The organism is Bradyrhizobium sp. IC3195, assembly GCF_020193585.1.
GTDB lineage: Bacteria > Pseudomonadota > Alphaproteobacteria > Rhizobiales > Xanthobacteraceae > Bradyrhizobium > Bradyrhizobium yuanmingense.
On record NZ_JADYVG010000006.1, the window covers coordinates 1 to 55,341 of the forward strand.

The 55,341-nt window shown below is 65.4% G+C and carries 53 protein-coding genes, 1 other RNA gene, 1 pseudogene and 1 riboswitch (1 of these 56 only partly in view); of the genes and pseudogenes, 28 read left to right on the forward strand and 27 right to left on the reverse strand.

The window, feature by feature from the left end; all coding sequences use genetic code 11:
• The first annotated feature begins 117 nt into the window (after positions 1-117).
• Together I6F09_RS14330 and I6F09_RS14335 are read left to right on the forward strand one after the other, a co-directional pair.
• Positions 118-702 carry a DUF4145 domain-containing protein gene (locus I6F09_RS14330; protein WP_225188339.1) on the forward strand — a complete coding sequence of 195 codons (585 nt, stop codon included), beginning with the start codon at positions 118-120 and terminating at the stop codon, positions 700-702.
• Positions 703-814: 112 nt separating this feature from the next.
• The gene (locus tag I6F09_RS14335; protein WP_225188340.1) at positions 815-1,906 is read left to right on the forward strand and encodes a hypothetical protein; all 1,092 of its coding nucleotides are present in this window, start codon (positions 815-817) and stop codon (positions 1,904-1,906) included.
• A 44-nt stretch (positions 1,907-1,950) separates the two neighbouring features.
• Here the strand turns inward: I6F09_RS14335 and thiC are convergent, their stop codons facing one another.
• The 6 genes from thiC to I6F09_RS14365 form a co-directional block, all read right to left on the reverse strand.
• On the reverse strand, positions 1,951-3,849 hold the full coding sequence (gene thiC / locus I6F09_RS14340; RefSeq protein WP_225188341.1) for a phosphomethylpyrimidine synthase ThiC: 1,899 nt from the start codon (positions 3,847-3,849) through the stop codon (positions 1,951-1,953).
• 161 nt (positions 3,850-4,010) lie between these two features.
• Positions 4,011-4,619: a thiamine phosphate synthase gene (locus I6F09_RS14345; protein WP_225188342.1), complete on the reverse strand. Its 609-nt coding sequence runs from the start codon at positions 4,617-4,619 to the stop codon at positions 4,011-4,013.
• A complete protein-coding gene (locus I6F09_RS14350; protein ID WP_036028480.1) occupies positions 4,606-5,388 on the reverse strand; it encodes a thiazole synthase in 783 nt (260 codons plus the stop codon). The genes I6F09_RS14345 and I6F09_RS14350 overlap by 14 nt, the downstream gene beginning before the upstream one ends.
• Positions 5,389-5,584: 196 nt before the next feature.
• Positions 5,585-5,782: a sulfur carrier protein ThiS gene (thiS, locus tag I6F09_RS14355; protein ID WP_109144703.1), complete on the reverse strand. Its 198-nt coding sequence runs from the start codon at positions 5,780-5,782 to the stop codon at positions 5,585-5,587.
• Positions 5,773-6,783 (reverse strand): FAD-dependent oxidoreductase, encoded by a 1,011-nt coding sequence (locus tag I6F09_RS14360; protein ID WP_225188343.1) that lies wholly within the window; start codon positions 6,781-6,783, stop codon positions 5,773-5,775. Before I6F09_RS14360 ends, thiS begins: the two co-directional genes overlap by 10 nt.
• Positions 6,771-6,899, reverse strand: a riboswitch (TPP riboswitch). (Overlaps the previous gene by 13 nt.)
• Positions 6,900-7,068: 169 nt before the next feature.
• Positions 7,069-7,632 carry a lytic transglycosylase domain-containing protein gene (locus tag I6F09_RS14365; protein WP_036013256.1) on the reverse strand — a complete coding sequence of 188 codons (564 nt, stop codon included), beginning with the start codon at positions 7,630-7,632 and terminating at the stop codon, positions 7,069-7,071.
• Positions 7,633-7,862: 230 nt separating this feature from the next.
• Between I6F09_RS14365 and I6F09_RS14370 the strand changes: the two genes are divergently transcribed.
• Complete coding sequence (locus I6F09_RS14370) at positions 7,863-8,063, forward strand: hypothetical protein (RefSeq protein ID WP_036013259.1); 201 nt, start codon at positions 7,863-7,865, stop codon at positions 8,061-8,063.
• Here the strand turns inward: I6F09_RS14370 and I6F09_RS14375 are convergent, their stop codons facing one another.
• The gene (locus tag I6F09_RS14375) at positions 8,064-9,386 is read right to left on the reverse strand and encodes an ATP-binding protein (protein WP_225188344.1); all 1,323 of its coding nucleotides are present in this window, start codon (positions 9,384-9,386) and stop codon (positions 8,064-8,066) included.
• Positions 9,387-9,397: 11 nt separating this feature from the next.
• A complete protein-coding gene (locus I6F09_RS14380) occupies positions 9,398-10,168 on the reverse strand; it encodes a response regulator (protein WP_036013265.1) in 771 nt (256 codons plus the stop codon).
• Positions 10,169-10,347: 179 nt separating this feature from the next.
• Here I6F09_RS14380 and I6F09_RS14385 point away from each other — a divergent pair.
• Both I6F09_RS14385 and I6F09_RS14390 read left to right on the forward strand, forming a co-directional pair.
• A pseudogene (locus I6F09_RS14385) lies at positions 10,348-10,877 on the forward strand (hypothetical protein).
• 211 nt (positions 10,878-11,088) lie between these two features.
• Positions 11,089-11,616, forward strand: a complete 528-nt coding sequence (locus tag I6F09_RS14390; RefSeq protein ID WP_036013268.1) for a PRC-barrel domain-containing protein — start codon at positions 11,089-11,091, stop codon at positions 11,614-11,616.
• Positions 11,617-11,695: 79 nt separating this feature from the next.
• Here the strand turns inward: I6F09_RS14390 and I6F09_RS14395 are convergent, their stop codons facing one another.
• From I6F09_RS14395 to I6F09_RS14425, 7 genes are all read right to left on the reverse strand, one after another.
• Positions 11,696-12,526 carry an ABC transporter permease gene (locus I6F09_RS14395; RefSeq protein WP_225188345.1) on the reverse strand — a complete coding sequence of 277 codons (831 nt, stop codon included), beginning with the start codon at positions 12,524-12,526 and terminating at the stop codon, positions 11,696-11,698.
• Positions 12,523-13,785 carry an ABC transporter permease gene (locus I6F09_RS14400; protein ID WP_036013273.1) on the reverse strand — a complete coding sequence of 421 codons (1,263 nt, stop codon included), beginning with the start codon at positions 13,783-13,785 and terminating at the stop codon, positions 12,523-12,525. The genes I6F09_RS14395 and I6F09_RS14400 overlap by 4 nt, the downstream gene beginning before the upstream one ends.
• Positions 13,786-13,993: 208 nt before the next feature.
• Positions 13,994-15,043: an ABC transporter substrate-binding protein gene (locus I6F09_RS14405; protein WP_225188346.1), complete on the reverse strand. Its 1,050-nt coding sequence runs from the start codon at positions 15,041-15,043 to the stop codon at positions 13,994-13,996.
• 65 nt (positions 15,044-15,108) lie between these two features.
• Positions 15,109-16,218 (reverse strand): ABC transporter ATP-binding protein, encoded by a 1,110-nt coding sequence (locus I6F09_RS14410; protein ID WP_225188347.1) that lies wholly within the window; start codon positions 16,216-16,218, stop codon positions 15,109-15,111.
• A gap of 330 nt (positions 16,219-16,548) precedes the next feature.
• Positions 16,549-18,111: a DUF4403 family protein gene (locus I6F09_RS14415; protein WP_225188348.1), complete on the reverse strand. Its 1,563-nt coding sequence runs from the start codon at positions 18,109-18,111 to the stop codon at positions 16,549-16,551.
• 138 nt (positions 18,112-18,249) lie between these two features.
• Complete coding sequence (locus tag I6F09_RS14420; protein ID WP_057026952.1) at positions 18,250-18,888, reverse strand: glutaminyl-peptide cyclotransferase; 639 nt, start codon at positions 18,886-18,888, stop codon at positions 18,250-18,252.
• A 29-nt stretch (positions 18,889-18,917) separates the two neighbouring features.
• On the reverse strand, positions 18,918-20,138 hold the full coding sequence (locus I6F09_RS14425; protein ID WP_225188349.1) for a helix-turn-helix domain-containing protein: 1,221 nt from the start codon (positions 20,136-20,138) through the stop codon (positions 18,918-18,920).
• A 90-nt stretch (positions 20,139-20,228) separates the two neighbouring features.
• Here I6F09_RS14425 and I6F09_RS14430 point away from each other — a divergent pair, with 90 nt between their 5' ends.
• Positions 20,229-21,023 carry a thioredoxin family protein gene (locus I6F09_RS14430; protein WP_225188350.1) on the forward strand — a complete coding sequence of 265 codons (795 nt, stop codon included), beginning with the start codon at positions 20,229-20,231 and terminating at the stop codon, positions 21,021-21,023.
• The gene (locus tag I6F09_RS14435; RefSeq protein WP_225188351.1) at positions 21,020-21,298 is read left to right on the forward strand and encodes a hypothetical protein; all 279 of its coding nucleotides are present in this window, start codon (positions 21,020-21,022) and stop codon (positions 21,296-21,298) included. Before I6F09_RS14430 ends, I6F09_RS14435 begins: the two co-directional genes overlap by 4 nt.
• A gap of 39 nt (positions 21,299-21,337) precedes the next feature.
• Here the strand turns inward: I6F09_RS14435 and I6F09_RS14440 are convergent, their stop codons facing one another.
• On the reverse strand, positions 21,338-21,769 hold the full coding sequence (locus tag I6F09_RS14440) for a c-type cytochrome (protein ID WP_036003413.1): 432 nt from the start codon (positions 21,767-21,769) through the stop codon (positions 21,338-21,340).
• Between the two features lie 97 nt (positions 21,770-21,866).
• The gene (locus I6F09_RS14445; protein WP_036003416.1) at positions 21,867-22,592 is read right to left on the reverse strand and encodes a L,D-transpeptidase; all 726 of its coding nucleotides are present in this window, start codon (positions 22,590-22,592) and stop codon (positions 21,867-21,869) included.
• Between the two features lie 273 nt (positions 22,593-22,865).
• On the opposite strand from I6F09_RS14445, the gene I6F09_RS14450 reads away from it, so the two are divergent.
• The 3 genes from I6F09_RS14450 to I6F09_RS14460 all read left to right on the forward strand — a co-directional run bounded on the left by I6F09_RS14450 (position 22,866) and on the right by I6F09_RS14460 (position 25,421).
• Entirely contained in the window at positions 22,866-23,918 is a 1,053-nt protein-coding gene (locus I6F09_RS14450) for a glycosyltransferase family 1 protein (RefSeq protein WP_057026948.1), read from the forward strand.
• 33 nt (positions 23,919-23,951) lie between these two features.
• Positions 23,952-24,641, forward strand: a complete 690-nt coding sequence (locus tag I6F09_RS14455; RefSeq protein WP_036003432.1) for a methyltransferase domain-containing protein — start codon at positions 23,952-23,954, stop codon at positions 24,639-24,641.
• A 120-nt stretch (positions 24,642-24,761) separates the two neighbouring features.
• Positions 24,762-25,421: a hypothetical protein gene (locus I6F09_RS14460; RefSeq protein WP_225188491.1), complete on the forward strand. Its 660-nt coding sequence runs from the start codon at positions 24,762-24,764 to the stop codon at positions 25,419-25,421.
• A 240-nt stretch (positions 25,422-25,661) separates the two neighbouring features.
• Here the strand turns inward: I6F09_RS14460 and I6F09_RS14465 are convergent, their stop codons facing one another.
• Positions 25,662-27,326: an aminotransferase class III-fold pyridoxal phosphate-dependent enzyme gene (locus tag I6F09_RS14465; RefSeq protein ID WP_225188352.1), complete on the reverse strand. Its 1,665-nt coding sequence runs from the start codon at positions 27,324-27,326 to the stop codon at positions 25,662-25,664.
• 35 nt (positions 27,327-27,361) lie between these two features.
• Between I6F09_RS14465 and asd the strand changes: the two genes are divergently transcribed.
• On the forward strand, positions 27,362-28,225 hold the full coding sequence (gene asd / locus I6F09_RS14470; RefSeq protein WP_036028430.1) for an archaetidylserine decarboxylase: 864 nt from the start codon (positions 27,362-27,364) through the stop codon (positions 28,223-28,225).
• 68 nt (positions 28,226-28,293) lie between these two features.
• Entirely contained in the window at positions 28,294-28,875 is a 582-nt protein-coding gene (locus tag I6F09_RS14475; protein WP_225188353.1) for an NUDIX hydrolase, read from the forward strand.
• A 186-nt stretch (positions 28,876-29,061) separates the two neighbouring features.
• Here I6F09_RS14475 and I6F09_RS14480 read toward each other — a convergent pair whose 3' ends face one another.
• Both I6F09_RS14480 and I6F09_RS14485 read right to left on the reverse strand, forming a co-directional pair.
• Complete coding sequence (locus I6F09_RS14480) at positions 29,062-30,480, reverse strand: FecR domain-containing protein (RefSeq protein WP_225188492.1); 1,419 nt, start codon at positions 30,478-30,480, stop codon at positions 29,062-29,064.
• A 276-nt stretch (positions 30,481-30,756) separates the two neighbouring features.
• Positions 30,757-31,533 carry a DUF2147 domain-containing protein gene (locus I6F09_RS14485; RefSeq protein ID WP_225188354.1) on the reverse strand — a complete coding sequence of 259 codons (777 nt, stop codon included), beginning with the start codon at positions 31,531-31,533 and terminating at the stop codon, positions 30,757-30,759.
• A 195-nt stretch (positions 31,534-31,728) separates the two neighbouring features.
• Between I6F09_RS14485 and I6F09_RS14490 the strand changes: the two genes are divergently transcribed.
• Complete coding sequence (locus I6F09_RS14490) at positions 31,729-32,628, forward strand: DUF2147 domain-containing protein (protein WP_225188355.1); 900 nt, start codon at positions 31,729-31,731, stop codon at positions 32,626-32,628.
• Positions 32,629-32,826: 198 nt separating this feature from the next.
• Here the strand turns inward: I6F09_RS14490 and I6F09_RS14495 are convergent, their stop codons facing one another.
• Positions 32,827-33,006, reverse strand: coding sequence for a hypothetical protein (locus I6F09_RS14495; protein WP_158284424.1), 180 nt, complete (start codon positions 33,004-33,006; stop codon positions 32,827-32,829).
• 95 nt (positions 33,007-33,101) lie between these two features.
• Here I6F09_RS14495 and I6F09_RS14500 point away from each other — a divergent pair, with 95 nt between their 5' ends.
• Positions 33,102-34,319: an extensin family protein gene (locus tag I6F09_RS14500; protein ID WP_225188356.1), complete on the forward strand. Its 1,218-nt coding sequence runs from the start codon at positions 33,102-33,104 to the stop codon at positions 34,317-34,319.
• A gap of 100 nt (positions 34,320-34,419) precedes the next feature.
• The gene (locus tag I6F09_RS14505) at positions 34,420-35,001 is read left to right on the forward strand and encodes a histidine phosphatase family protein (RefSeq protein WP_225112566.1); all 582 of its coding nucleotides are present in this window, start codon (positions 34,420-34,422) and stop codon (positions 34,999-35,001) included.
• Between the two features lie 18 nt (positions 35,002-35,019).
• Here I6F09_RS14505 and I6F09_RS14510 read toward each other — a convergent pair whose 3' ends face one another.
• Both I6F09_RS14510 and I6F09_RS14515 read right to left on the reverse strand, forming a co-directional pair.
• Positions 35,020-35,361: a DUF6665 family protein gene (locus I6F09_RS14510; RefSeq protein ID WP_036003457.1), complete on the reverse strand. Its 342-nt coding sequence runs from the start codon at positions 35,359-35,361 to the stop codon at positions 35,020-35,022.
• 41 nt (positions 35,362-35,402) lie between these two features.
• Entirely contained in the window at positions 35,403-36,038 is a 636-nt protein-coding gene (locus I6F09_RS14515) for a TetR/AcrR family transcriptional regulator (protein WP_225188357.1), read from the reverse strand.
• 191 nt (positions 36,039-36,229) lie between these two features.
• Here I6F09_RS14515 and I6F09_RS14520 point away from each other — a divergent pair, with 191 nt between their 5' ends.
• From I6F09_RS14520 to I6F09_RS14535, 4 genes are all read left to right on the forward strand, one after another.
• Positions 36,230-37,543, forward strand: a complete 1,314-nt coding sequence (locus I6F09_RS14520; RefSeq protein WP_225188358.1) for an HlyD family secretion protein — start codon at positions 36,230-36,232, stop codon at positions 37,541-37,543.
• 202 nt (positions 37,544-37,745) lie between these two features.
• Positions 37,746-39,332 carry a DHA2 family efflux MFS transporter permease subunit gene (locus I6F09_RS14525; protein WP_225188359.1) on the forward strand — a complete coding sequence of 529 codons (1,587 nt, stop codon included), beginning with the start codon at positions 37,746-37,748 and terminating at the stop codon, positions 39,330-39,332.
• Positions 39,333-39,681: 349 nt separating this feature from the next.
• Positions 39,682-41,481 carry an ABC transporter ATP-binding protein gene (locus I6F09_RS14530; protein ID WP_225188360.1) on the forward strand — a complete coding sequence of 600 codons (1,800 nt, stop codon included), beginning with the start codon at positions 39,682-39,684 and terminating at the stop codon, positions 41,479-41,481.
• A 55-nt stretch (positions 41,482-41,536) separates the two neighbouring features.
• Positions 41,537-42,937, forward strand: coding sequence for an MATE family efflux transporter (locus I6F09_RS14535; RefSeq protein ID WP_225146926.1), 1,401 nt, complete (start codon positions 41,537-41,539; stop codon positions 42,935-42,937).
• Between the two features lie 31 nt (positions 42,938-42,968).
• Here I6F09_RS14535 and I6F09_RS14540 read toward each other — a convergent pair whose 3' ends face one another.
• Together I6F09_RS14540 and I6F09_RS14545 are read right to left on the reverse strand one after the other, a co-directional pair.
• Positions 42,969-43,712 carry a sulfite exporter TauE/SafE family protein gene (locus I6F09_RS14540; protein ID WP_036038352.1) on the reverse strand — a complete coding sequence of 248 codons (744 nt, stop codon included), beginning with the start codon at positions 43,710-43,712 and terminating at the stop codon, positions 42,969-42,971.
• Positions 43,713-44,020: 308 nt separating this feature from the next.
• Entirely contained in the window at positions 44,021-45,391 is a 1,371-nt protein-coding gene (locus tag I6F09_RS14545) for a PLP-dependent aminotransferase family protein (RefSeq protein ID WP_225188361.1), read from the reverse strand.
• Between the two features lie 49 nt (positions 45,392-45,440).
• Between I6F09_RS14545 and I6F09_RS14550 the strand changes: the two genes are divergently transcribed.
• Entirely contained in the window at positions 45,441-45,911 is a 471-nt protein-coding gene (locus tag I6F09_RS14550; RefSeq protein ID WP_225128389.1) for a DUF983 domain-containing protein, read from the forward strand.
• Positions 45,912-45,978: 67 nt separating this feature from the next.
• A complete protein-coding gene (locus I6F09_RS14555; RefSeq protein WP_036028380.1) occupies positions 45,979-46,692 on the forward strand; it encodes an alpha/beta hydrolase in 714 nt (237 codons plus the stop codon).
• Between the two features lie 202 nt (positions 46,693-46,894).
• On the opposite strand, the gene rnpB is transcribed toward I6F09_RS14555, so the two are convergent.
• Positions 46,895-47,325, reverse strand: an RNA gene (rnpB, locus tag I6F09_RS14560) — RNase P RNA component class A.
• Positions 47,326-47,474: 149 nt separating this feature from the next.
• On the opposite strand from rnpB, the gene I6F09_RS14565 reads away from it, so the two are divergent.
• Both I6F09_RS14565 and I6F09_RS14570 read left to right on the forward strand, forming a co-directional pair.
• Positions 47,475-47,828 (forward strand): YciI family protein, encoded by a 354-nt coding sequence (locus tag I6F09_RS14565; protein WP_225188362.1) that lies wholly within the window; start codon positions 47,475-47,477, stop codon positions 47,826-47,828.
• Between the two features lie 139 nt (positions 47,829-47,967).
• Positions 47,968-49,197 (forward strand): RNA polymerase sigma factor, encoded by a 1,230-nt coding sequence (locus tag I6F09_RS14570; RefSeq protein WP_225188363.1) that lies wholly within the window; start codon positions 47,968-47,970, stop codon positions 49,195-49,197.
• 123 nt (positions 49,198-49,320) lie between these two features.
• On the opposite strand, the gene I6F09_RS14575 is transcribed toward I6F09_RS14570, so the two are convergent.
• Positions 49,321-50,181 (reverse strand): N-acetylmuramoyl-L-alanine amidase, encoded by an 861-nt coding sequence (locus I6F09_RS14575; RefSeq protein WP_225188364.1) that lies wholly within the window; start codon positions 50,179-50,181, stop codon positions 49,321-49,323.
• A 441-nt stretch (positions 50,182-50,622) separates the two neighbouring features.
• Here I6F09_RS14575 and rsmH point away from each other — a divergent pair, with 441 nt between their 5' ends.
• The 5 genes from rsmH to murF all read left to right on the forward strand — a co-directional run.
• Positions 50,623-51,612 (forward strand): 16S rRNA (cytosine(1402)-N(4))-methyltransferase RsmH, encoded by a 990-nt coding sequence (gene rsmH / locus I6F09_RS14580; protein ID WP_225155367.1) that lies wholly within the window; start codon positions 50,623-50,625, stop codon positions 51,610-51,612.
• A gap of 3 nt (positions 51,613-51,615) precedes the next feature.
• Complete coding sequence (locus tag I6F09_RS14585) at positions 51,616-52,008, forward strand: hypothetical protein (RefSeq protein ID WP_225146932.1); 393 nt, start codon at positions 51,616-51,618, stop codon at positions 52,006-52,008.
• Positions 52,005-53,771 carry a penicillin-binding protein 2 gene (locus tag I6F09_RS14590; protein ID WP_225112580.1) on the forward strand — a complete coding sequence of 589 codons (1,767 nt, stop codon included), beginning with the start codon at positions 52,005-52,007 and terminating at the stop codon, positions 53,769-53,771. Before I6F09_RS14585 ends, I6F09_RS14590 begins: the two co-directional genes overlap by 4 nt.
• An 86-nt stretch (positions 53,772-53,857) precedes the next feature.
• Positions 53,858-55,330, forward strand: coding sequence for a UDP-N-acetylmuramoyl-L-alanyl-D-glutamate--2,6-diaminopimelate ligase (locus I6F09_RS14595; RefSeq protein WP_225188365.1), 1,473 nt, complete (start codon positions 53,858-53,860; stop codon positions 55,328-55,330).
• On the forward strand, positions 55,327-55,341 hold the start of the coding sequence (gene murF / locus I6F09_RS14600; RefSeq protein WP_225188366.1) for a UDP-N-acetylmuramoyl-tripeptide--D-alanyl-D-alanine ligase. It continues 1,368 nt past the right edge of the window; the window shows 15 of its 1,383 coding nt (coding positions 1-15); it begins with the start codon at positions 55,327-55,329; its stop codon lies off the right edge, out of view. The genes I6F09_RS14595 and murF overlap by 4 nt, the downstream gene beginning before the upstream one ends.

Genomic DNA, 55,341 nt, shown 5'->3' on the forward strand with positions numbered 1-55,341 from the left:
GGGAGGCGGTGGGCTCGAAAAACTTTGGTCAAGCTAGGCGTCCAGTGTCTAACTTTGGTCTAATAGCATAAATCAATTTAAAATTGAGAAGGTGGTTCCGGCGTATGGGGGCATTTTATGGATTGGAAGCAATTTATTGCGAGTGCAATTGGCTCGGTAGCTTGGCCAGCAGCAATCGTTGCGATCGTATATGCGTTCAAAGATCAACTTCGAATATTGATTGTCCAGATAAGGAGAATAGGGGCCGCAGGAGTGAATGTCGAACTCTCAGAGAAAGTCGGCGAAGCAGTCGATGCAGGCGAGGTGGTGCAAGTAGAAAAAGGTTTACTTGCCCCCGATGTCATAGGCCTCGATCCGACGCTCCTGCAATTAGCGAAGTCCTTCCCAGAAGCTGCGCTAATTCAATCGTTCAAAGAGCTTGAAGCTCTGATTCTCAAGCTTCGCGCGAGAATGCCGGATGATCGCCCAGCTAGAAACCTCTATGAAGTTCTAAAGGCTCTAGAGAAGCAGAAATTTATCCCGCTAAGCGCAATTACTCTCTTTCAGAGCTTGCGCGAGGCGCGAAACGCCGCAGCGCATGGAGGAAGTGCGGGAGAATTGTCGTCGAGCGAGGCTCTCGACTTGATTCAGCAGATCAAGCTTTTGCAGGAAGTGTTGCGCCCAGTGCTCGAACAGTTGCCACAAAAGAGTTCTCGCATCTAGGCGGTTATCAATGCTCGTAAAGCAGCTCGCTGTAGAGGTAGATGAGAGTACCTGGGGGGGAAATCCCGTTCCCCAGTGGCTTCGGGGTTCGTCGGGCATTCAAAGGCTCGACATGAAGATGGCACTGCTGATGCTTGGTTCGTTAACGTTGCCGAGTTTGATATCGCCTGCATCGCCAGCGCGAACATGGGCTTGGCTTCGTTATTTTCTTGCGATTACCAATGATGACGATTTCCGAATAACGAGAGATTTCTCCGATCTCGATCCACATTTGAAGACTATTCTGAGCGACGACCTTGGAGTGGCTCTATCGACTCAATGGCTATTCGACCGGTTAGGTGGCTTTCAGGATATTGTCCACGGTCGTAGCTTCATGCTTCAGTTTCCCCATCGTTTGAAGAAGAGAGCAAACGCTCCAACCGCGAAAGTGGGGCCAAGCAAAGCGCCTGACTATGTGGTTCTTGATAAGACAAATAAGTGGCATGTCCTCGAATGTAAGGGGACGCAGTCGGGGGCGGGGGCGCGCGATGGATATCTAACGGATGCGTTGTCCCAAAAACAGGTTATACTTCTGAACGACGATATCCGAGGCGAGCGTCTCGCCGCTGGATTGTCGATCTCCCACGAGGATCGGCGTCGAAATAGTAGTCTGAGGGTTATTGATCCGGAAGTTGATCCTATTCTGACTCTGGAATCGTCAGACGCACGAGAAATTAAATCAAAAGTACGTCGCCTATCGGTCGCTCGCGCGCTTGGGATGATTGGGTTGAACGAGTCCTCGATGGAATTGTCGTTGCCTCCAGACGTCTCGGAAGCGCGTGATTACTTAAAGTACGTAGAGAGGCACAGAGTGCGCGAAACCACCCAAGCTCGCTCAGAGCGAGCGTCGGATGAACTGAAGTCGCGGGATCTTGAGCACTTTACGTTTGGTTCCAAAGATTTTGAAGGGAGGACGATAACGATCAACCTTCCAGGCTTGGTTAGGGGGGAGTCTTTTGACACCCTAGTAGTTCGCCAAGGTGTCGACAGGGACTTGCTGCAGGAACTGGCATCAGTCTCTTCGCTTTTTGGGGATGATATAGACACGCGCATAGATACAAGATTGTCCGATGCCGTCGTGGAGATGGTTTCAGACGGAACGCGCGTGATCCTAAAGCAGGGTGAGCTGTTCTTCGCTGAGTTAATCCTTAAGAGAAGAACGTAGGGCCAGCATCGTGCTGGCCCTACGTCAAAACGCGGAATTCTCCCTCACAACACCCGATTACTCTCCTTCACCTTCTCCGCATCGAGATAAACGCTGCTCCCCATCTCCTTGAACTTCGCGCTCATCCTCGCCATCCCGTCCTCGGCAGTCCCGCTGATCGACATGCCCACGCTGTTCGGATCGTTGAGCGTCGCTGCATAGTCGCGCACGTCCTGCGTGATCTTCATCGAGCAGAACTTTGGGCCGCACATCGAGCAGAAATGGGCGACCTTGTGGGCTTCCTTCGGCAGGGTCTCGTCGTGGAAGTTCTTGGCGGTATCAGGATCGAGGCCGAGGTTGAACTGGTCGGTCCAGCGGAATTCGAACCGGGCGCGGGAGAGGGCGTCGTCGCGCAGTTGCGCGGCGGGGTGGCCCTTGGCGAGGTCCGCGGCGTGGGCGGCGATCTTGTAGGTGATGACGCCGGTCTTGACGTCGTTGCGATCGGGCAGGCCGAGATGCTCCTTCGGCGTGACGTAGCAGAGCATGGCGCAGCCGAACCAGCCGATCATGGCAGCGCCAATGCCTGAGGTGATGTGGTCATAGCCCGGCGCGATGTCGGTGGTCAGCGGTCCCAACGTGTAGAACGGCGCCTCGCCGCACTCCTTGAGCTGCTTGTCCATGTTGATCTTGATCTTGTGCATCGGCACGTGGCCGGGGCCCTCGATCATGACCTGGCAGCCCTTGTCCCACGCGATCTTCGTGAGCTCGCCGAGCGTCTCGAGTTCGGCGAACTGCGCGCGGTCGTTGGCGTCGGCGATCGAGCCGGGACGCAGGCCGTCGCCGAGCGAGAACGAGACGTCATACTTGCGCATGAGGTCGCAGATCTCGTCGAAATGGGTGTAGAGGAAGCTCTCCTTGTGATGCGCCAGGCACCACTTCGCCATGATCGAGCCGCCGCGGCTGACGATGCCGGTGACGCGGCTGGCGGTGAGGTGGATGTATTGCAGGCGCACGCCGGCGTGGATGGTGAAATAGTCGACGCCCTGCTCGCACTGCTCGATCAAGGTGTCCTTGTAGAGCTCCCAGGTCAGCTTGACGGGATCGCCGTTGCACTTCTCCAGCGCCTGGTAGATCGGCACGGTGCCGATCGGCACCGGCGAGTTGCGCAGGATCCACTCACGGGTGGTGTGGATGTTGCGGCCGGTCGAGAGGTCCATCACGGTGTCGGCGCCCCAGCGGATCGCCCACACCATCTTCTCGACCTCTTCCTCGACCGACGAGGTCACCGCGGAGTTGCCGATATTGGCGTTGATCTTGGTCAGGAAGTTGCGGCCGATGATCATCGGCTCGAGCTCTGAGTGGTTGATGTTGGAGGGGATGATGGCACGGCCGCGCGCGATCTCCGAGCGAACGAACTCCGGGGTGATGAAGGCGGGCACCGAGGCGCCGAAGCTCTCGCCGTCGGCGAGGGCGGCTTCGGCGCGCTCGAGCTGCTGCTTGCGGCCAAGGTTCTCGCGCGCGGCGACGTAGATCATCTCCTTGGTGATGATGCCGGCGCGAGCGAATTCGAGCTGGGTGATCTTGTGGCCGTCGAGGCCGCGCAGCGGCTTGTGATAGGCGCTGAACGCGCGCGCCGCCTTGTCGGTGGAGACGCTGCCATTGTCCTCCGGCTTGATCTGCCGGCCCTCATATTCCTCGACGCCGCCGCGCTCCAGCACCCATTGCTTGCGGTTGCGGGCCAAGCCGGCGTTGACGTCGATGGTGACGCTCGGATCGGTGTAGGGGCCGGAGGTGTCGTAGACCGGCAGGTTCGGCTCGCCCGCGCCTTCGGAGAGGATGATCTCGCGCAAGGGCACGCGGATATCAGGCGCGGCGTCGGGGGTCGCGAAGATCTTTCGCGAGGAGGGCAGCGGGCCGGTGGTGACGGCGGGGACGGTTTTGTCGGGGTTGGAGCGGATGTTCATGGGATCCTCCGGTTAATTTGCATGCATGCTGTTGCTCTCGTCATCCTGAGGTGCGCGCACTTGCGCGCCTCGAAGGATGAAAGAGCCGGGCCGTCGCCCTTCGAGGGCCGCTGAAGAAGCGGCCACCTCAGGGTGACGGGATGAACAGGGTGTCATGTGCATCACGCCGCCTCCTTCGACAGGCCGAGCCATTGCCGCACGCGGGCATCGGGGTCGGGGTTTTGGGTGACGTCGGAGACAACAGCAATCGAATCCGCGCCTGCGGCAAAGATCTCGGCGGCGTGCTCGAACTTGATGCCGCCGATGGCAACCAGCGGGATGGTGCCGATGCGCTGCTTCCATTCGGTGATCTTGGGAATGCCCTGCGGCTCGAAGCGCATCGATTTCAGGGTCGTGAAGAAGATCGGGCCGAGCGCGACGTAGTCGGGCTTCGCCGCCAGCGCGGTCTCAAGCTCGGCGTCGTCATGGGTGGAGATGCCGAGCTTGAGGCCGGCCTCGCGGATAGCGCCGAGATCTGCGTCTGCAAGATCCTCCTGGCCGAGATGCAGGTATTGTGCACCAGCAACGATCGCTGCGCGCCAATAATCGTTCACCACCAGCTTGGCCTGCGTGTCCTTGGTGATGGCCAGCGCGTCGGTGACGATCTGCAGCGCGTCGGCGTCGTTCAGCTCTTTGGCGCGCAGCTGGATGGTGCCGACGCCGAGCTTGGTCAGGCGTTCGACCCAGGCCAGGCTGTCGACCACGGGATAGAAGCGATCAGGATACGGCATGCCAGAACGGGGTCCCAACGACAGGGGTGGAGGGCGAGGCGAAGTCGCGGGCGTTCATCAGCCCGGCCTCGTAAGCGGTGCGGCCGGCCTCGCAGCCGAGGCGGAAGGCGTTCGCCATCGCGACGGGATCGGCGGCCTTGGCGATGGCGGTGTTGAGCAGCACGGCGTCATAGCCGAGCTCGAACGCCTGCGCGGCGTGGGAGGGCGCCCCTAAGCCGGCGTCGACCACCAGCGTGATGTCGGGCAGCCGCTCGCGCAACAGTTTTAGCGCATCGCGGTTGGTGATGCCCTTGGCGCTGCCAATCGGCGCGGCCCACGGCATCACCACCTTGCACCCCGTTTCGACCAGGCGGCTCGCGACCGAGAGGTCCTCGGTGCAATAGGGGAACACTTCAAAACCGTCCTTGATCAGGATGCCGGCGGCTTCGACCAGGCCGACGACGTCAGGCTGCAGCGTGTCGTTGTCGGCGATGACCTCCAGCTTGATCCAGCTTGTGCCGAACAATTCGCGGGCGAGCTTGGCCGTCGTCACCGCCTCGCGCACGGTGCGGCAGCCGGCGGTGTTCGGCAGCACGGTGACGTCGAGCTCGCGGATCAGCTTCCAGAACGCATCGCCGGTCTTGCCGCCGGCAGATTCGCGCCGCAGCGAGACCGTGACGATGTTGGCGCCGGAGGCGCGGATCGCGCCTTGCATGATCGCAGGCGAGGGATAGAGCGCGCTGCCGATCAGCAGGCGGGAGGCGAAGGTTTTGCCGTAGAAGGTCACCATGTGGGAGGTGTCTCCTTAGAAGACGGTGTCAGCCCAGATGTAGCTGTCATCCTCGCGAAGGCGGGGATCCAGTACGCCGCGGCAGTGCGGCTGGAACCGTGAAGCCGCGGCGTACTGGATCGCCCGGTCAAGCCGGGCGATGACAGGGGAATGTGCGGCGCGCGCCGGCGCGACAAATAGACAGCCATCACCATCCTCACCCTCCCTGCCGCGGCGTGATGATCTCGATCTCGTCGCCGGCCTTCAGGCTCGTCTCGGCCCAGCGGCTTTTCGGCACGACGTCGTAATTGAGCGCGATGGCGAAATGGCTGCCTTCGTAGTCGAGCTCGGCGAGCAGCGCGTCCACGCTGGCTGCGCTGACCTCGCGCGGCTCGCCGTTGACGATCAGGAGCATTGCATTACCTCGTTGTCGATCTGGCCGCGCTCGACATAGGCGAGCGTCAGCTCGGCGAGCGCGGGCGCAATCAGGAAGCCGTGGCGGTAGAGGCCGTTGACGCTGATCTTACGATCGCGAATGCCGATGCGCGGCAGATTGTCGGGATAAGCGGGGCGCAGCCCCGAGCCGAATTCGACGATGCGGGCTTCGCCGAACGCCGGGTGCACGGTGTAGGCGGCCCCTAATAGCTCCAGCGCGGAGCGCACGCTGACGCCGGTGTCTTCGGCCTCGATCGAGGTCGCGCCCAGCATGAACAGGCCGTTCTCGCGCGGGATCACGTAGAGCGGCCAACGCGGATGGATCAGCCGCACCGGGCGCGCCAGCTGCACCTCGTCCGTCTCGATCAGGATCATCTCGCCCTTGACGCCGCGAAGCTCGCTCTGCTCGTCGCGGGCACCAAGGCCGCGGCAGTCGATGACGATGCCGTCAAGCTCGTTCGCGGTGACGTCGCTGCAGAACTTGATGGTGCCGCCGGCAGCCTTGATGCGCTCGTGCAGCTGCGGCAGCACGCGGCGCGGCTCGACATGGCCTTCGGCCGGGAAGAACAGCGCGTCGCGGAAGCGGCCCTCCAGCGACGGCTCGAGCGCGGCTAGGCCTGCGGCATCGAGCCGGCGGTGATCCGCGGTCATGCGCGCAAACCGCTCGAAATCGTTGCGCTCGCGCGGGTGGGCGACGACCAGCGAGCCGTTGAACGGCGTGTCGGGCAGCTCGCGCCGCCAGAGATCGAGCGAGCGCAGCCCCAAGCGGCTGATGATGGGCTCGGCGACTTCGGCCTCGCAATAGGGCGCGAGCATGCCGCCGGCCCAATGGCTGGTGGCATCCGTCATCGCCTCGTCACCGCGCTCGTGCAAGGTGACGGCATGACCGGCCTGCGCGAACAGCAACGCCTGCCAGGCGCCCGCGATGCCTGCGCCGATGATGGATACCGGTGAATCCGGTCGCTTGATGGTCTGCAACATCCCTGTCCCTTCGCCGGCATGACCCGGATCAGGTTCAAAGGGTCACCGCGGTCCTGGGCGGTATTGCCCATTTAGCGGTATCTCAGCTCCTCCTCGGAGCACCCCTCGGAACGGTGGTAATGTATGCCAGCAGGATGGGGTGGTCAACGCGGTAACAGTCGTCATGCCCGGGCTTGTCCCGCCTGCGCGGCCAAAGCCGCTTCGGCGAGGCGAAGGCCCGGGCATCCATTCTTGGCGCGGATGCAAAGACGTGGATGGCCGGGTCAAGCCCGGCCATGACGGAGATCAATGAGCGGGAACCTGTGCCCGCGCGTTGCGGACCCGCTGGGCGAGCTTCCTGTGCGTCGGCGCGCCGAACATCGGCTGCGGGTTGCCGTTCGGCTCGAGCCAGGGTTGGCCCATAGTGCCCTGACCCATGGTCTCGCCGGCATTGGCGACCTGAACGGCCTCCTGCCGCTGGCGCTTTGCAGCGTAGTAATAGCCGCCCGCGAAATAACGCACGGCTCGCGCGTGATCGCCATTGGCGGCGCGGTAGGCGCCGGCGAGGTACTTCACGGCGTAGGTGAGGTTGGTGTTGGGATCGCGTAGGCCGGCTGCATCGCCGGTGTAGCCGACCCCGCGGGCGGTCGCGAGCTTGATCTGCATCAGCCCGATGGTGCCGCCGCGACCGACCACATGCGGCTGATAGCGGCTTTCGCGCATGATGACGCGATGCACCAGCGCTTCCGGCACGCCGTTGGCGCGGGCATGGGCGGCCACCATCTCGGCATATTCGGCTTGCCCGGCGAAAGCTGCCTGCGGCAACGTCAATCCGGCCGCGAGCAGCGCGACAATTCGTAAGATTTTCATCGAAATATTCCTCGGCATAACGGACCCGCGCCCGAGCGCGTTAGGCCGTGGGAACACGGCGATGATGTGGCGAAATGTCACCAACGGCGATTTTCGCCGGCTCGTCGCTTTTGCGACTTAAACCTGGGTTAAGCTCGGAGCTGGTGGAGTGCCTTACGCGACAGCGGGTCTGTCCATTTCGCGCATTCGCCCAACAATCGCTAGTCAAAGCCAGCACTCGGGAGACGTCCATGACCCCTGCAGACATCGACGACATTCCCAAGCAGAACCCTTGTGCACAATGTGGCACACCGATCCCGTTCCCTGACTGGATCGAGCCGGGCGAGGGGCGCGTCTCCTATCTCTGGACCTGCCACGCCTGCAATTACCGCTTCGAGGCGGTGGCGATCTTCCCGCACGAGGCGATCGAGCACCCGCCGCTCGCGGCTTGATCAGGCGGCAAGGCGCGGTGCCTGCGAGACCGGCAATCGCATCCGCACGATCAGGCCGCGCGGGGCGCGGTCATGCAGCGACAGCTCGCCGCCGTGGCCGAGCGCGATTGCGCGCGCGATCGACAGGCCGAGCCCGAAGCCGGTGGAGTAGTCCATGGTGCGCGCGTCGTCGCCGCGCGCGAACGGCTCCAGCATCTCCTGCTTGCGTGCATCCGAAATGCCGGGGCCGTCGTCCTCGACGTCGATGACGAGCATGGTGTCCGAGGCGTCGAGGCGGATCGTCACCTCGGCGCCGAAGCGCACCGCGTTCTCGACCAGGTTGGTGACGCCGCGATGCAGATCGTCGGGCCGCGCGGCGGCGGTCGCGGACGCCGGCCCGACATAGTGCACGACTTGGCCCATGTCGCCGAATTGATCGGCGACGAGCTGCAGCGTGCTGGCGATGTCGACCAGCGTCACCGCCTCGACCTTGCGGTCGTCGCGCAAGAGCGACAGCACCGATTCCAGCATCGCGCGCATCTGGTCGAGATCCATCAGCATGCGCTTGCGGTTGGCTTCGTCCTCGATGAACTCGGCGCGCAGGCGCAGCCGCGTGATCGGCGTGCGCAAATCGTGGCTGATCGCCGCCAGCATCCGCGTGCGGTCCGACATCAGCCGCACGATCCGCTCGTGCATGCGGTTGAGCGCGCGCGCCACCGCGCGGATCTCCTCCGGGCCGCGCTCGGGCAGCGGCTCGGCGGCGCCCTCGAGGCTGAAATTCTCCGCCGCCGCGGCGAAGGACGACAGCGGCCTCGTCAGCGCGCGCGCCGCCCACAGGCCGAGCACGGTGACGCAGATGAAGGCGCTCATCAGTGCCATCAGCCAGGGCGCGCCAGAGAACAACGGCCGCGGGGCGCCATCGACATGGCCCGCGATCACGGTGCCGTCGGGCAATTGCACGCCGATACGGGGCTCGATGCTGCCTGAAGCCAGCCGTCCGGTCTTGTAGGCGCGGCCGAGATGGCGGCGCATCCAGCGCAGATGCAGGCTGTCGCTCTCCGCGAGATTGGCCGTGCCGGGCGCCAGCATCTCGATGCCGAGCCCGGGGAAGGCGCGCGCGAGATCGGTGACGAGGCGCGGACGCTCGCTCGCCTCCGCCGCCTCGAGCAGCAGCGCGGCATCGGCCAGTTGATGCGCCCGGTCCGGCGGGGCATCAGGGCGGTCCTGCCGGATGATCAGGAAGGCGGTGGTGATGACGAGATGGAGCGTCACTGTCGAGGCCAGCACCAGCGCGGCGATCTGCCCGCCGATACCCTTGAGGTGGAAGAACGAGAACGGCTTCATCGTCGTCCCCCTCAGCTGCTCGCGGGCACTGTGGTCGCTTCGGCGCTTGCTGCCTCGGTTTTCGCGACCTCGGTTCGTGGCGTGAACAGATAGCCGCCGGAGCGCACCGTCTTGATCAGGGTGGGATCGGCCGGATTGGGCTCGATCTTGCGGCGGATGCGGCTGACCAGCACGTCGATGGACCGCTCGAACGAGCCGGTGCTGCGCCCCTGCGTGAGGTCGAGCAGGCTGTCGCGCGACAGCACGCGGCCGGGCCGCTCGCAGAACGTGCGCAGCAGGTCGAACTCGGCGCTGGTCACCGCGACGCGCGCGCCTGCGGGATTGCGGAGCTCGCGCAAGCGCAGATCGATGCGCCAGCCTTCGAAGGTGAGCGCGGAGGCACCTTCGACCGAGCTCGCCGCTTGCGCGGCCGCCTGGCGACGCAGCACCGCGTTGATGCGGGCGAGCAGCTCGCGCGGATTGAACGGCTTCGGCAGATAGTCGTCCGCTCCCATCTCGAGGCCGACGATGCGGTCGATGTCCTCGCCGCGCGCGGTCAGCATGATGATCGGCGTCTGGTTTTCGGCGCGCACCTTGCGGCACAGGCTTAGGCCGTCCTCGCCAGGCAGCATGACGTCGAGAATGATGAGATCGACGCGGTGGTCGGCCATAGCGCGCGACATCTCGCGGCCGTCGGCGACGGCGGTGACGTTGCAGGCGTTGTTGCGCAGATATTTCGCAATCAGCGTCCGGGTTTCGCGGTCGTCCTCGACGACCAGGATGTTGGGATTGGGAATGGCCATGGACCTTGTTTGTCCAAAATTCCGGCCAAAAGGCGAAGATTTTTGTTTCGAATTGTTTCTACCGGGCGATCAGCAACGGACGGCAATCGCCACACCGCCGAGCGGCAAGCTCTCGTTAAGGCCGTTAACCATACCGTGGCGTGGTCCGCGGCGAAACCCGCAAAACCAAGGGAGCCATCATGACCTCGATCTCGGCGGCCTCCGCCGGCAGCTATCAATCGCCACTGCAACGGCTTCAGCAGGAATTGCAGTCGCAAGTCTCCGCCGGCACGATCTCTCGTCGGACCAGTCCGCGCTCTCGACGGCGCTGACGGATATCGACACGGCGCTCCAGCAGAGCCGATCGAGCGGCCAGTCGAGCGGCGCGCCTCCCTCCAAGGACGAGATGCAGTCGAAGATCGAGGACCTCATCTCGAGCGAAGTGTCGAACGGGACGCTGACCTCCGAACAGGCCGAGGAGCTGAAAAGCGTGTTTCAGTCCGCCTTCGCGCGTGGACTAGGCGGTCCGCCGCCGGACGACGGCTCTTCGGATTCGACGACGACGGATTCGACGAGCAGTAGCTCGACGGACCAGACCACCGCCGAGATCCTCCAGCAATTCCTCCAGGCGCTGCAGCAATCGCAATCGTCAGCATCCTCCTACGGTGCCAATGGCAGCTCAACCGGCAATTCGAGCCTCGCCGCGCTCCTGATCGACTACAAGAGCTGACCTCGGCGACGCCGGGTCGGCGCGGTCCTCGCCGCGGTCCTGCCTTGCCGCAATGCGCATGATCGTCGGCGGGGAACCGTGCATCGCAAAATGTTCCTGAGTGACGCAGGAACAGTTCGCGCATGGCGCGACGAAATTGCGGCGCGCACGGAACTGGGCCCGATCAGAGCGGTTTTCTCCGCACGAGTTTTTTGTGAAGGAGAGGACAACAATGTTGATGAAATCGATCGTCACCGGCCTCGCCGGTACCGCGCTACTTGCGACCGTCGCAATCGCGCAAACGCCGCCCGCCGCCACCACCGACAAGGCGGCCCCTGCGGCCACCGCAACGACCACGACGGCTTCCGGCCAGTGGCGCACCTCGAAGATGGATGGCCTGAAGGTCTACAACGAGGCCAACGAGAACATCGGCACGATCAACGACCTGCTGATGGACAAGAACGGTGACATCAAGATCGCCGTGATCGGCGTCGGCGGCTTCCTCGGCATGGGCGAGCATCTGGTCGCCGTGCCCTACGAGAAGCTGAAGTTCGTCAACGAGCCCGTCGCCTATACCGGCACCGGCGCGAACACCGGCGCCCGGCCCGCCGGCACGACGACCGGCGCTGCGACCGGTACCGACAGGCCCGCCGCGACCGCATCGACGTCGTCCGCGTCGAAATGGTACCCGGACCACGCCGTGTTCAATGCCAGCAAGGACGAGCTGAAGAACATGCCGCAGTTCAAGTACGCGGAGTAATGCGGCTCGCGTAACTGCCTGAACGAAGCGCGCCTGGTTTTCACCGGGCGCGCTGTCGTGTCTTCGACCTCCTGCGTCCTCAACTCCCGCTGCCCTTCAGCCGTTCGTTGCGCCGGCGCAGGGCCTCAAGGGTGGCGAGGAGGATGACCGAGACGGTCGTCAAGATCACGGCCGCTGCCGTGATGGTCGGGCTGATGTTCTCGCGGATGCCGCTGAACATCTCGCGCGGCAGGGTGCGCTGCTCGGGACCCGCCATGAACAGCACGATCACCACCTCGTCGAAGCTGGTTGCGAACGCGAACAGCGCGCCTGATGCCAGACCCGGCAGGATCAGCGGCAGGATCACGCGACGGAACGCGTAGATTGGCGAGGCGCCGAGCGAGGCGGCGGCGCGTGCCAGGTTGGTGTCAAAGCTCTGCAGCGTCGCCCCGACCGTGATCACCACGAAGGGCGTCGCCAGCGCGGTGTGGGCCAGGATCAGGCCGAGATAGCTGCCGGTCAGCCCGATCGGCGCGAAGAAGAAGTACAGGCCGACCGCGGTGATGACCCCGGGCACCACCACCGGCGACAGCACGAAGGCCAGCACGAGCGGCTTGAACCGGCTCTTCCACTGCGCCAGCCCCAGCGCGGCCAGCGTGCCGAGGACCATGGACAACAGCGTCGAGGCGACGCCGATGATCACGCTGTTCTTGAGCGAGTTCATCCAGCGCGGCGAATTGACGAAGTCGTCGTACCAGCGCAAGGAAAGGCCCGGCAGCGGATAGGTGAGGTACGAGCTGGAACTGAACGACAGCGGCATGATCGCAAGGATCGGCGCGATCAGGAAGATGAACACCAGCGTGGAGACAACGATAGTCGCGGTCCACGCGATGCGCTGGCTGGGGGTGCGCAAGGAGGAATTGTCGCTCAATTCTTCATCCCTCCCGTGACCTGCTGGCCCTGCACCAGCTTGCCGTAGACGAGAGCGAGCAGAACGGTGGCGAGCAGCAGCACCGCGCCCAGCGCCGAAGCAAGGCCCCAATTGGCCGTCTCGGTCGTGTAGAGGGCGATGAAGTAGCTGATCATCTGGTCGGCGGCGCCGCCGACGAGGGCCGGCGTGATGTAGTAGCCGAGCGCCAGGATGAAGACGAGCAGGCTTCCCGCGCCGATGCCAGGCAGGGTCTGCGGCAGGTAGATCCGTAGGAAGGCGGTGAGGGGCGGTGCACCGAGCGAAGCGGCGGCACGCATGTAGGCGGGCGAGATCGCCTTCATGCTGCTGTACAGCGGCAGGATCATGAACGGCAGCAGAACGTGGGTCATGGCAACGCAGACGCCGAAGCGGTTGTAGATCAGGCGCAAGGGTGCGTCGATGATGCCGAGCCAGAGCAGACTATCGTTCACGACGCCCTTGCTCTGCAACAGGACGATCCAGGCGCAGGTGCGAACCAGGAGCGACGTCCAGAACGGCAGCAGCACGAAGATCATCAAGAGGTTCGACCGGCCGGGCGGCAGCGTCGCCAGGAGGTAGGCGACCGGAAAGCCGAGAATCAGGCAGAGGGCCGTGACAGCGAGGCTGATGAGGAAGGTGCGGAGGAAAATGTCGCGGTAGATGGCCTGATCCGGTGGTGCGGCGACGATCGCGCCGTCGGCGTTTCGCGTCAGGTCGAGCGCGGCGAGCAGGTAGAAGCCGGTGATCGGGCCGCCGGCGTCCTTGATCGTGGTCCAGGTGGCGCGTTCGCGCCAGGCGGGGTTGATCCTGCCCAGCGTCTCCCTGGCCGTACCGGGCTCAGGCACCGCCTTCAGATTGCGTCCTGTGCTGGTCAGGATCGTGCGGAAGCCGTTCAGCGCGTAGTTGAGCCGTTTGGCCGCAATCGCAAGGGTGCCGGCGGCGCGCGCCGCCAGGATGTCGCTTGCAAGCGCCGCATAGGCGTTTTCATCCGGCAAGTCCTTGCCGTCCCAACTGGCAAGAGCAGCGACCGTTTGCGGCAGGACCTGACGCACCTCCCAGTCCTCGACCGAGCGCCACAGCATGCCGGCGATGGGACCTGCGAAGGTGAAGAGCAGAAACAGCAGAAGCGGCAGGACCAGCGCCAATGCCTTGACCTGACGTGTCCGCTCCGCACGCCTCAATCGGCGTTTGAGCGGCACCTCAGTCTTGTTATCGGCGCCGAGCGCGGGCGCTGCTGTCATGGAGAAAGCCTCTTGGAGCAGCCTGAGCAAGCGCCTCGTCCTTCGAGACGACCGCTTCGCGGTCTCCTCAGGATGAGGCTCATTGACATTGGTGCCAGTAACGTCGCTGCCACAGACTCAGACCTTCATCCTGAGGGCCCGCCGTAGGCGGGCGTCTCGAAGGATGCGCCACGGGCGAGTTGTCCGCGCGCACCTCTAGCTGCTCCCGCTATTTCGCGGCCCATTTGTTGAAGCGCTCGGTCAGGCGGTCGATGTTCTCGAGCCAGAAGGCCACGTTGATCTCGACCGCGTTCTTGATGTTATCAGGCGCCGTCGGCAGGTCCTTCAGGACGGCGGGCGCGAGCCGGCCGGCGGCATCCTTGTTCGAAGTGCCATAGGCAATGTTCTCCGACAGCTTGGACTGGTTCTCCGCCTTTCCGACGAAGTCCAGGAACTTGTAGGCCGCATCCTTGTTCGGGCTCCCCTTCAGGATGACCCAGCTGTCGAGGGTGAAGAGCGCGCCGTCCCACACCATGCCGAAGTTCTTCTTCTCGTTCTTGTTCGCGGTGTCGATGCGGCCATTGTAGACCGAGGTCATCGCCACCTCGCCGGAGGCGAGCAATTGCGGCGGCTGCGCGCCGGCCTTCCACCAGACGAGGTCGCCCTTGATGGTGTCGAGCTTCTTGAAGGCGCGCTCGATGCCTTCGTCGGTCGCCAGCACCTTGTAGACGTCCTTCGGTGCGACGCCGTCGGCCATGAGGGCGATCTCCAGCGTGGTCTTCGGGCCCTGGCGCAGCGCGCGCTTGCCCGGAATCTTCTTGGTGTCGAAGAAGTCGCCCCAGCCTTTGGGGGCCTCCTTCAGCTTGTCCTTGTCGTAGCCGAGGACGAAATCGTAGAGGATGGCGCCGACCCCGCAAGGATTGACCGACGGCGGGATGTAGGCGGCCTCGCCGCCGATCTTCGAATAGTCCAGTTTCTCGAACAGGCCTTCCTCGCAGCCGACCGCGAGCTCATCGCTCTCGACCTGGACGACGTCCCAGGTGGCGGCGCCTCCCTGCACCTTGGCGCGCAGCACGCCGACGCCGCCGTCCCAGGATTCGTCGTTCATCGCGATGCCGGATGCTTTCTTGAACGGCTCGAAATAGACCTTCTTCTGGGCCTCCTGATACGCGCCGCCCCACGAGACGACAGTGAGGTCACGCGCTTCTGCGACATTGGTCAGCGCGACACCGGCGCCCAATGCCGCGGCGAAACCCAGAGCAATCTTGCGCTTCAGCATGGTCTTCGTTCCTTCTTCATGTGAGTTGCGTTGACATTGATTGTTTCAGTTTCGTCGCCGGCAGATCAGACGGGATCGAGGGCGAGGCAGTCTTCCGGGCGGAAGGTGATGAACACGCTTTCGCCAGGTCTTAGGCCGTGATGCGCTCCCGGCTGAAGCTTGACCATGAACTCGGCGTTGCCGGCCACATCCAGCACGGCCAGCGCGTGGTCGCCGAGATAGATGGTGTTCTGCACTTTTGCCGGCAGCCGGTTCGGTCCCTCACTGGAATTGCCATTGGGAATTATTGCGACACGCTCCGGCCGCACCGACAGAGAGGTCGATGCGCCTGCGCCTGACACGTTGACCGCCCGTGCGGCGACTGTGCTGCCACCGGCCAGCGCGACGCGGCAATAATCCCTTTCGACGGTTTCTACGGTGCCGGCGAGCACATTGTTCTCGCCGATGAAATGGGCGACGAAGCTGTTCACGGGATGCTCATACAGCGCGTGGGGGCGGTCGATCTGTTGCACGATGCCGTCGTTGAATACGGCGATGCGGTCCGACATCGTGAGCGCCTCGCTCTGGTCGTGGGTGACATAGACGATCGTGATGCCCATCGTCTCGTGCAGCTGCTTGATCTCCAGCTGCATCTGCTCCCGCAGCCGCTTGTCCAGTGCGCCCAAGGGCTCGTCCATCAGCACGAGCTGCGGATTGAACACCAGCGCGCGGGCCAGCGCCACGCGTTGCTGCTGACCGCCGGACAATTGCCCGGGCCGCCGGTGCGCAAAAGTTTCCATCTTGATCATGCGCAGCGCCGCGCTGACGCGCTCTTGCGTCTCCGCCTTGCTCGACTTGCGAACCGAGAGCGGGAAGGCGATGTTTTCCGCGATCGTCAGGTGCGGAAACAGCGCGTAGTTCTGGAACACCATGCCGATGTCGCGCCTGTGCGGCGGCACGTTCTTGATCGGCCGCTCGCTGAGGTAGATCTCGCCATGGGTCGGCACCTCGAAGCCGGCCAGCATCATCAGCGTGGTCGTCTTGCCCGATCCCGACGGGCCGAGCAGGGTGATGAATTCGCCCTTCCTGATGTCGAGGTCGAGGTTCTTCACCACGAGATGCTCGCCATCATAGGTCTTTTGAATGCCGGAAAAACGCACCAGCGCCGGCGCAGGCGTGACCATGCCGGCTTCCATGTTGTCCTCGCGTTGTCCCCTACAATGCGCGTGCGAGATTAGCATCCTGCAGCGAGAATGCCAGCGGCGCAAGCGACGAGGAATTGTGCGGGTCCGGCGAGTGGCGGGACAACCGCCTCTGACGGGTGGCGGCGCCTGCACGCACGCCTCGTCCTTCGAGACGGCGCTTGCGCGCCTCCTCAGGATGAGACTCATCGGCGTCCGTGCTCGTTGCAACAGCTGCCGCGCACTCCGCCCTCATCCTGAGGAGCCCGCCCAAGCGGGCGTCTCGAAGGATGGCCGCAGGGAAGAGCTCTCACATGCGACGGCCCTGCGATGCGCAGGGACGCGCTACATCCCCGACAGCTTCGTCACGAATACGTTCAGCGAGCCGCCGGCTTCCGCGACCACGCGCAGGGTCTTGGAATCGAAGGCGATGTCGGCGAGAGTGAGGCTGTCGATCCTGGCCTCGACCTTGAGGCCGTCCTCGCTCTTCTGGTAATCGGCGATCGCGGCGGCGATCTTCTCGCGGGCGTTGGCGGCGATCGGCTTCAGATCCAGGGTTGCCCTCTGCAGCAGCGCCTGCTGCATCTGCGGGACGACGGCGCGGGCGGCGGCACCCAATAGGCCGAAGGCGGCCTCGGATTCCACCGCGAGCTGGATGTCGGTGAGCCGCAGCGTCTGCTGCGCCTGGTCGAGCACCGGCCGGCCCCAGATGTGCACATTCGCCTCGGCGCCGAGGCCGAACCAGCTCTTCTTCTCCTTGGCGCGCACCAGAAGCGAGATCAGCAGTTGGTCGCCCGAGGGCACGACGTTGGCGCTCTTGATGGTCACGTCGACCGGGCCGGAGCCGTCCTCCGGATAGGTGCGGCCGACCATCTGCGCTGCGATCAGCTTGTTGATCTCGGTGAAGGGCACGTCGATCGGCACCCCGATGTTCACGCCGGTGCCGGTCGGCGGCACGATCGAGATCTTGTCGGGGAACGGGCAGTCCGGTTTGGTCGGCGTCGAGGTCACGCGTGTCTCGGCCTCCAGGCCGAGCAGCAAGGTCACGGCCTGCGCATCGACGCGCGGCTGCGCCGCGATCGCGCGCACCGGCTTCATCTCGAGCCACAGCGGCGGCAGTGAGGAACCCGAGCCTTGCAGCGGGATCGAGCGGCAGGCCTTGATCCATTGCGCCTTGGCATTCTCGCGCAGGCTGGGATCGTTGCGGATGCGCTCGGAGACGGCGTTGATCTGCTCGCCGACGGTCTTGTCGATCAGCGGCTTGACCTGCGCGGGCACGTTGACCTTGGCGCCGGCGACGTTGAGGTTGGTGTCGCCGAGATTGACCTGGGCGCCGAGATTGGGCTCCAGATACCAGGCCGCGGCGAGCTTCGGGCGCGAGGTAACGACGACGTTGCCCTTGATCTCCGCGCTCGCGTTCAGGTTCTTGATGTTGACCGCGCCGATCCGCTTCGCGGCGTCGCCGCCGAGCACGCTGCCGAGCGCATCGCCAAGCGCGCCTGTGGCCTTCGACGACAGCGAGCCGGTCACGTTGAGCTTGCCGGTGAGCGGGGTCGAGATCGTCAGCACGTCCTTGTCGCCGGCTGCCGCCATCGGGCCCCGGACGGCGGACCAGCCGATATCGGCATTCTCCAGGATCTGCGAGATCGGGTTGTCGGCCTTGCCGGCGAAATTGCGCGGCGCGGCCCTCTCGGCCTGCTCGCGGATCGCCGACAGCGCGATGGCGACCGGCGCGATCACGATGGAGCTCTTCGAAGCCGGCGGCAGCGGCGGCAGCTGTGCGACCGGCGGCGCCGAATCCGTCGCGCGCGGCGCCAGCCAGTCCATCGCCTTCAGGCTGATGAAGAACGACGCCGCGAGCACCGCGACACCGATCAGGATAGTCTTCAGATTCCACGTCAGACGCATCAATCCCCCAAGTCGCCCCGACGGGGATTCTACAGGGCGGGCGAGGAGGGCGCTAGAGCGCACCCGTTGGGTGGAATTGGGGCGAACAGGTTACGGATTGTGACGCGCCGTCGGCGTGCCGTCACGCCAGACGCATGATTAGCTTTGCCGCGGGCGCCGGACCGCTCTCACCTTGCCGCGATTGCCTCCGCCGCAGAAGAAACGGTCACCGCCGTCCGATTCCAGGCCTGACACGATCGTGCCGGCGGGCATGTCGATCTGCTCGATCACTTGTCCCGTTTCCGGGTCGATCCGACGCAAATCGCTCTGTTCGTTCTCCCAGGTGCCGTGCCAGAGCTCGCCGTCCACCCAGGTCACCCCAGTCACGAAGCGCTTGCTCTCGATGGTGCGGAGGATCTTCCCCGTTTCGGGGTCAATTTGATGGATCTTGCGCTCGCGATATTGCCCGACCCAGAGCGAGCCCTCGGCCCAGGCGAGGCCGGAATCGCCGCCGCCGCCGGGCGCCGGAATGGTGCCGAGCACCTTGCCCGAGGCCGCATCGATCTTCTGGATGCGGTCCTCGGCGATCTGGAACAGGTGCCGTCCGTCGAACGCCGTTCCCGCATGCGCGGCGACGTCGATGGAGCGCGCGATCCTGCCGTCGGCCGGATCGAGCGCGTTCAACTTGTCGCCGGAAGCGAACCAGACGCGCGTGCCGTCATAGGTGACGCCATGCACGGCCTCGACGCCTGGAAAGGGTCCATACTCCGTGACGATCTCGGCGGCTGAACGTTTCATGTGCTTGCTCCCTGTGCTTAACGCGCATCCTACGTCTTCAGGAGCGGCGTGGGGAGTAACAAGCCTGTCGGGAAACCCGGAACGGGCGGCGTCATCCAGCGGCGCGCCCGTCCGTGTCCGAACGACTGCACCTTGCCCGACCGCGCCAGCTCCTCGAGCGCGCGCTGCACGGTGCGCGGACTGATGCGAAGCGCAAGCGCGAGCGCCGAGCTCGACCATGGCTCGCCGTCGGTAAGAAAGGCGAGGACGGCGGCGTGCTTCTCCTCAACGGGCCGCGCCAGCACGAGGACGTCGCGCGTCTTCCGCGGCGCCAGCACGAAGCCCTGCTTCGTCGCGCTGATATCGGCCAGCGGCGCGAGCTTGGTGCGGAGTCGTCCGATCTCGACGCGCAGGCGCGCGCGGTGCGATTCGTCGGCGTGCCTGGCTTGAAAGGCGCCCGAGATCAGCGTCTCGCGCGAGACATCCGCTGGCCATGCCTGGGCCAGGAGACGCACGAGCGCGAACAGCACGGGACGCGTTCCGAACGACACCGCGACGCCTTGCCTGCGCACGACGTGATGAAAGGTATCAACGACCAGCGCCGTCGAGGTCGCCAGACGTTCGACCTCTCCCAGCAACAGCGGATGTTCGCTGCCGCGGGCGATCAGGCGTGCTGCCGGCGTGTCGAGGATCAGGCTCGCGCTGTCGACCTCGGCCACGAGCGCCGGAATGTCTGCAAGGCGCGCTGCGTGAGCCGCGCGGCCGAGCGCCGTGCGCGCGTCGTTCGTTCTGAGCCGCCTGATGGCGATGCCGGCGAGCACGAGCTCCCGGACGACCTGCGACGCGGGCGGGAGCATGGCGGGACGGACTTCGGCGAGCGTGCGCTCGGCCTCGTCGAGGCGACCGACCAGAAGCAGGCGGCGCGCCTCGACATGGCCCGCATGGGCGGCATTGACGAGATCGCCGTGCTGTTCGAGCGTCGCGCGTGCCGCCGCGAGCGTCTTCACCGGCCAGTTCAGATCGCGTGAGACCAGCGCGATCTCGGCTTCGGCCACCAGGCATCTTGCGCGTGCCACCGCCTCGCGCGGACCGAAGGCGCGCGCGGCGGTGCGCAGTAGCGACTTGGCCTTGGCGAGATCGCCGAGCTGCGCCATCGCGATGCCGCGCAGCGCCAGCGACGGCGCATCGTTGCGCAGCGCGACGCGGTTCAGGGCGCCGAGCGGATCGCCGGCCTCTAACGCGCGCGCAGCGGCAGTGATCAGCGAGTCCATGTCAATCCCGCCACACTTGTTACTCCCGCACCGCGGCCGCTTGGTGCCAGAAATCGTTGGCAGGACGTCAAGCAAAAGCTTTGGAGAGTCATGATGACATCAGCAGAAAAAGCAGGAACCAACGGAAAGACCGCCATGCAGACACCGCCGGTGGTGTCGCCGCAGGACTGGGAGGCGGCCCGTCTGCAGCTGCTCGTGAAGGAGAAGGCGCATACCCGTGCCCGCGACGCCCTGGCTGCCGAGCGGCGCCGCATGCCGTGGATGGCTGTCGACAAAACCTATGCGTTCGAGGGGCCCGGCGGCAAGCTCAGTCTGCACGACCTGTTCCAGGGCCGACGGCAACTGATCGTCTATCGCGCCTTCTTCGAGCCCGGCGTGTTCGGCTGGCCCGATCACGCCTGCCGCGGCTGCTCCATGGTGGCCGACCAGGTCGCCCATGTCTCGCACTTGAATGCCCGCGACACCACGCTGGTGTTCGCCTCGCGCGCGCCGCAAGCCGACATCGTCAGGCTGAAGCAGCGGATGGGCTGGATCATGCCCTGGGTCACCATCACCGACAGCTTCGATGCCGATTTCGGCGTCGACGAATGGCACGGGACGAATGTGTTCTACCGAGACGGGACACGCATCTTCCGCACCTATTTCGTCAAGAGCCGCGGCGACGAGCAGATGGGCGGGACTTGGAACTATCTCGACATCACCCCGCTCGGCCGCCAGGAGGTGTGGGAGGACTCGCCGGAAGGCTATCCGCAGACCCCGACCTACAAATGGTGGAATTGGCACGACAGCTACACCGAAGGCGCCGCGCCAGACCAGCGATGGGTGGAGATCTCGGACGCCGGCGAGAAGGCGTTTCGCGAGGAGGCCGCGGGGGAGCGGAAATGACCGGTCCGCTCAGCGCGGTCCCCAGCGGCCTCCCCGACGGCGTCGCGGCCGCACGCCACCTCGCCAGATGGCTGGGGCTGGCGGCCACGCCGACCTTCGCCATCATGGCCGTACTGACGGCTTTGCCCGGGGGTGGGCCCGCGGAGATGCTGTGCGGCGCCGGGCAGGGCTCTCTGCTCGGCGGGATGGTGCCGATGTATCTCTTGATGAGCGCGTTCCACGCCGCGGCGTGGCTGAGGCTGATAGCGGAGTGGCGGGGCGCAGTCAGCCGGTAAGCGCGCCGCAATCGTGGAGCGGAAAGAGCGCGTTGCGATCTATTGCCCGCCCGCCGCTTGCAGATACGCAACCACCTTACCCGCTTCGTCCTTCGAGATGCCACCATAGGGCTGCATCTTGTGGCCGGACACGACCTCGTCCGGCTTGACCATGAAGCGGGTGAGCTTGTCCTGGTCCCAGGCGAAGCCGGCTTCTTTCATGGACGAGGAGTAATTGTAGTCCGGCAGCGAGCCGGCCTTGCGTCCGACGATCTTGTTGAGATTGGGACCGAGGCGATTGTCGCCTTCCTTCATGGAATGGCAGGTGCGGCAGGAATTGTTGAAAGCCTGCTTGCCGGCGTCGTCAGGCGCGGGTTGCTGCGCGAGCGAGGCGGGCGCGGACACGAGCAGCGTCAGTGCTCCGGCGCCGGCGAGGGCGTGCAGCCATGGGCTTGGCGAGGGTTGCCTTCGTGGTCGCATTTGCGCCTCCATCGGGGATTGCGCCGCAACAGGCGCAACGGGATGTCAGGGCAAACGAAAACGGCCCCGGTGGGTTCCGGGGCCGTTCGCGTTACGTTGTCCTGTCGCTTCAGCGGCTCGCGGCGCCGAGGTCTGCGCGGCGCTCGGTCATCGGCAGCACGATCACCTTGGTGCCGACGTTGACGCGGGAATAGAGGTCGGTGACGTCCTCGTTGGTCATGCGGATGCAGCCGGAGGACACGCGCTTGCCGATCGTTTCGGGGGCGTTGGTGCCGTGGATACGGTAGATGGTGCCGCCGAGATACATTGCGCGTGCGCCGAGCGGATTGCCGGGGCCGCCGGCCATGTGGCGCGGCAGATAGGGCTGGCGGGCGATCATTTCCGGCGGCGGCGTCCAGGCCGGCCACTCGGCCTTGCGGCTCACCGACTGGATTCCGGACCAGGTGAAGCCGTCGCGCCCGACGCCGATGCCGTAGCGCAATGCCTGGCCGTTGCCGAGCACGTAATAGAGATAGGTGTTGGGCGTATCGATGATGATCGTGCCCGGCGCTTCGCGCGTCGCGTAAGAGACGGTCTGGCGGCGGAAGCGGGCCGGCAGCTCGACCGCGTCCTGATCCTCGGGCTCAGTCTGGTAGGTCGGCGCCTGATAGGGCTGATACGACGGCTGATACGGCTGCAGCGGCTGCGGCGCGGTCATCGGCGGCAGCGGCTGGAAGAACGGGAAGATCTGCACCGGCGCGGCCTTGGCTGCGCCAGCGAACGCGATTGCGGAGACCGCGACGGCACTGAGTGCAACGGCGCGCGAAAACGTCTTGAACGTGTCCAGATTGAACATGTGATCGCCCCTGTTTGCTCGGTGTTTTGCTCACCGCGGCACCGTTGCGGTGCTCCGTTGCCTGAATTCCTAACGGCAAAACGTTTCGGGACATTTGCGCGGAAAACCGAAAACGGTTTCACGGCGGCAAGAATTGTTTCATGACAGTTTCGTGGCCCCGCCGGCTCGTTAACGAACAAAACAGCGCGCCGACACTTCTGTGACGTCACACGCCTGAAATATCCTTCGTTGATGGTCGATGCCTGAGAATCATCAAACTCTCGGGATTTTCCCATGCGGGTATTAATCGCGACGGACGCTTGGCATCCCCAGGTCAACGGTGTGGTCCGAACCCTGACCTCCCTGGCGAATGCGGCCAAGACCCTCGACGTCGAGATCGACTTCCTCACCCCCGACGGCTTTCCGTCCTGGCCGCTGCCGACCTATCCGGGCCTGCGCTTTGCGCTGCCTTCGGCGAAGGAGATCGCGCGGCGGATCGAGAAGGCCGCGCCAGAGGCGCTGCATATCGCGACCGAGGGCCCGATCGGCTGGGCGGCGCGCGCCTATTGCCGCCGCAACCGGCTCGCCTTCACCACCTCCTACACGACGCGCTTTCCGGAATACGTCTCGGTGCGGACCGGCATCCCGGCGGGCGTCGGCTATGCGGTGCTGCGCCACTTCCACGATGCCGCCGCCATGACCATGGTTGCGACGCCCTCGCTGCGGCAGGAGCTGTCCGAGCGCGGCTTCAAGCGGCTCGGCTTCTGGACGCGCGGCGTCGACACCGGGCTGTTTCATCCCGACGCTCCGGCACAGCTCGACCTGCCGCGCCCGATCTTCATGACGATGGGGCGCGTGGCGGTGGAGAAGAATCTCGAAGCGTTCCTCTCGCTCGACCTGCCCGGCACCAAGGTCGTGGTCGGCGACGGCCCGCAGAAGGCGGCGCTGGAGAAGAAATATCCGGACGCAGTCTTCCTCGGCGAGAAGAAGGGGGCGGATCTCACCGCGCATCTCGCCGCGGCCGACGTATTCGTGTTTCCGAGCCTGACCGACACCTTCGGCGTGGTGCAGCTCGAGGCGCTCGCCTGCGGCACGCCGGTTGCGGCGTTTCCGGTCACGGGCCCGAAGGACGTCATTGCCGATCACCCGATCGGCGCGATCGACCACGATCTGCGCACCGCCTGCCTGCGCGCGCTCACGATGTCACGCGAGACCTGCCGCAACTTCGCGCTGGAGCGCTCCTGGGAGAACAGCGCGCGCCAGTTCGTCGGCAACCTCACCTCACTGCAGCCCAGCCGCTCCTTGCGCGCCTCGCCTCGCATGGCGCGGCGGCCGGTGCGCGGCTGACCGTTTATTCGAACCACAGCGAGAACCTCATCGATGGCTAAGATCATGAACCTTGACGGCACCCAGCAGCTCGACCTCACGCGCGGCACGGTCGAGCAGGCCTATGACCGCTGGGCGCCGGTCTACGATCTCGTGTTCGGCGGCGTGTTCGCCAAGGGCCGGCAGGCGGCGATCGCGGCCACCAACAAGATCGGCGGCCGCGTGCTCGAGGTCGGCGTCGGCACCGGCATCTCGCTGCCGCTCTACGCGCCGAACCTGCGCATCTTCGGCACCGACATTTCGGAAGCGATGCTGGACAAGGCGCGCCGCCGCGTGACGGAGCAGAAGCTGAAGAACGTCGAGGGCCTCGCGGTGATGGACGCCGAGAAGCTCGAATTCCCCGATAATTCCTTCGACGTCGTGATGGCGCAATACGTCGTCACCGCCGTGCCGAACCCGGAGAAGGCGCTCGACGAATTCGCCCGCGTGCTGCGTCCGGGCGGCGAATTGATCATCCTCACCCGCGTCAGCGCCGACACCGGCATGCGCCGCTTCATCGAGCAGAAGCTGCAGCCGGTGGTGCGTCCGCTCGGCTTCCGCACCGCCGAGTTCGCCTGGTCGCGCTACGCCAAATGGCTCGCCGGCGCGCACGGGATCGAGCTTGCCGAGCGCCGCTTGATTCCGCCGCTGGGACACTTCTCGCTGGTGCGCTTCCGCAAGGTCGACGTCGCCAAGGCGGCTTGAGCTCACGCGTCGCGTGCGTCATCGCGCCGCTGCACATCGTCACATGACAAAATGATGATGTCACACGGCCTACATCGAATCTCTGTAAATCCTGAACCCGAAAGCATTTTGGGGATGAGCATGATCAAGAACTATCTCGAGCAGCTGCGGATCCAGCGCTGGGACGACCATCGCTACTATCACCACAGCCGCATCAATCAGAGCCTGCACTTCGTCAGCGCGCTGAGCTTCCTCTTCGCCTATGTCTGGCTGTTCATCGATCCCGTCGTCTCCGCGCTGGTCGGCTGGCTGGTGTCGATGACCTCGCGCCAGGCCGGCCATTTCTTCTTCGAGCCGCACACCTACGACCACATCAATCAGGCGACGCACGAGTACAAGGAAGAGATCAAGGTCGGCTACAATTTGCAGCGCAAAGTGGTGCTGATGGCGATCTGGGCGCTGTCGCCGCTGGTGCTGGTCGTCGATCCCACCCTGTTCGGCATCTTCACGCCCTGGCAGAGCGCGACCGACTTCATGCGGCAGGTGGCGAAGATCTGGCTCGTGGTCGGCGGCGGCGGCCTGCTGTTCCGCACCGTGCATCTGTTCTTCATCCGCGACGTCGAGACCGGCCTCGTCTGGATGACCAAGATCCTGACCGATCCGTTCCACGATTTGATCCTCTATCGCGGTGCTCCGCTCGCTTTGATGCGCGGCGAGCTGATGGATCCCGGCCTGCACCTCAATCCCGAGCACACGCTGGGCTTCATCGACGAGCCCGTGCTCGAAGAGCAGCACGCTTGACGCGCGCCGCGCACGCGACACGCTTCGATGTCTAATGGCTACGTCATGCCCGGGCTTGTCCCGGGCATCCACGTGTTGGCGGTTTTTTCGTCTCTCCCCGCGCGCGGGGTAGTGGCATCGAGCGCGGCCACAAATCCCGTCATTCCGGGGCGATGCGAAGCATCGAACCCGGAATCTCGAGATTTCGGGTTCGGTCCTGCGGACCGCCCCGGAATGACAGTGAGGGTGGTAGGACCGGCCTCAGCGCCCGAAGCGCTTGGCCAGCATCTCTTTCAGGATCTGGCGCTTGATCTGCTTGTTGGTGAGCACGCCATCGTGCCACCAGAAGCCGTCGGCCTTCATCTTCTGCGCGGCGCGGACGAAGCGGTCGGCGACTTCGGTGAAGTCGGCGTCGGTGTAGTTGAGGCTGAAGATCAGCCGTCCCGTGCCGACCCAGCTCAGCGCCAATCCCTCGGCGCGCAGGTAATATTGCAGCATCCAATTGTAGCGGGAGGGCGTCGTGTATTTCACCGTCCAGATCGAGGAGAAGTTGGCGAAGCGCACCGGGAGGTCGGCATCCTGCATCATCCAGTTGAGCTTGTTCACGCGCCCATTCCAGGTCTCTTCCAGCCCATCATAGACGGCGCGGAAGTTCGGGCTGGCGAGGCGGCTCAGGAACTCGTCCATCGCCGTCATGACGTAGGGGTGCGAGTTGAAGGTGCCGCGGGCGAAGCAGATGTCGGCGGGGCGGTCGTCGCGGAAGCGGCGCATCAATTCGCGCTTGCCGCAGACCACGCCGACCGGCAGGCCGCCGGCGAGGCTCTTGCCGTAGGTCACCATGTCGGCCTTGACGCCGAAATATTCCTGGGCGCCGCCGGCGGCGAGGCGGAAGCCCACGAAGACCTCGTCGAAGATCAGGACAATGCCGCGCTCGCTGCAAACCTCGCGCAGCTTCTTCAGCCATTCGGTGTAGGCCGCGCGATCGAAATTGCCGCCACGGGAGCTATCGACCAGCGAGGAATCGCCGGGCGCGTTGGCGTTGGGATGCAGGCCCTGCAGCGGATTGACCAGCACACAGGCGATGTCCTTGCGCGTCTTCAGCACGTAAAGCGTCTTCTCCGACATTTCCGCGAGGGTGTAGGTCTCATGCGCAGGAATGGGATTGCCGACGCCGGGCTGCACGTCGCCCCACCAGCCGTGATAGGCGCCGGCGAAACGAACCAGGTGCGTGCGCTTGGTGTGGTAGCGCGCCAGCCGCACCGCCTGCATCACGGCCTCGGTGCCGGACATGTGGAACGAGACCTCGTCGAGGCCAGAGATCTGGCAAAGCCGCTGCACATTCTCGAGGATGACGGGATGGTAGGGGCCGAGCACGGGGCCGAGCGCATGCGCGCGCTTCTCGGCGCCCTCGATGCACTCCTTGTAGAAGTCGTTGCCGAAGATGTTGACGCCGTAGGATCCTGTGAGGTCGTAAGCAGTGTTGCCGTCAACGTCGGTGACGGTGACGCCGCGCGAGGATTCCATGAAGGTCGACGTGCCCAGATGCTCGCGGACGAGACGCGAGAACTGGAACGGCACGCGGTAGCTTTCGGTGAAGTTCAGGTCGGAGATCGTCTCCGCCGCTTGCTTCGTCATCGCGCGCCCTTTGGGGTAGCGCTCGGCGTAGAGGCGGGCGAGGCGGAAGAAGGCGTCCTTGCGTTGCGCTGCGATGTTGGCCGGCGCGCCGTCGCAGGCGAAGTATCGATCACCTTCGAACTCGTAGAACGGCAGCAGCCGCGCCACCCGACGCGACATCTTGGAGTGGCCGGCGAGCGAGCGGTGCTTGGCGCGGGACAGTTCGACCCGCGCCTTGATCTTCGGGAGGACGGCGGCAGCGGACGCTGCGGCGGCCACGGACATCGAGAGAATCGGGAGTGTCGTTTCCATGACAACAAGCGCTAAACCTGTGAGCTGACAGATTCATGACAGTCAAAGCCCTCATCGCCTCTTTCACCCAGCAGGAAGATCTCAACTTCCTGTTGACCAACCGCATCCCCCGCGCGGCGCTGACCCGCTTCATGGGTTGGTTCTCCAAGATCGAGAATGCCCTGGTGCGGGACTTCTCGATCGCGCTGTGGAAGCTGTTCTCCGACCTCGATCTGTCGGAGGCGCGCAAGACGCAGTTCAAGAGTCTGCACGACTGCTTCACCCGGGAGCTGAAGCCGGGCCTGCGGCCGTTCGATCCTGATCCTGCAGTGGTGGCGAGCCCCTCGGACGGCATCGTCGGCGCTCACGGGAAAATCGCGGACACCGAGCTGTTCCAGGTCAAGGGCGCGCCCTATTCGCTGCTCGATCTCGTCGGCGATTCCGCGCTGGTCGAGCAGCACCGCAACGGCTCTTTCGTTACGCTGCGGCTGACCTCGAGCATGTATCACCGCTTCCATGCGCCTTATGACGCGCACATCGAGCGGGTCACGCTGATCCATGGCGACGTCTGGAACGTCAACCCGATCGCGCTCAAGCGCGTCGAGCGCCTGTTCTGCAAGAACGAGCGCGCGGTGATCCGCACGCATTTGTCGACCGGCGAAGCCGTGACGCTGGTCCCGGTGGCGGCGATCCTGGTCGCGAGCATCCGCTTGCACTTCCTCGACATGGTGCTGAACGCGCAGACGCGCGGCTCGGTCAATTTTCCCTGCGACGTCAACGTGAGCAAAGGCGAGGAGCTCGGCTGGTTCGAGCACGGCTCGACCATCATCATCCTCGCGCCCGGCGATTTCTCCTTCTGCGACGGCATTGCCGAGGGCACACGCATTCGGGCCGGTCAAGCGCTGCTCAGGAGAAAGTAGCCTTCAATCCGCCGCCCCCGCCGCCTATATCGTCGGGCGGGGACGATTCGATCGATACGGATGTGACGATGGCGCGGGCGCCGGTCATGGCGGCGGGTGGTATTGTGTTGCGGCGCGCGCCGGTGCCGCTGGTTGCAGTCGTGCGCCAGCGCAAGCGCAACGAATGGGTCCTGCCCAAGGGCAAGCTCGATGACGGCGAGACGCCGAGGGAAGCCGCGCATCGCGAGGTGCTGGAGGAGACCGGCCACGACGTGGCCGTGCACGAATTTCTGGGCACGCTGGTCTATCAGTCCGGCGGGCGCTCCAAGGTCGTGCATTACTGGAGGATGGAGGCCGACGGCGGGCCGGTCCGCAAGCTGATGAACGACATCAAGGCGGTCGACTGGCTGACGCTGGACGACGCGATCGCCCGTCTGTCGCGCGAGTACGAACGCGTCTTCCTGACTCAGATCGGACCGATCGCGCTCGCGGCGGCAGGGCTGGCGCCTCTGTTCGCCCCGGAGCAGGTTTCCGAGCCGGTGTCGCCGTTGGCGAAAGACGACACCCATGCATCTTTGCAGACGCTGACACCTGCGGAAGCAGCATCCGTCGATGAATTGCGGCACGGCCTGTTGCGGAAGGTGAAGGCTTGGCTGCGCGGCGAAGCGTGAGTTACTTACGCGCAATTTCAGTGCGGCATTGAAGGTGCACCCTCTCCCCTTGTGGGAGAGGGTGGCTCGCCGCAATAGCGGCGAGACGGGTGAGGGGTCTCTATCCTCACGAGCGGGTCCGGCGAGTGGATAGAACCCCTCATCCGGCGCTTCGCGCCACCTTCTCCCACAAGGGGAGAAGGAAGACTACCGCCGCTCCTTCTCCTTCGGAGCGGGCGCGGGTCTGTGCGGCCCTGCGGGACGTTGCGCGGCGGGGAGGCGTGGCTGGAAGCCGCCGGGGCGCTGCATACCTGGTTGTTGAGCCGGAGGCTGGCCCGGTTGCAATCCTGTGCGCGGCAATGGCTGCTGCGGACCTGTTTGCTGTGTCCCGCCCGGTTGCGGCGGCACGATTCCTCCGGGCTGAATCTGTCCACCACGCTGCGGCAGGGTCTGCGGTACGCGTGGACGGCCGGCACCTCGCGGCTGGCCGGGCTGCGGTTGCAAGTGTTGCGGCTGCCCGGCACGCGGCATGCCCGGCTGCACCGCGCCGCCGTGCTGTCCTTGTCCCTGCCGCTGCGGCGGCTGCACGCCTTGCTGTAGTCCCTTCCGGCCCGGCGTGCCCGGCTGCTGCTGACCCGGACGGTTATCCTGACGCTGCCCGTTCGGTTGCTGCGGCAATTGCCCTGGGGTCGTCGTCGGCCGCAATTGTTGCTGCTGCGGCGGTTGTGCCGGCCGCGGAATGCGGCTGAGCGCAGCCGGATTGGCGCGACGGAAGTCGCGCTGCTCGATGACGATCTGCCGGCCCGCAGTCTGCGCCAGATGCACCTGGCCGACGAAGCCGCGGTCGCGCGCGATCTGCTGCGCGGGAATTATGATCGGCACGGCAGCAAAGCGCATGCCGCCGGCCGTGGCTGCGCCCGCTCGGATCGCAAAGCCGCTCGCGGCTTGCGTCAGCGCGCCGAGCCGCGCGCCGCTCGCGCGTTCCTCGACATCGATGTGGCCGACCCGGCCGTCGGCGTCGGGATAGAGCTTGATGTTGACGTTGCGCGCCCGGTTCGCCGCCGCCCCTTCGGGCACGTCGACGACCCCGGTGGTGCCGCGGATGCCGAGCGTTGCCGTCGGCGTCGTGATCTTCATGTCGCCCGTCTTCGCCACCGCGGCCGCCACGAAGGCAACCGTGCCCTTGCCGACGTCGAAGATCGCCGAATTCTGCTTGCCGCCGTCGTCATAGACGTAATTGTCGATGGTGATCTTCGCGCTGGCCGAGAGGTTAAACGTGGTGGCGTCGTTGAAGGTGATGCCGAGCGCGGAGTTCGACGAGGTCTGCACGATGTCGTTGAGATAGATATCGTCGCGCACGCGCAGCGGATAGGAATTCTTGTCGCGGATCACGGTCGCGATCCCCGTCACGGTCGCGACGTTGCCGATCGGCTCGATGGCGGCAAGCTGTGCGTCTGCGACCGGTGTCGGGGTAGCCGACGGCGTCGGGGAAGGCGCGGGCGTTGGCTGAGCTTGCGGCTGCGCCTGTGCGAATTCGATCGTCTCGGATGCACGAGCCACGCTGCTGCCAGCCAGCGTCAATGCCGGCAGCACGAGCGCGAACACGAAGCGGCGCCAGGCCAGCATTGATGTCACGAGGAAGTCCCGGTGAGAGCGTGAGGCGAGATCGGGCGATCTCAACGGGGTGTGGCTGAATGGTGGATGAACGTCTGTCGCCGGGGCAAAGGGCTAGCTATCCTCTCGCCGTCATGGCCGGGCTTGTCCCGCCGGCGCGGCCGAAGCCGCTACGGCGCGGCGAAGGCCCGGCCATCCACGTCTTGATTGCGGCACGAAGAACGTGGATGCCCGGGACAAGCCCGGGCATGACGAAGAGTTGTGTACGTTTCGCGACGCGCTTCGGTGTCAGCTCACGCGCTTCCAGGTCTGGCCGCCGCAGAACATGCCGCCGAAGGCGCAGCCCTGCACGCGCATCACGTTCGGACCTTTCATCGAGATCGTGGAGTCGTAATTGCGTCCGGAGTTGGGATCGCGAATGCGGCCGCTCCACTTCGATCCTTCGGGCTTCATGTTGATCAGGATGCGCTCATTTGTCTTCTCGGCAAAGCCGCAGAGATTGGCGCCACACTGCTCGACGCGGACATTGCCCTTGTTCTCTTCGGTCGCCCAGATGCCGATCGGCGAGTTCGCTGCGGCCACGGGCGCGGCAGCCACCGGAGCCGGCGCGGGAGCCGCGGCGACGGGAGCGGGGGCGGCAACAGGGGCAGGCGCAGCAACAGGAGCAGGCTGCGAATTGTCGAAGCCGATAGAGGGAGCGGCGGCAACAGTCGCGGCTGGGGCAGCGGGCGCGGCTGGCGCTGCCGGCGCCGGCGCCTGCGGCACGGGCTGCTGCTGCACGGGAGCCGGCATGGGTTGCGCCGTCGTGGGCGCCGGAGCCGGCGTGGTGTCGTCGTCATCGTCCTTGGAGCCGCCAAGACCCTTGAGGTTGATGTTGTTCAGCTTGATCGGCTTGTCCGACAGGCCCGGCGCGACGATGGTCACGCAATTGAGCGAAGCGCAGTTTCGCGGCGTCTCGATGCGGATGTGCTGGCCCTCGATCTGGAACGAGATCGAATTGCCGGCATGCGCGGCGGCGGTCGAAGCCAGGAAGAGGGCGGTGGCGGCGATGGAGAGCTTGTTCATGACAACCTCCGAAAATAGCGCGGTCCCGATATGGACTGGTGTCGCTGGTGAATGAAGCGTGGTTCGACCCTACGCCGCGGCGGTCGGGCGTTCTGTGATGGGCGTCACAACGAGCGAACAACGCCTGGGTGATGCAGCGCACATTCAGCCTCGCCTGCGCGGCGTAACGTCGTCGCGACACCGAGGGAAACGCAGATGCAGCGGCTTGCAACCTGGCTTGCCACTTGTCTTGCCACATCTATCGCGCTGCTGGCGGTCGCGCCGACGGCGCAGGCCGGCTCCTACACGTTCTCGATCGGCGGCAGCCGGTTCCATGTCGAGGCGCCGCGCAATTGCCGAGCCGCGTCCTGTATTACGGTGGCTCCCAAGCGCAGCCTCAGGCCGACGGAGGATGTGAGCACGGCACGAACTGCGCAGCCGGCGCCCGCGCTGATGGTCCAGGCGCCGCAGCCGGCTTGTCCGGCGGCAGCGGTCAAGCCGCCACAAGCGGCTGTGGTGGTGCCGCCACCGGCGCCTCCCGTTCTTGCCGCGGCGTCGTCGCAGCCCGTTGCACCGCCGCCGGCGCCAAGCTTGGAGATTTCGAGACTGGAGACGTTGAGCCCCGGTCCGCCGCGGGTTGATCTGGAGCGCACCGATCAGCCGAAGACCGCCGCGCTCGAACCGCCGCGCATCGAGCCGCCGGTCATCGTTCCGAGCACCGAGATCAATCAGACCGCAGCGGTGGCGCAGATCAGCACTGACCCGGGCCACGCGCTGCTCGGCGAATGGGAGAGCGCCGGCGCCAAGGGCACGGTCCGCATCGAGCGCTGTGGAGCTGCGTTGTGCGGTTACGCGCTCAGTGAAGCGTCGAGCCGCGGCGAGAGCGTGCTCGTCCACATGAAGCCGAAGAAGCACAATGTCTGGACCGGCAGCATCTACAGCCGCTCCAGCGGCAACACCTACTACGCCACGATGACGCTGAAGAGCTCCGGCAAGCTGCACGTCGAAGCCTGCGCGCTCGGCCGCTTCTGGTGCTCCGGCAACGACTGGACGCGGGTCGAAGCGCCGCGGGAGGAGCTGATCACGACGTCACCTCAATGGAGCGCGCGGTCGTAGCTCGCGGCGATGCGCATTGTTGTGCCCTCGCCCCTTGTGGGAGAGGGCAGCTCCGCTGGTCGACACGAATTCACTTGGGTGAGGGGTTGTCTCCACAAGCACTGTGCCGCGAGGATAGAACCCCTCATCCGTCGCGCTTTCGCGCGCCACCTTCTCCCACAAGGGGAGAAGGGAAGAGAGTCACTGTGTGCTTTGAGTCTAAATCATCCCGAGCACGATGGCGCCGACGAAGGCCATGGCGAGGTAGGCGGTGATCACGCTCAATCTGCCGGCGAACGTCATGAGGTCGCTCCCTCGGTGCGCGCTGCTTGGCGCGCAGCCCTTATGGTTAACAGAAAGTCTCTTTTCGAAAAAGTCAGGCTCGCTGTCGCTCGTCATCGGCAGCAACCGGTGCCGCCGCGCCCGGTATGGTTAAAGAACACTGAAATCAACACGTTGAAGAGTCTTTAAGTAAATTCATCGAACGTGCGTGCATGACGCGCGGAGTTCGTTTGTATCTCGTCGGCTCCATCGTCCTTGTTTCGCTGGCGGGTTGCGGTCGCGGCTTCTTCCAGGCCGAACGCGAACCCTGGCGGGCCGAGGCAGAAGCCGCATGCCTGAAATCGGGCGCAGTCAAGGAAAGCGCGGACATCGTCCGCATCGACCCGATCTCCGGGCCTGGCAGCTGCGGCGCCGAGTTTCCGCTCAAGGTCGCCGCCATCGGCGAAGCCTCCGGCACCTATGGCTTTGCCGACGAGGCGCTGCGTCCGCCCGGCAGCATCGGCAACCAGCCGCGTTGGCCGGTGCAGCCGCAGTCGAATTATCCGCAGAGCCAAGGCTATCCAACATCGTCCTATCCGGCATCGTCCTATCCGCAGCGCTCGAACTATCCCGCGAGCGCGGTGCGCCAGCCCGCCGGCTACGGCACGTCGTCCGGGCCGATGTCGCTCAACGCACCCGGCGTGGCCGCGCAGGAGGACGAGATCGATCTGCCGCCGGAGGGCACCGATGCCGCGGGGGCGGCGCGCTACATGAACACACCGAGCTATCCGGCTCGTCCGGCGCCTTACTCGCAGGCGCCGGCGCAGCAGCCGCTGCCGCGCCTTGGTCCTGCGCAGGGTAATCCCGTCACGAGCGTCGGTCCCGTCGCGATCAAGCCGACCGCGACGCTCGCCTGTCCGATCGTGTCCGAGCTCGACCGCTGGCTCGCCGACACCGTGCAGCCGTCGGCGATGCGCTGGTTCGGCGTGCGCGTCGCCGAGATCAAGCAGATCTCCGCCTATTCCTGCCGCGGGATGAACGGCAATTCGCGGGCCCATATTTCGGAGCACGCCTTCGGCAACGCCCTCGACATTTCCGCCTTCGTGCTCGCCGACGGCCGCCGCATCACCATCAAGGACGGCTGGCGCGGCATGCCGGAAGAGCAGGGCTTCCTGCGCGACGTGCAGGCTGGGGCCTGCGCGCACTTCACGACCGTGCTGGCGCCGGGCTCCAACGTCTTTCACTACGATCACATCCATGTCGATCTGATGCGCCGCGCCAGCCGCCGCCTGATCTGCCAGCCGGCCGCGGTGTCGGGCGAAGAGGTCGCCTCGCGCGCGCAATCGCGCAGACCCTATGCGAGCGGGCGCGAGCCGTCGGTGACCGGTTCGCTCGGTGCTCGCAAGAGCACGATGCACAAGCGGGAAGACGACGACTATATCGACGAATAGCCCGATTTGCCAGTAGCCCGGATGGAGCGAAGCGCAATCCGGGAAAAACTGTCCCCGCATTCCGCTTCGCTCCATGCGGGCTACGATCGCGTCAAAGGCAATGTCTATCGTCCGCTATCTCACCCACCCGCAGGTGCAAATCGATCCCGATGTGCCGGTGCCGCAATGGGGCCTGAGCGCGGTGGGTCGCGCGCGCACCGAAGCTTTGGCGAATGCAGGCTGGCTCGCAAGCACGACGCAGATCGTCTCCAGCGGCGAGCGGAAGGCGATCGAGACCGCCGACATCATTGCCGCTCGTCTCGGACTGATGATCGAGATCCGCGAGGCCATGCACGAGAACGACCGTTCGGCGACCGGCTTCCTGAAGCCGGCCGAGTTCGAAGCCGTCGCCGACCAGTTCTTCGCCGCGCCTCATCTCAGCGTGCGCGGCTGGGAGCGTGCCGCGGATGCACAGGCGCGGATCGTGCGCGAGGCTGAGGCGGTGCTGGCGCGACATCGTCCCGGCGACGTCCTGTTCGTCGGCCACGGCGCAGTCGGCACGCTGCTGTTCTGCCACATTGCGGGCCATCCCATCGCCCGCATCCACGATCAGCCCGCCGGCGGCGGCAACTGCTTTGCGTTCGCGCGGGAGGGGCGGCGCGTCCTGCACGGGTGGCGCGCAATGGAAGAAGTCGGGACTTGAGCTCAGCGGAGCCGGAGTTCATCCGGCGGCCGGCTTCCGCGGCGCGGGTGCCAATCCCATGCAGCGCTGCACCTCACCCGGGACGTTGTAGGTGCGCATGATGTGGCGGCTGTCGCGCAAGCCGGACGCCTCGCGTTGCACCACGAACATCCAAAGCGCCTGGCCGGCTTCCAGCACCAGCTTGCGCCTGGCCGGTTGCATCGCTTCCGGCACATCGGTCGCTGCGTGGGCGGCGTCGAACTCGCGCAAGCGCGACAGGCTCTGTTCGAGGGCGCGGCCCATCCGTCCAAGCGCCGAAGCCTGTTCCTGGACGATCTCGTAGTGGAGGATGTCGACCGGCGGGCGAAGATCACGAGACATGGCCGCAATATAGCCGCCCGGCCCACAGGCGCAACGCGCGGCTAATTCGCCTTATACGCCGCCAGGAACATCCGCGTTGCGCTCTCGACCACCGCACTCATGCGCTGTTCCGACGGCGCGGGCGCCGCCTGGAACACGAAGGGCAGGAACAGCGAGGCCTTGCTGAGCTCCATGAACTGCGAGGCGGCGAGATCGCAATCGTCGATCGCGAGATCGCCCGAGGCGACACGGGCCTTCAGATAAGCGGAGAGGCTTTTGATGCTCTTGTCCAGCACGCGCGCATAGTAACGGCGGCCGACATCCGGCATGCGCTCGGCGATCGCCATGACGGTGCGGATCGCGGATCCGCCACCGGGGCGGCAGACCAGGTGAAGATAGGCGAGGCCGAACTCCTTCAGCGTGGTCTCGGCCTCGCGGTCGGGATCGAAACTGAACACGACCTGGCCATGCTGGAGCGCCTCCTGTTCGACGATGGCTTCGAACAGCGCGAATTTGTCGGCGAAATAGACGTAGAGCGTGCCCTTGGAGACCTGCGCGGCGCGGGCGATCTCGCCCATGCTGGCGCCGTCGAAGCCAAGATCCATGAACACCTTGCGGGCACCGTCCAGAATCTGGCGGCGCTTGGAATTGTCCTCGTCCGGGACGACGTGCAATTGTTCGCCGGCAGCTACAACCATTGGTTTAGGGTCTCGGAAGCTTTTTGGTTCGGATCAGGGCCATGAAACGCCAACGAAGGATTCGCGGCATTAAGGTCTGCAGGACATAATCTCTATATTGACCGAACCGTTCGGTCAATGGTATTTGAGATGTAGCGAGGAGACCGCCCGCAACAGCGGGCGCCCTCGGTTGCGTTTGTGGGGAGGCCTGGATGGCCGCATCGAGAGACCAGACGGCTCGCGTCCTTCGCCAGGAAGCGGTGGAGGGCCAGGCGGGCGGCGATCCTGGCTCCGAGGCATCCGCACTCCCTGCCGAGCAACTGCGCCCTCATGTCGCCGAGGAGGCGAAGCGTCCGACCCGCGAGGCGCCGGAGAGTCCGGTGACCGACAAGCCGCCGGCACCCGGGGCGGAAGCGCCCGCCGCCGCTGCGCCCAAATCCGGCAAGCGCAAATTCGTCCTGACCGGCCTCGGCCTCGCGCTCGCGTTCGCCGTTGCGGGCTATGCCGGCTATTACACGCTGGTCGGCCGCTTCTACATCTCGACCGACGATGCCTATGTCCGCGCCAACAACACCATGCTCGGCGCGCGCGTTGCCGGCCATATCTCCGCGATCCTCGCCGGCGACAACACGCCCGTCCAGGCCGGCGACATCATCTTCCGCATCGACGACGGCGATTACAGGATCGCGGTCCAAGCCGCCGCGACCAAGATCGCGACCCAGCAGACCACCATCGATCGCATCGGCCGCCAGGTCGCCGCACTCGACAGCCAGGTCGCCCAGGCCAAGGCGCAGCTCGTCTCCGCGGAAGCGGGCCTCAAGCGCGCCGACCTCGATTACGAGCGCCAGCAGGCGCTGAGCAGCAAGGGCTTTGCCTCGCGCGCCACCTTCGAAAGCTCGGAGGCCGGACGCGACCAGGGCGCCGCCGCGGTCAAGGCTGCAAAGGCCGCCTTTGAGGTTGCCGTCAGCAATGTCGACGTCGCCAGGGCGCAGCAGGCCGAAGCGCAGGCCCAGCTTGCCGAGCTCAAGACCACGCTGGCCAAGGCCGAGCGCGACCTCGGCTTCACCGCGGTGCGCGCGCCGGTCAACGGCACGTTCTCGAACCGCCTGGTCAACACCGGCGACTTCGTCGCGGTCGGCCAGCGCCTCGGCAACATCGTGCCGCTGGACGAGGTCTATATCGACGCGAATTTCAAGGAGACGCAGCTCAAGCGCATCCGCCCGGGACAGCCGGTGACGATCAAGGTCGATGCCTATGGCATGCGCAAGTTTTCCGGCGTGGTCGACAGCATCGCGGCCGGCGCGGGTTCGGTATTCACGCTGCTGCCGCCTGACAACGCCACCGGCAATTTCACCAAGATCGTGCAGCGCGTGCCGGTCCGCATTCGCGTGCCCAAATCGGTGGCGAAGCAGAACCTGCTCCGCGCCGGCATGTCGGTCTACGCCACCGTCGACACCAACAAGGGCGCCGCCGACGCCGACAGCGAGGTCGACCTCGACCATCCCACCGCGATCCATCCGCAGTAGGGGCGATGACATGAGCCGCGCTGCTGCCCCGAATGCAGGTGCGCTCCCTCTCCCGCTTGCGGGAGAGGGCTGGGGAGAGGGTGTCTCCTCCAGGGAGACTCCCCAAGAGGAGAAAGCCCTCACCCGCCGCGCTCTTCGAGCGCGTCGACCTCTCCCGCAAGCGGGAGAGGTAAGAGCCCGCCGCTCCAGTCCGAACTGACACATGGCCACCGCCACCACCGCTTCACCTGCCATGATGGCGGATCCCGCTTCGGAGCGCATTGCGCCGAAGCGGCTGTTCGCGTTCATCATCATGGTGTTCGGGATGTTCATGTCGATCCTGGACATCCAGATCGTCTCGGCCTCGTTGAGCGAAATCCAGGCCGGGCTGTCGGCGAGCTCCAGCGAGGTGTCCTGGGTTCAGACCGCCTATCTGATCGCCGAGGTGATCGCGATCCCGCTGTCGGGTTTCCTGTCGCGCGCCTTCGGCACGCGGCTGCTGTTCGCGATCTCGGCGGCGGGCTTCACCGCCGCAAGCCTGCTTTGCGGCTTCGCCACGACGATCGAGGAGATGATCCTCTGGCGTGCGCTGCAGGGCTTTCTCGGCGCCGGCATGATCCCGACCGTGTTCGCTTCGGCCTACACCGTCTTCCCGCGCACCAAATTCCACATCGTCGGACCCATCATCGGCCTCGTCGCGACGCTGGCCCCGACCATCGGGCCGACGGTCGGCGGCTACATCACCGACCTGATGTCGTGGAACTGGCTGTTCTTCATCAACGTCGCGCCCGGCATCGGCATTACATTGGGTGTGCTGGCGCTGGTCGATTTCGACGAGCCGCATTTCGAATTGCTCGACCGCTTCGACTGGTGGGGCCTATTGTTCATGGCGAGCTTTCTCGGCACGCTGGAATACGTGCTGGAGGAAGGATCGCAACATCAATGGATGCAGGACACGTCGGTCGCGATCTGCGCCTGGATCAGCGGTCTCTCGGCCATCGCCTTCTTCTGGCGCGTGTTCACGGCGGCCGAGCCGATCGTCAATCTGCGCACCTTCTCCGACCGCAATTTCGCCGTCGGATGCACGCTGCAATTCTGCATCGGCATCGGCCTCTACGGCCTGACCTACATCTACCCGCGGTATCTCGCCGAAGTGCGCGGCTACAGCGCGCTGATGATCGGCGAGACCATGTTCGTCTCCGGCATCACCATGTTCCTGGTCGCGCCGCTGGTCGGCCGGCTCATGGCGAAGGTCGACATGCGCTACATGATCGCATTCGGCCTCATCGTGTTCGCGATCGGCTCCTACCAGATGACCTTTATCACGCGCGAATACGATTTCTACGAGCTGCTGGTGCCGCAGATCCTGCGCGGCATCGGCATGATGTTCGCGATGGTGCCGACCAACAACATCGCGCTCGGCACGCTCGCGCCCGAGAAGGTGAAGAACGCGAGCGGCCTGTTCAACCTGATGCGCAATCTCGGCGGCGCGGTCGGCCTCGCCGTCATCAACACCGTGCTCAACGAACGCACCGACCTGCACATCGTCCGCCTGCAGGAGCGGGTGACCTGGGGCAACGCGACCGCGACTGAAACCCTGACCATGTTGATGCAGAAGTTCCAGGGGCTCGGCGATTCCGCGCTGATGGCGATGAAGCAGCTCAGCCAGATCGTGCATCGTCAGGCCGTGGTGATGAGCTTCGGCGATGTCTTCCTCATGCTGGCGCTGTTCTATCTCGGTCTCAGCCTGCTGGTCGCGCTGCTGAACAAGCCGGCTTCCCCGTTCGGCGCGGCCGGCGACGCGCACTAATTTGCAACACTCGTGCGTGATCTCGCGCGAGCCCCGTTGCAATCGGCTGGCGACACATCTATAAAGCGCACCTCATTCATTCGAACCGGGGAGAGATTTGCATGATGTCGTCGCAATCGCAGATCGTACGCCCGCGCTCGATGATGACCTCGATCACGTTCTGGCTCGGTATGTACGCGGCCTGTTAGAGGCCTCTTCCGCCAGCTTCGATTGGGCCAAGGTTTTGGCCAAGCGTCCCGATCGCTTCGTTTCCCAAGTCAAAGTCAGTCTTACGTGACGCCGTCGCGGCCTTCGGGCCGACTCGCGTCCATCGATGGAGCCGGCCCGCGCGAAGCGGCCGGATGATGCCATGACCGCTCTGTCAAAGAAGCCCGCCGCCATTCGCGTGGTGCCGCCCTTCGTCTTCCGGCACTGGCTGAAGCAGCCGGTGCGCGGCCTCGTCGTGGCCGGCGGCCTGTTGGGCGCAACCGTCGCCGACCTGTTCATGCCGGTCTTCTCCGGACATCTGGTCGATGCGTTGACCCGCGGACCGTCCGATCCCGATGCGCGCCATGCCGCGCTGGTCGCGTTCGGCGCCATCGTGGCGCTGGGCGCGGCCTCGGTGGTGCTGCGGCTCGCAGGGTTGCAGGCGATCGTGCCGTTCACGCTCAAAACCATGTCGGACGTCGCACAAGAGGCTTTCACCCGCGTGCAGCGCTTCTCGACCGACTGGCATGCGAACTCCTTTGCCGGCTCCACGGTGCGGAAGATCACTCGCGGCATGTGGGCGCTCGACCTGCTCAACGACACCATCCTGATGGCGCTGGCGCCCTCGCTGCTGGTGCTGGTGGGCTCGATGATCCTGATCGGGATGCACTGGGCCTCGCTCGGCGTGGTGATCGCGATCGGGGCGATCTTCTACGTCACGATCACGGTGGTGCTCTCGACCCGCTACATCGCGCCGGCCGCCCGCGTCTCCAATGCCTGGGACACCAAGGTCGGCGGCACGCTGGCGGACGCGCTGACCTGCAATGCGGTGGTGAAGTCGTTCGGCGCGGAGTCGCGCGAGGACACGCGGCTCGCCGGTGTCATCAACCGCTGGCGCGTGCGCGTGCGGCGGACCTGGTATCGCTACAATTACACGGCGATGTCGCAGCTTTCCTTGCTGCTGTGCCTGCGCGCGTCCGTGATCGGCGGATCGGTGCTGCTGTGGATGTCAGGTCACGCCTCGCCCGGCGACGTGACTTATGTGCTGACCAGCTACTACATCATCCACGCCTATTTGCGCGACGTCGGCATGCACATCAACAACCTCCAGCGCTCGGTCAACGACATGGACGAGCTGGTGGCGATCCATGACGAGCCGATCGGCATTGCCGATGCGGCCGACGCGCGGCCGATCGCGATCGAGGGCGGCGAGATCGTGTTCGACGACGTCACGTTCCACTATGGCGGCCATCGCGTGCCGCTGTACGACGGCTTGTCGGTCAGGATCCGCGCCGGCGAGCGGGTCGGCCTGGTCGGCCGCTCCGGCTCCGGCAAGACCACCTTCGTCAAGCTGGTGCAGCGGCTCTACGACGTCACCGGCGGCCGCGTGCTGATCGACGGGCAGGATATCGCGCTCGCCACGCAGCAATCGCTGCGCAGCCAGATCGCGATCGTGCAGCAGGAGCCGATCCTGTTTCACCGCACGCTCGCCGAGAACATCGCCTATGGCCGGCCCGGTGCCAGCCTTGACGCGATCGAGCAGGCGGCCCGCCTCGCCAACGCGCATGACTTCATCCTGCGCTTGCCGAAGGGCTACGGCACCCTGGTCGGCGAGCGCGGCGTCAAGCTGTCGGGCGGCGAGCGGCAGCGCGTCGCGCTGGCGCGCGCCTTCCTGGCGGATGCGCCGGTGCTGATCCTGGACGAGGCGACCTCGAGCCTCGATTCGGAATCGGAGGCGCTGATCCAGGAGGCGATGGAGCGGCTGATGAAGGGGCGCACCTCGATCGTGATCGCGCACCGGCTGTCGACGGTGAGGAGCCTCGATCGCATCCTGGTGTTCGACCGCGGCGAGATCGTCGAGCAGGGCACGCATACGGTGCTCGCAGCCAAGCAAGGGGGCATCTATCGCGGCCTGTTCGAGCGTCAGGTGGTGGAGCTCGGACAGATCGCAGCAGCGGAGTGAGGCGCGCGGCGGCGGGGCGAAGTCCCGCCGTCACGGCGTCGAGGGATGGAATGAGATGAAAGACCTGACGCGCGGCTCCATCGCTAGCCACATCCTGAGCATGGCGCCGCCGATCATGGCCGGCATGATCTCGATCATGATCTGCCAGCTGGTCGATCTCTACTTCGTGTCGGGGCTGGGTGATGCCGCAGTGGCAGGCGTGGCCGCCGCGGGAAATGCCGGCTTTCTCGTCAACGGCCTGATACAGGTGCTCGGCGTCGGGACAGTGGCGCTGATTGCGCATGCGGTGGGACGCAAGGACCGGCGGGACGCCAATCTGATCTTCAATCAGGCGGTCGCGCTGTCGGTGCTGTTCGGCCTGCTGACCCTGGTCACGGGAGCGGTGCTGTCGCGTCTTTACATGCGTTCGATCGCCGCTGACCAGGCCACGATCGAGGCGGGGACCACTTATCTGTTGTGGTTCATGCCGGCGCTCGCGCTGGAATTCGTCATGCAAGTCATTGCCTCCGCGCTCAGCGCGACCGGCATCGTGCGCCCCGCCATGTTGGTGCGGGTCCTTGCCGTCATCATCAACATTGCACTGGCGCCGGTCCTGATCTCCGGCTGGGGCACCGGTTATCCGCTCGGTGTCGCCGGCGCCGGACTGGCGAGCACGATCGCGGTGGGCGCCGGCGTCCTGATGCTGCTGGCGTATTTTCGCAAGGTCGAGCGCTACGTTGCATTCAATCCGGTGCAGTGGCGTCCGCAACCACGCCACTTCAAGCGCATCCTCAATGTCGGTCTGCCGGCCGGCGGCGAGTTCGCAATGATGTTTATCTTCATGGCGGTAGTCTACTACGTGCTGCGCGACTTCGGCGCGGCGGCACAGGCAGGCTTCGGTATCGGCCAGCGCGTCCTCGCCCTCATCCAGATGCCGGCGCTCGCGGTTGCACTGGCGGCCGGGCCGATCGCCGGCCAGAATTTCGGCGCTGGCGACGCCGCGCGGGTGCGAGAGACTTTCGTCAAATCGGCGCTGATCACCTCCATCGTGGCGGTCGGCTTCATGATCCTCGCGCAGCTGAAGCCGGAGCTGCTGCTGGCCGGATTCTCGAACGATCGGGCGACGATGGAGGTCGCCTACCTGTTCCTGCGGATCATCTCGCTCAACATGGTGGCACAGGGGCTCATCTTCACCTGCTCGAGCATGTTCCAAGGCCTCGGCAACACCAAGCCTGTGCTGCTGAGCTCGATGACGCGCGTGCTCACCTATTCGCTGCCGGTGCTCTGGCTGTCGACGCGACCCGGATTCCGCATCGAGCACGTCTGGTATCTTTCGATCGCGGCGACGACGCTGCAGGCCGGCTTGAGCTTGTGGCTGCTGCGCCGCGAGTTCGGCAAGCGCTTCGCGCCGCGGGACCAGGCCGCGGAGACGGTGGAAGCCAAGCCGGTCGCGCCTTCCGCCCGTGCTCCCGCGTAGCGAAAGTGACCTCCCGCGAGTTCGCGGCGCTTTAATGCGCGCCAAGGCTGTTCCAGACGAGCGTCAGGCCCGACAGAAACAAGAGGCCGAGCACGACATCGCCGAAATGCTTGTCGTTCAGCGCATGGTAGACGCGCGCGCCCGCCCATGCGCCGATCAGCGTGCCCGGAAACGCGACGGCCGCGAGCCAGACCACCTTGAGGGCGACGAGACCTGATGCCGTCTGCAACACCAGCGCGGTGGCGAGCACCGTGAAGTTAAAGAGTTGGAAGATGCCGCGCCGCTCGTGCTTGTTCCAGCCGCGGATGTTGGCCCACAGGATCGGCAGCGGGCCGGACAATCCGGCAAGTCCGCCCAGAATGCCGCCGGCAAAGCCGATCGCACCGTCTGCGATCCGGCCGCCGATCTTGATCGCGAGCGGCCTCTTGTTCAGATACAGTGCGCTCGAAAAGATCAGGATCAGCACGCCGACGCTCAGCCTGAACACCTCCGGGTCCGCGGAGGCGACCATCATGGTCCCGAGCGGCACGCCAATCAGTCCACCGATCAGGAACGGCCAGACCAGCGAGAGATCGAAATTCTTCCACATCGAGGGCAGCGTCGAGGTCTGCGCGATGACCGAGCAGATCAGCACCAGGGGCACCGCGAGCGAGGGCGGCAGCACGTAGAGCCAGATGCCGAGTGCCATCAGCGCCGTGCCGAAGCCGGCCAGTCCCGAGACGAAGCCGCCGGCGAGCGCGCCGAGCAGCAGCAGGACGTAGGTGAGCGTTTCCAACGGATTGTCCTTGTCGCACGCGGCGACCCCGAACGGTTGATCGCACGGCTCGCATAACATGCCTGCCGCCATCGAGGTCAATCCATGCCGCATGCAAGCGTGCTCTGCGGGCGCTTCACCGTCGGTGATCTAAAGTGCGATATAGCTCGATTGCTACGAGGGAGGTGCGCTCCCTCTCCCGCTTGCGGGAGAGGGTTGGGAGAGGGTGCTTCCGCAATGGGACAATCCCCAAGAGGAGAAAGCCCTCACCCGCGCCTTCGGCGCGACCTCTCTCGCAAGCGGGAGAGGTGAAGGAAACCATTTCCGCTTTAGACGATCTGCCTCGTATCGGCAGGCTTGTGCAGCGCGCCGATCAGGATGCGCAGCGCCTCCGTCAATTCCGATCTGTTCCGGGCCGCGCCGAGCGAGACGCGTGCCGCATGCGGCGGTGCCCCGTCCACGGTGAAGGCATCGCCGGCGACGACGGCAAGTCCGTTCCGCAGCAGATGTGCGGCAAGATCGGGCCGCTCCTGCGGCAGCCGCAGCCAGAGATGATGCGCCGCGGGCCTGGCGAGGAACTGAAAGCCTTTCAGCGCGCGTTGCGCGAGCTGCTGGCGCCCGACCGCCTCGTTGCGGATGGCGCTGATGATGCGGTCGGCGATGCCGTTTTCGATCCAATGCGTTACCAGCGCGACCATCAGGGGCGCCGGCATCTGTACGGTCGCCTGCAGGGAGGTGCGCATGTCCCGCTGCGCGCCGCTGTCGGGCGCCACCAGATAGGCAACGCGCAGCGCCGGCGCGATGCATTTTGACAGCGTCGTTGCAAGATAAGTCCGCTCCGGAATGAGGTTCGCGATCGGCGAGGCCGAGCGGTCGAGCAGCCCGTAGGCATCGTCCTCGATCAGGATGGTGCCGGCATCGCGGATGATCTTCGCAATAGTGCCGCGCCGCTCGGCGGAAAGCGTCGCCGTGGTCGGATTGTGCAGCGTCGGAATGAGATAGACGGCTTTCGGCGTATGCATGCGGCACGCCTTTGCCAGCGCATCCGGCAGGATGCCGTCCTCATCCATGGGGACACCGACGAGCTTGAGGCCGAGCAGTGCCGCGGCGGCCTTGATGCCGGGGAAGGTGAGCGCTTCGGTCAGCACCGTCTCGCCGGGCCGCGCAAGATGGGCGAGCAAGTTGAAGAGGGTCGTCTGAGCGCCGGGAAAGATCACCAGCCTGTCGGCCTGCGCATGCGGAACGCGGGCACGCATCCAGCGCGCGGCGACCTCGCGCTCATGCGCGCTGCCGCCGGGCGGCTGGTAGTTGAGATACGCCGTCAGGCCCGATTGTGCGCGCAGGGCTTCCAGCCCGGCAATTATGCGCTCGTCGAGCTGCGCCTCCAGCGGGTGCGGCGGCACGTTCATCGACAGGTCGATCGCGACTGGGTGCGGCAGGTCGACCGCGCGCCGCGCGCTGGTCTCCGACACGAACGAGCCTTGTCCGACCCGGGCTTCCATGATGCCGCGGCGCCGCGCCTCGGTGTAGGCGCGCGTCACCGTGGTGAGGTCGATGCCGAGGGCCTTTGCCAGGGCGCGCTGCGTCGGCAGCTGCTGACCACGCACCAGCCTGCCGGCGGCAATGTCGGCCTCCATGGCGTCGACGATGCGCTGGTAGCGCGGGCCCGAAAGCTCCGAGATTGCAGGGATCCATTCCATGCAATTTGGCCCCATAACCTTTGAATGTATGGATGCAAGATACTATTGTATGGATCATCGAAAAGGAAGAGGTGTGGTCATGTCTGTCTCTCCGGCGGCGGTCTCTCTGGCCAAGGCGATGTGGCGCGGTTTCAGCGGCAAATGCCCGAATTGCGGAGAAGGGCACATGTTCGGCCGCTTCCTGAAAGTGACGCAGGCTTGCGACCATTGCGGCGAGGAGCTCTTCCACCAGCGCGCAGACGACTTTCCTGCCTATCTCGTGATGGTCGTGGTGGGCCATCTCGTGGTGCCGGCAATCCTCGCGGTCGAGACCGCCTACGCGCCGCCGGAATGGCTGCAGCTCGCGGTGTGGCTGCCGGTGACGCTGTTCGCCTCACTCGCGCTGCTGCAACCGACCAAGGGCGCCATCGTCGGCCTGCAATGGCAACTCGGCATGCATGGTTTCGAGGCGGGCAAGCTGCGGCGCGAGGCGGGCGAGCTTGCGCCGGTGTTGGCCAAGGTAGACACGCGCGCCACCTGAGGCGGCGTTTACATTGCGCGGCCGGCCGCTACACTCCATCGTGCCAAGCAAGAACGATGGAAACGCCATGGCCCCGCGCGCGAAGACCTTCCTGCTCTGTCATGGCGCATGGTCCGGCGGATGGGCCTGGAAGAAGATGCACCCGCTGATGGCGCAGGCCGGCCACCGCCTGGTGGCGCCGACCTATACGGGCCTCGGAGAGCGCGCGCATCTGGCCAATCCTTCGGTCGATCTCGACACCCATATCCAGGACATCCTCAACGTCATCGCGTTCGAGGATCTCAGCGACATCGTGCTGCTCGGGCACAGCTATGGCGGCATGGTTGCGACCGGCGTCGCCGACCGTGCGCGCGAGCGCGTAACGGAACTGATCTATCTCGACGCCTTCGTGCCGCGTGACGGCCAGTCGCTGTTCGACCTCAACGAGGGCGGGCGCGAGCCGATGCGCAAGGCAGTCAGCTCGGGCGACGGCTATCGCATCCCGCCGAACCCGCCGCCGCCGGACACCTCGCCGGCCGATCTCGACTGGCTCAATGCGCGCCGCGTCCCGATGCCGATCAAGTGCTTCGAGACGCGCCTGAGGCTCGAACATGGCGAGCCGGCGATGCCGCGCAGCTATATCTATTGCACGCGCCTTCCGCCCGGCGATGTGTTCGGGCAGTTTGCCAGGCGCACGAAGAGCGAGAAGGGCTGGCGCTATGTCGAGCTCGACGCCAGCCACGCGCCGAATGTGACGGCGCCCGAGGCGTTGATGGCGGTGTTGGACGAGATCGTCGCATAGGTCGCAGCCGTCATTCCGGGGCGTGCGCAGCACGAGCTACGATGCGCAATTGCGCATCTGAGAATCCATTTCTCCTCCGCGCCGGCCGCCTGATGGATTCCGGGCTCTCGCTTCGCGAGCCCCGGAATGACGGCGGTTGGCTGGCGAGGTGATCGGCCAAAATGGTGAGGGGTCCGATGCGTTGGCACCGAACCCCTCGTCGCACATCAGCCGGCCTGTAAGCCGGGTTCTGTAGGGCACCGTCCGCTTGCGCGAACGATACGTGACGGCCATTCCTCTGGGGTCATGTTTGCACATGGCCTCGAGCAACCTACCCGGACGGCGGGCCTGACATCGCCCCGCGGCGTTATCGCTTTCGCGAACAGCCCGCTTAAGCCGTCCCTATTCGGTTTTGCTCCCGGTGGGGTTTGCCATGCCGGCTCCGTTGCCGGACCCGCGGTGCGCTCTTACCGCACCTTTTCACCCTTACCGCGCCGAAGCCCCGAAGGGCGAAGGCGGGCGGTTCGTTCTCTGTGGCACTTTCCCTGGGGTCACCCCCGCCGGACGTTATCCGGCACCGCATGTCAAGGGAGCCCGGACTTTCCTCCCCGGCGGCCTTTCGGCACCTGCCGGAGCGGCCGTCCGGCCGACTGACGGCTTTAGGCATGGGCATTTGTGACGGTTTCGTCAAGCCGATATCGCGAGGCACGCTCGCCCAGAAATAATTTATCCTGAAGATGTCGTTTGGCGCGTGCCCCGTTCGACTGGTTGTCGGCGATCCAGCCGAACACAGGAGTGAAGCAATGCAATATCTGCTGATGATCTACCAGAACGAGGTCGAGTACGCAAAGAACGACGCGGCGACCAGCCAGAAGATCCTGGCCGAATACCAGACCTTCACGCAAGACATCATCAAGAACGGCAATTTCAAGGCCGGCGACCGCCTGCAGCCAACCACCACGGCGACGACCGTGCGTGTGCGCGAGGGCAAGACGCTGACGACCGATGGTCCGTTCGCAGAAACGCGCGAGCAGCTCGGCGGCTATTACCTGATCGAAGCCAAGGATCTCAATGCCGCCATCGAGATCGCGGCGCGGATTCCGAGCGCACGCATCGGCTCGATCGAGGTGCGGCCGATCTGGGTCTATGACAAGTGACGGCTCTCTCACCTTCGTCATTCCGGGATGCGCCGCAAGGCGCAGGCCCGGAATCCATATCCCCGAATCGTGGTTATGGATTCCGGGCTCGCGGCTTTGCCGCGCCCCGGAATGACGAGAGGGGGGGTGATCGCGTGACATGACCCCTGGCGAGATCGACAAAATCTTCCGCGACGAGGCGGGGCGGGCGCTAGCCACGCTGATCCGTCTCGTCGGCGATTTCGATCTCGCCGAGGACGCGCTGCAGGATGCGTTCGCGGTCGCGCTGGAACGCTGGGCGTGTGAGGTCCCCGACAATCCGCGCGCCTGGCTCGTCAACGTCGCCAAGCATAAGGCGATCGATCGCATCCGCCGTCAGGCTGTCTTCCGCGGCAAGCAGCAGGCGCTGGTGCACGAGCTCGAGCTCAACGCGCTGGGCCCGGACGAGCCGACCGCAACGCTCGACGACGACATGCTGCGGCTGATCTTCACCTGCTGCCATCCCGCGTTCGCGCCCGAGGTCCAGGTCGCACTGACGCTGCGCACCGTGTGCGGACTGTCGACGGCGCAGGTGGCACGCGCCTTCCTCGTCGGCGAGGAGGCGATGGCGCAGCGGCTCGTCCGTGCCAAGCAGAAGATCAGGCTTGCCGGCATCCCCTATGAGGTGCCGGAACGCGAGATGCTGGCGCCGCGGCTCGATGGCGTGCTCGCCGTGGTCTATCTCGTCTTCACCGAAGGCTATGTCGCAACCGAGGGCGCGGACTTGATGCGGCCTGATCTGGCGAGCGAAGCCATCCGGCTTGGCCGCCTGCTGAACCGGCTGATGCCCGACCGCGCCGGCATCAAGGGCCTGCTGGCCCTGATGCTGCTGCACGACGCGCGCCGCGCCGGGCGACAGACGCCGGCCGGCGACATCGTCCTGCTCGAAGAGCAGGACCGCTCGCTGTGGCACCGCGCGCAGATCGACGAGGGGCTGCGGCTGGTGGAGCACGCGCTGCGCGTGCCGGGCCGGCCACAACCCTATGCGGTGCAGGCCGCGATCGCGGCGCTGCATGCGCGTGCGCCGAGCTTCGAGGAAACCGACTGGCCGCAGATTGCGGGGCTGTACGAGGTGCTGCTGCGCATCAATCCGTCGCCCGTGATCGAGCTCAATCACGCCGCGGCGCTGTCGATGGTCGATGGGCCGGCACGAGCGCTCGATCTCGTCGATGCGATCGCCGCGCGCGGCGGGCTTCGCGGCTATGAGCTGTTGCCCGCCGTGCGCGCGGATCTGTTGCGGCGGCTCGGCAGGACGGAGGAGGCGCGCGAGGCCTATCGTGCGGCGACGGTGGCGACGCAGCTCGAGCCGTTGCGAAGGCTCTATGCGCGAAGGATGAGGGAGATGGATTGAGTTTCCGTCATGGCCGGGCTTGTCCCGGCCATCCACGTTCGTCATGCGTGGAGGCAGGACGTGGATGCCCGGGACAAGCCCGGGCATGACGGAGCAAGAGGTCACATTCCCGGAAGACGTCTGCTATGTCGACGCCACCGGCGTTCCTTCCGCCGGCAAGCTCGCCAGCAGCGCCTGTAAGGTCGACAGCGTCGAGTGATCGGCGACGCCGTCCAGCCGCGCCGGGCGGAAATGGCGCTGGAAGGCGGTGACGACTTCCATCGTCGCAGCGTCGTACTTGCCGTTCAGGGGCACGCCATAGCCATATCTTGCCAGCGCCTGCTGCATGCTCAGCACCGCGTCGCTGATGGTGCCGAGCATGAGAGTCTCACCGCGCACGATCGGCGCGGGCGTCACCCAGTGGCCGACGCCGGAATTGGCCAGCGAATGCCACGGAAATTTCTCGCCGGGATCCTTCTTGCGGGCGGGCGCGACGTCGGAATGGCCGAGCACCCGGTGCGCCGGCACCTTGCGGCGGAGCATGATGCCGCGGCACAGCGCGATCACGGCGGCAATCTGGCGCAGCGGAAACTCAGGATAGCCCCAGTCATGGCCGCGATTGATGATCTCGATGCCGATTGAACAGGAGTTGATGTCGTCCTCGCCGGCCCAGGAGGAGACGCCCGCGTGCCAGGCACGCTTGGCCTCAGGCACGCATTGCACGATGCGGCCGTCCTCCAGCACGACATAATGCGCCGACACTTCGGTGCCGGCGGTGCAGAGGCGCGCCAGCGCGCCTTCGACATCGGGCATGCCGGTGTAGTGCAGCACGATCATGTCCGGCTGCCGTCCCTTGCTGCGCTCGCCATGGTTCGGGGAGGGGATGATGTCGGAGACGATCGAGGAATCGGGCTCGAAGGTGCGCAGGCCCGCCACGGTCTTGGGAACCGGGAGAACGCGTTGACGCTTCGAATCAGATCCAGCCGTGGACGAACCCGAGGGCATGAGCAGCTCAAACGGACGGAGAGTGGGGCAAGCCCTTCTCTTTACTATTCCTTTACCCTCCATCGCGCGCAATCGCGCGACGCGGTTAACGGATTCATTTTGGCGATGTGTGTGGATGACGCATCACTCCCCTCATCACCTTTTCCACTTGTCTTGAACCGAGCAACGCTTTCTTAACGCTAAGGGCCGTTACTGAGGGATGAAGAGCCGACCCGCGTCCGGAGGCGGCCAAAGCGTATTTTGGCTCGAAATCCCATGGCTGCCCGACAAATTCCGCTGGGAACACTGGGTTTGTGGCCCGGGACGATCGGGCTTGGTAACCATGCTGGACGGGGGCTTTGTCGTGGAACCGCCGCGACGCGCAATGATTCGAGGCGTTATGGGCTTGTTCGGCCTCGATTCCACTCGGGTATTTCGGCCGGCGGCCGGCAGGCGTCGCGCATGAGTTCGGTTCCGCACATCCCCGTTCTTGGCCGTGAGGCCATCGCGCATCTCGCCCCGCGCGAGGGCGGCGTCTACGTCGATGCCACGTTCGGCGCCGGCGGCTATAGCCGCGCGATCCTGGACGTGCCGGGAACCCGACTGATTGCCATCGATCGCGACCGCACCGCGATTGCCGGCGGCGCCGAGCTGGTCGAACGCGCCGCGGGCCGGCTGACGCTGGTCGAGGACCGCTTCTCCAACCTCGCCGAAGTCTGCGCGGCGCAAGGCGTCGATGTTGTCGACGGCGTCGTGATGGATGTCGGGGTATCCTCGATGCAGCTCGACCAGGCCGGCCGCGGCTTCTCCTTCCGCCTCGACGGTCCGCTCGACATGCGGATGGGGCAGACAGGTCCGACCGCGGCCGACATCGTCGCGCGCGCCTCGGAAGGCGATCTCGCCGACATTATCTATCTCTTCGGCGAGGAGCGGCATTCGCGTCGCATCGCCCGCGCCATCGTGGCGGACCGGCAGGAAACTCCGTTCACGACCACGCGCGCGCTCGCCGATCTCGTCGGCAGGGTGGTGCGATCGAAGCCCGGCGACATTCACCCGGCGACACGGACGTTCCAGGCGCTGCGCATCTTCGTCAACGAAGAGCTCGAGGAGCTCCAGACCGCGCTCGCTGCGGCCGAGCGCGTGCTCAAGCCCGGCGGCCGCCTCGTCGTCGTCTCGTTCCATTCGCTGGAAGACCGCATCGTCAAGAATTTCCTCTCCGAGCGTTCCAAGACCGGCGGCGGCTCGCGGCATCTGCCGGAAGTCGCGCAGATTGCGCCGAGCTTCCAGCTGCTGACGCGGCGGCCGGTCGTCGCCGGCGAGGACGAAGTTGCGCACAATCCGCGCGCCCGCTCGGCAAAGCTGCGCGCCGCCGAGCGCACCGCGGCGCCGGCGCATGAGACCGATGAGGCATCGTCCTGGCCGAAGCTCGCCGACGTGATGAGGGGCGGCTAGCGCATGCGCATCATCCACCTCCTCGTCATCGGTGCGCTGATCTTCGCAGCCGCCCATGTCTACCGGATCAAGATGGACTCCACGGCGCGCACCGAGAAGGTGCTGCGGCTGCGTGCGGAAATCCGCGAGCAGCGCGATGCGATCGCAGGGCTGCGGGCCGAATGGGCCAAGCTCGATGCGCCGCATCGGCTGCAGGGCCTGTCCGACCGGCATCTGCACCTCAAGCCGGTCAACGGCACGCAATATGATTCGCTGAAGAGCCTGCCGGAGCGTCCGCCCCGGATGTTCAGGCCGGGCGAGCCCGATCCGATCGGGGCCATGCTCAAGACCATCGAAGCCGCGAGCGACCCTGATGCGGTGACGGGCTCCGTGCCTCAGCCCGAGGACAAGCAATGAGCCCGGCAACGCCTGCAAAACTTACCGAAAAGTCGACCGAGCGGTCAGGTGAACCTTGGCGGCGGCGGCTGATCCGAAGCCTGCTCTACGGGCGCAACGTCGATCGCGCCGCGAAGGCGCGCGCGCGTGTCGGCCTCGCCATGCTCGCCTTCGCTTCGGTCTATGCCCTGATCGGCGGGCGGCTCGTGATGTTCGCGATCGGCGCCGACGCCCACAGCGCGCGCCGCGCCGCAGCGCAAGAGGTGGTTGCGACCGCGCGGCCCGACATCGTCGATCGCAACGGCGCCATCCTTGCGACCGACGTCAAGGCGGCGAGCCTGTTCGGCGAGCCGCGCCGCATCATCGACAAGGACGAGGCGATCGAGCTCCTCACCGCGACCATTCCCGACCTCGACGAGGCCGAGGTGCGCGAGCGCCTAAGGACACGCAAGGGCTTCGTCTGGCTCAAGCGCGAGGTCACGCCGGCGCAGCAGCAGGCCGTCCACAAGCTCGGCATTCCTGGTATCGGATTCCTGCGCGAGAACAAGCGCGTCTATCCGACCGGCAACGAGGTCGCTCACCTCATCGGTCTCGTCAATATCGACAACCAGGGCATCGCCGGCCTCGAGAAGTGGCTCGACAATCAAGGGCTCGCCGACCTCCACCGCGCCGGCTTTGCCACCGACCGGTTGCAGAAGCCGATCGAGCTCGCGGTCGATCTGCGGGTCGAGCATGCGCTGCGCGACGAGCTGTTGAAGGCCAAGGACAAGTTCCGCGCCAAGGCCGCCTCAGGCATCGTCTCCAACGTCAAGACCGGCGAGATCGTGGCGATGGTCTCGCTGCCGGACTTCGATCCCAACAATCCGAAGGAAGCGCACGACCCCGATCGCATCAACCGCCTCACCACCGGCGTCTACGAGATGGGCTCGACCTTCAAGGCGTTTACGCTGGCGATGGGGCTCGATTCCGGCAAGATCAATCTGAACTCGATGTGGGACGCGCGCGGAAACCTGCATTACGGCAAGTTCACGATCCACGACAGCCATCCGGTCGGGCGCTTCATCAACACCAAGGAAGTGTTCACCTATTCCTCCAACATCGGCGCGGCGCGGATTGCGCTCAACCAGGGGGTCGAGGCGCACAAGGCGTTCCTCGCCAAGCTGGGCCAGATGACGCGGCTGCGCACCGAATTGCCGGAGAGTGCGGCGCCGCTGCTGCCGCGGCGCTGGAGCGAGCTGAACACGGTCACCGCCGCGTTCGGCCAGGGCCTGTCGGTGGCACCGCTGCAGGCGGTGATGGGCATCAACGCGCTGGTGAACGGCGGCTATCTGATTCCGCCGACATTCCTGAAGCGCAGCGAATCCGAAGCCCAGGCGATGGCCAAGCGCGTCATCAAGCCGGAGACCAGCGACAAGATGCGGTTCCTGATGCGGCTCAATGCCGAAGTCGGTTCGGCGAGAAAGGCGGACGTCAAGGGCTATTACGTCGGCGGCAAGACCGGCACGTCCGAGAAGGTCGTCAACGGCCGCTACGCCAAGAAGCGCGTGCTCAATTCCTTCACCGCCATCCTGCCCTGCGATGATCCCAAATATCACGTCCTGATCATGCTGGACGAGCCGCAGGCACTGCCGGAAACGCATGGTTTCATCACCTCGGGCTGGAACGCGGTGCCGACCGGCGGCAAGGTGATCGAGCGGATCGCGCCGCTTCTGGGGGTCGAGCCGCGGTTCGAGCTGCCGCCTGCGGAGCGCCTTATTCTTGCAGCATCCAGGACAACCCAGTAATCAACCGGGTGGGCCATCGCCGCTGCTGAGTCGGGATTTTCCCCGGAGGATCCGGCTTTCCGGCACGGCATGTCGACTGGAACACCATGAAGCTGCGCGACCTCTTGGGTCAGGATGTCAAGGGCAATGATGCCGCGATCGAGCCCGCCGCTGCGGCGCTCGAGGTGAGCGGCCTTGCGCTCGACAGCCGCGTGGTCAAGCCGGGCGATCTCTTCTTCGCGCTCGCAGGCAGCAAGACCGACGGCGCCCGCTTCGTCGATGCCGCGATTGCGGCGGGCGCGGTGGCCGTCGTCGGCAACCATGCACCGGACGCCTGGAAGGTGCCGTTCATCGCTGTCGCCAATCCACGCCGCGCGTTGGCACTTGCCGCGGCCAGATTTTTCCCGGCACAGCCCCCGACGATTGCTGCGGTGACCGGAACCAGCGGCAAGACCTCGGTCGCCGCGTTCACGCGCCAGATCTGGGAGCGGCTCGGGCACGCCTCCGCCAGCATCGGCACCATCGGTCTCGTATCGCAAAAGCGCACCGTCTATGGCTCGCTGACTACGCCGGATCCGGTCGCGCTGCACCGGCAGTTGGACGAGATCGCGCGCGAGGGCGTCACGCATCTCGCCTTCGAGGCGTCTTCGCACGGGCTCGACCAATATCGCCTCGACGGCGTGCGCGTCTCGGCCGGCGGCTTCACCAATCTTTCGCGCGACCACATGGATTACCATCCGACCGTTGCGCATTATCTCGCGGCCAAGCTCCGCCTGTTCCGCGAGCTGGTGCCGCCTGATGGCGCGGCGGTGATTTCGGCCGATCATGATTGCTCGGCGGAGGCGATCGATGCGGCAACATCGCGCGGCCTGCGCGTCATGGCGGTCGGCCGCAACGGCGATGGCGCCGGCGAGGGCATTCGCCTTACGGAGGCCGTAGTCGAAGGCTTCTCGCAAAGGCTTACGGTCGAACATCGCGGCAGGGCTTACGCGATCCGGCTGCCGCTGGTCGGCGAATTCCAGATCGAGAATGCGCTGGTGTCGGCCGGCCTCGCGATCGGCACGGGCAGCGATGCTGAAAACGTGTTTGCGAGCCTCGAACATCTCGAAGGCGCCAAGGGCCGGCTCGAGCGCGTCGGCGAGCGCAACGGCGCGCCGATCTTCGTCGATTATGCGCACAAGCCCGATGCGCTCGCGAAGGCGCTGCAGGCGCTGCGGCCTTATGCGAAGCGCAAGCTGGTCGTCGTGTTCGGCGCCGGCGGCGACCGCGATGCCGGCAAGCGTCCGATCATGGGAGAGATCGCGGCGGCGAACGCCGACGCCGTCATCGTCACCGACGACAATCCGCGCAGCGAGAAGCCGGAAGCGATCCGCGCCGCGATCCTCGCCGCCGCCAAGGGCGCCCGCGAGATCGGCGACCGCGCCGAGGCGATCCGCGCCGCGATCGAGGACTTGCAGGAGGGCGATGCGCTGCTCATCGCCGGCAAGGGCCACGAGACCGGGCAGATCGTCGGCGGCGAGGTGCTGCCTTTCAGTGATCACGAGGCGGTCGCCGCCGCACTAGCGTCGAGGGTTGCATGAGCGGGCCAATA

Coding starts and splice junctions, on each gene's coding strand:
- thiC (WP_225188341.1), bottom strand. CDS start 3,849: ATGAACATCCGCTCCAACCCCGACAAAACCGTCCCCGCCGTCACCACC.
- I6F09_RS14475 (WP_225188353.1), top strand. CDS start 28,294: ATGGCGCGGGCGCCGGTCATGGCGGCGGGTGGTATTGTGTTGCGGCGC.
- I6F09_RS14370 (WP_036013259.1), top strand. CDS start 7,863: ATGACCCCTGCAGACATCGACGACATTCCCAAGCAGAACCCTTGTGCA.
- I6F09_RS14570 (WP_225188363.1), top strand. CDS start 47,968: ATGACCCCTGGCGAGATCGACAAAATCTTCCGCGACGAGGCGGGGCGG.
- I6F09_RS14550 (WP_225128389.1), top strand. CDS start 45,441: ATGGATCATCGAAAAGGAAGAGGTGTGGTCATGTCTGTCTCTCCGGCG.
- I6F09_RS14420 (WP_057026952.1), bottom strand. CDS start 18,888: ATGAAACGTTCAGCCGCCGAGATCGTCACGGAGTATGGACCCTTTCCA.
- I6F09_RS14565 (WP_225188362.1), top strand. CDS start 47,475: ATGCAATATCTGCTGATGATCTACCAGAACGAGGTCGAGTACGCAAAG.
- I6F09_RS14375 (WP_225188344.1), bottom strand. CDS start 9,386: ATGAAGCCGTTCTCGTTCTTCCACCTCAAGGGTATCGGCGGGCAGATC.
- asd (WP_036028430.1), top strand. CDS start 27,362: ATGACAGTCAAAGCCCTCATCGCCTCTTTCACCCAGCAGGAAGATCTC.
- thiS (WP_109144703.1), bottom strand. CDS start 5,782: ATGCTCCTGATCGTCAACGGCGAGCCGCGCGAGGTCAGCGCAGCCAGC.
- I6F09_RS14400 (WP_036013273.1), bottom strand. CDS start 13,785: ATGACAGCAGCGCCCGCGCTCGGCGCCGATAACAAGACTGAGGTGCCG.
- I6F09_RS14585 (WP_225146932.1), top strand. CDS start 51,616: ATGCGCATCATCCACCTCCTCGTCATCGGTGCGCTGATCTTCGCAGCC.
- I6F09_RS14440 (WP_036003413.1), bottom strand. CDS start 21,769: ATGGAGGCGCAAATGCGACCACGAAGGCAACCCTCGCCAAGCCCATGG.
- I6F09_RS14350 (WP_036028480.1), bottom strand. CDS start 5,388: ATGGTGACCTTCTACGGCAAAACCTTCGCCTCCCGCCTGCTGATCGGC.
- I6F09_RS14535 (WP_225146926.1), top strand. CDS start 41,537: ATGAAAGACCTGACGCGCGGCTCCATCGCTAGCCACATCCTGAGCATG.
- I6F09_RS14330 (WP_225188339.1), top strand. CDS start 118: ATGGATTGGAAGCAATTTATTGCGAGTGCAATTGGCTCGGTAGCTTGG.
- I6F09_RS14530 (WP_225188360.1), top strand. CDS start 39,682: ATGACCGCTCTGTCAAAGAAGCCCGCCGCCATTCGCGTGGTGCCGCCC.
- I6F09_RS14415 (WP_225188348.1), bottom strand. CDS start 18,111: ATGCGTCTGACGTGGAATCTGAAGACTATCCTGATCGGTGTCGCGGTG.
- I6F09_RS14360 (WP_225188343.1), bottom strand. CDS start 6,783: ATGTTGCAGACCATCAAGCGACCGGATTCACCGGTATCCATCATCGGC.
- I6F09_RS14595 (WP_225188365.1), top strand. CDS start 53,858: ATGAAGCTGCGCGACCTCTTGGGTCAGGATGTCAAGGGCAATGATGCC.
- I6F09_RS14405 (WP_225188346.1), bottom strand. CDS start 15,043: ATGCTGAAGCGCAAGATTGCTCTGGGTTTCGCCGCGGCATTGGGCGCC.
- I6F09_RS14425 (WP_225188349.1), bottom strand. CDS start 20,138: ATGGACTCGCTGATCACTGCCGCTGCGCGCGCGTTAGAGGCCGGCGAT.
- I6F09_RS14335 (WP_225188340.1), top strand. CDS start 815: ATGAAGATGGCACTGCTGATGCTTGGTTCGTTAACGTTGCCGAGTTTG.
- I6F09_RS14590 (WP_225112580.1), top strand. CDS start 52,005: ATGAGCCCGGCAACGCCTGCAAAACTTACCGAAAAGTCGACCGAGCGG.
- I6F09_RS14390 (WP_036013268.1), top strand. CDS start 11,089: ATGTTGATGAAATCGATCGTCACCGGCCTCGCCGGTACCGCGCTACTT.
- I6F09_RS14485 (WP_225188354.1), bottom strand. CDS start 31,533: ATGAACAAGCTCTCCATCGCCGCCACCGCCCTCTTCCTGGCTTCGACC.
- I6F09_RS14520 (WP_225188358.1), top strand. CDS start 36,230: ATGGCCGCATCGAGAGACCAGACGGCTCGCGTCCTTCGCCAGGAAGCG.
- I6F09_RS14430 (WP_225188350.1), top strand. CDS start 20,229: ATGATGACATCAGCAGAAAAAGCAGGAACCAACGGAAAGACCGCCATG.
- I6F09_RS14555 (WP_036028380.1), top strand. CDS start 45,979: ATGGCCCCGCGCGCGAAGACCTTCCTGCTCTGTCATGGCGCATGGTCC.
- I6F09_RS14365 (WP_036013256.1), bottom strand. CDS start 7,632: ATGAAAATCTTACGAATTGTCGCGCTGCTCGCGGCCGGATTGACGTTG.
- I6F09_RS14450 (WP_057026948.1), top strand. CDS start 22,866: ATGCGGGTATTAATCGCGACGGACGCTTGGCATCCCCAGGTCAACGGT.
- I6F09_RS14445 (WP_036003416.1), bottom strand. CDS start 22,592: ATGTTCAATCTGGACACGTTCAAGACGTTTTCGCGCGCCGTTGCACTC.
- I6F09_RS14525 (WP_225188359.1), top strand. CDS start 37,746: ATGGCCACCGCCACCACCGCTTCACCTGCCATGATGGCGGATCCCGCT.
- I6F09_RS14575 (WP_225188364.1), bottom strand. CDS start 50,181: ATGCCCTCGGGTTCGTCCACGGCTGGATCTGATTCGAAGCGTCAACGC.
- I6F09_RS14515 (WP_225188357.1), bottom strand. CDS start 36,038: ATGGTTGTAGCTGCCGGCGAACAATTGCACGTCGTCCCGGACGAGGAC.
- I6F09_RS14495 (WP_158284424.1), bottom strand. CDS start 33,006: ATGACGAGCGACAGCGAGCCTGACTTTTTCGAAAAGAGACTTTCTGTT.
- I6F09_RS14460 (WP_225188491.1), top strand. CDS start 24,762: ATGATCAAGAACTATCTCGAGCAGCTGCGGATCCAGCGCTGGGACGAC.
- I6F09_RS14345 (WP_225188342.1), bottom strand. CDS start 4,619: ATGCCGTATCCTGATCGCTTCTATCCCGTGGTCGACAGCCTGGCCTGG.
- I6F09_RS14455 (WP_036003432.1), top strand. CDS start 23,952: ATGGCTAAGATCATGAACCTTGACGGCACCCAGCAGCTCGACCTCACG.
- I6F09_RS14380 (WP_036013265.1), bottom strand. CDS start 10,168: ATGGCCATTCCCAATCCCAACATCCTGGTCGTCGAGGACGACCGCGAA.
- I6F09_RS14480 (WP_225188492.1), bottom strand. CDS start 30,480: ATGCTGGCCTGGCGCCGCTTCGTGTTCGCGCTCGTGCTGCCGGCATTG.
- I6F09_RS14410 (WP_225188347.1), bottom strand. CDS start 16,218: ATGGAAGCCGGCATGGTCACGCCTGCGCCGGCGCTGGTGCGTTTTTCC.
- I6F09_RS14505 (WP_225112566.1), top strand. CDS start 34,420: ATGTCTATCGTCCGCTATCTCACCCACCCGCAGGTGCAAATCGATCCC.
- I6F09_RS14500 (WP_225188356.1), top strand. CDS start 33,102: ATGACGCGCGGAGTTCGTTTGTATCTCGTCGGCTCCATCGTCCTTGTT.
- I6F09_RS14465 (WP_225188352.1), bottom strand. CDS start 27,326: ATGGAAACGACACTCCCGATTCTCTCGATGTCCGTGGCCGCCGCAGCG.
- I6F09_RS14490 (WP_225188355.1), top strand. CDS start 31,729: ATGCAGCGGCTTGCAACCTGGCTTGCCACTTGTCTTGCCACATCTATC.
- I6F09_RS14510 (WP_036003457.1), bottom strand. CDS start 35,361: ATGTCTCGTGATCTTCGCCCGCCGGTCGACATCCTCCACTACGAGATC.
- rsmH (WP_225155367.1), top strand. CDS start 50,623: ATGAGTTCGGTTCCGCACATCCCCGTTCTTGGCCGTGAGGCCATCGCG.
- I6F09_RS14545 (WP_225188361.1), bottom strand. CDS start 45,391: ATGGAATGGATCCCTGCAATCTCGGAGCTTTCGGGCCCGCGCTACCAG.
- I6F09_RS14435 (WP_225188351.1), top strand. CDS start 21,020: ATGACCGGTCCGCTCAGCGCGGTCCCCAGCGGCCTCCCCGACGGCGTC.